Source organism: Bacillus cereus group sp. BceL220 (genome assembly GCF_051776965.1).
Taxonomy (GTDB): domain Bacteria; phylum Bacillota; class Bacilli; order Bacillales; family Bacillaceae_G; genus Bacillus_A; species Bacillus_A cereus.
Genome location: NZ_JBPWBC010000021.1, coordinates 1 through 55390, shown reverse-complemented (window position 1 = coordinate 55390; position 55390 = coordinate 1). Strand labels below are relative to the sequence as shown.

Sequence of the window (55390 nt, the reverse complement as noted above, 5' to 3'; positions counted from 1 at the left end):
CGACACTTGACAGTTTAGCAAGGGACTTAACAGTTGTTGCGCGTGAAAATCGCTTAGACCCTGTTATTGGACGTGGTAAAGAAATTCAACGTGTAATTGAGGTATTAAGCCGTAGAACGAAAAACAACCCAGTATTAATTGGTGAGCCTGGTGTAGGTAAAACGGCAATTGCAGAAGGATTAGCACAGCAAATTGTAAATAATGAAGTTCCTGAAACTTTAAGAGATAAGCGTGTTATGACACTAGATATGGGTACAGTGGTAGCTGGAACGAAATATCGCGGTGAATTTGAAGATCGTTTAAAGAAAGTGATGGATGAAATTCGCCAAGCAGGCAATATTATTCTATTTATTGATGAGCTTCATACATTAATTGGTGCAGGTGGAGCAGAAGGTGCAATCGATGCATCGAATATTTTAAAACCATCTTTAGCACGAGGAGAGTTACAATGTATTGGGGCAACAACTTTAGATGAGTATCGTAAATATATTGAAAAAGACGCGGCTTTAGAAAGACGTTTTCAACCAATTCATGTTGATGAGCCAAGTTTAGAAGAATCGATTCAAATCTTGAAAGGTTTACGTGATCGTTATGAGGCGCATCACCGTGTATCTATTACAGATGACGCTATTGATGCAGCTGTAAAACTTTCAGATCGTTATATTACAGATCGCTTTTTACCAGATAAAGCAATTGATTTAATTGATGAAGCTGCTTCAAAAGTTCGCTTACGTTCTTATACAACACCACCAAACTTAAAAGAGCTTGAAGTGAAGCTTGAGGAGATTCGAAAAGAAAAAGATGCAGCTGTACAAAGTCAAGAATTTGAAAAGGCTGCATCCTTACGTGATATGGAGCAACGCTTACGTGAGAAGTTAGAAGATACAAAACGTCAATGGAAAGAGCAACAAGGAAAAGAAAATTCAGAGGTTACGGTAGAAGATATTGCAAATGTCGTTTCTACATGGACGCGTATCCCAGTTTCTAAACTTGCACAAACAGAGACTGATAAATTATTAAATTTAGAATCCATTCTCCATGATCGTTTGATTGGTCAAGATGAAGCAGTAGTAGCTGTAGCAAAAGCTGTTCGTCGTGCAAGAGCAGGATTAAAAGATCCGAAGCGCCCAATTGGTTCATTTATTTTCTTAGGGCCAACAGGTGTAGGTAAAACAGAACTTGCAAGAGCACTAGCAGAATCTATGTTCGGTGATGAAGATGCAATGATTCGCATCGATATGTCAGAATACATGGAGAAGCATTCTACTTCCCGTTTAGTTGGTTCTCCTCCAGGATATGTTGGATATGAAGAAGGTGGACAATTAACAGAGAAAGTTCGTCGCAAGCCATATTCAGTTGTCTTATTAGATGAGGTAGAGAAAGCTCATCCGGATGTGTTTAATATTTTACTACAAGTATTAGAAGATGGTCGTTTAACAGATTCTAAAGGACGTACAGTTGATTTCCGTAATACGATTGTTATTATGACGTCTAACGTTGGTGCCGAGGCGTTAAAACGTAACAAACATCTTGGATTTAATGTACAAGATGAAAGCCGTGATTATTCGGATATGAAAGGTAAAGTAATGGATGAGCTGAAAAAGGCATTTCGTCCAGAATTCTTAAACCGTATTGATGAAATTATCGTATTCCATATGCTTGAGAAAAAACATATTCAAGAGATTGTAACTCTTATGGTAAATCAGTTAGTTAATCGCTTAAAAGAACAAGAAATCGAATTGCACTTAACGGAAGGGGCAATTTCAGCTATTGCAGATAAAGGATTTGATCGTGAGTATGGCGCTCGTCCACTTCGCAGAGCAATTCAGAAACATGTAGAAGATAGACTATCAGAAGAACTTTTAAAAGGTGCTATTGAGAAAGGACAAAAAGTTATCTTTGATGTAGAAGGAGAATCATTTGTCATTCATAGTGCGGAAAAGGTAAAATAAGTATAGACAAACAAAGAGGGCTACGCGATAGCCCTCTTTCTTGTACGAGAAGGATAAACGTTTATAGACGAAAGTGAAGTGAACTATAAAAAGGTATGGCTAAAAAGAAAACGAAATTTATATGTCAAGAATGTGGTTATCAGTCACCAAAATATATGGGTAAATGTCCTGGATGTGGTCAATGGAATACACTTGTTGAAGAAATGGAGCCAGTTGTATCATCTAGGCGCCTTAATTACGCGAATGCAATTCAAACGGAAGTAACAAAACCAAGACGTCTTACCGAAGTAGAAACAAAGTCTGAGGCACGTATTGAAACGGAATTTCAAGAGTTTAATCGTGTGCTTGGTGGTGGAATTGTAGATGGGTCCTTAGTGCTTATTGGTGGAGACCCTGGGATTGGAAAATCAACATTACTATTACAGATTTCATCACAATTAGCAGATTCTTCATATGATGTATTATACATATCGGGTGAGGAGTCGGCAAAGCAGATTAAACTTCGTGCAGATCGTTTGCATGTAAAGGGTAGCAATCTATTTGTTGTAGCAGAGACAGACCTGCAGCGTATTGCAGCACATATTGAAGAGATGAATCCAGCTTTTGTTGTTATTGATTCTATTCAAACGATACATTTACCTGAAGTGACGTCAGCACCAGGAAGTGTGGCACAAGTACGTGAATGTACAGCGGAATTAATGAAACTTGCAAAAACAAAAGGAATCCCTATTTTCATTGTCGGGCATGTGACAAAAGAAGGAGCAATTGCAGGACCTCGTATGTTAGAACATATGGTCGATGCAGTTCTTTACTTTGAAGGAGATCGACACCATACGTATCGTATTTTACGGGCTGTGAAGAACCGTTTTGGTTCCACGAATGAAATGGGTATCTTTGAAATGAAAGAGCTTGGTCTTGCGGAAGTTTTAAATCCTTCTGAAATCTTCCTTGAGGAAAGGCCGGTTGGTGTTGCAGGATCAACAGTAGTTGCTTCAATGGAAGGAACAAGACCGGTTTTAGTAGAAATACAAGCATTAATCTCCCCTACTAGTTTTGGAAATCCTCGAAGAATGGCGACGGGAATTGATCATAACCGTGTTTCGCTTATTATGGCAGTATTAGAAAAAAGAACAGGTTTACTATTGCAAAATCAAGATGCATATTTAAAAGTAGCTGGTGGTTTGAAATTAGACGAACCGGCAATTGATTTAGCAGTGGCTTTAAGTATAGCCTCAAGTTTTAGGGATAAATCTACGGCACCAACTGATGCAGTAATAGGAGAAGTAGGATTAACTGGAGAAATAAGAAGAGTATCAAGAATCGAACAACGTGTACAAGAAGCGGCTAAATTAGGATTTCAACGTGTTATTATTCCTAGAAAAAACTTAGGAGGATGGACAATTCCGGATGGGATTGAGGTTGTAGGTGTTTCTAATTTAGGAGAAGCGCTTCGTTTGACATTAGGAGGCTAGGCTATGGAAGAAAATAAGCAACGTGTCAAAAGTATGATTAATATTTTACAGCTCGTGGCCCCAGGAACACCACTGCGTGAAGGGATAGATAATGTACTTCGCGCACAAACAGGGGGGCTAATTGTTCTTGGATATAATGAGCAGATTAAAAGTATTGTGGATGGTGGTTTTCACATTAATTGTGCATTCTCTCCTGCTAGTTTATATGAATTAGCAAAAATGGACGGGGCACTTATTTTAAATGAAACGGGAAGTAAAATTTTAATAGCGAATGCACAGTTAGTTCCAGAGGCATCTATTGATTCTATTGAAACCGGTATGCGTCACCGAACAGCAGAACGTGTAGCGAAGCAGACGGGCAGCCTTGTTGTGGCCATTTCACAAAGACGTAACGTAATTACGCTATATCAAGGGAACTTACGTTATACACTAAAAGATATAGGGGTTATTTTAACAAAGGCAAACCAAGCTATTCAAACGTTAGAAAAATATAAGGCTGTATGGAATGATGGTATTACGAATTTGGGCATTCTAGAATTTGAAGAGGTCGTTACAATGTCTGAGGTAGTTCACGTTTTACATAGTGTTGAAATGGTACTGCGTATTAAAAATGAAATATTGAGCTATATTCATGAGCTAGGAACAGAAGGTAGGTTAATTCGTTTACAGCTTACAGAATTACTAGCTGATTTAGAAGCAGAGGCAGCATTGTTAATTAAAGATTACCATCAGGAGAAAACACAAGACCATCATCAAATTTTGAAAAAGTTACAGGACCTTGCAAATACACAACTTTTAGAGGATAGTGATTTAGTTAAATTACTTGGTTACCCAGGGCAAACCAGTTTAGAAGAAAGTGTGACGCCAAGGGGATATCGAATTACAAGCAAAATCTCTCGTGTTCCGCCACTTATCATTGAAAATTTAATTAATCGATTCAAAACGTTGCAAGGAGTTTGTCGCGCGACTATTCAGGAATTGGATGATGTGGAAGGAATTGGGGAAGTAAGGGCGAAGAAAATACGAGAAGGCTTAAAAAGAATTCAAGAGCATCTATATATGAGTAGACACAATTAAGAATATTACATTGATTCCATAATATAACGACACTAGAACATTTTTGGTATATGATATGATATATTGGTAAATAAAACTATTTATAAAAAAACACGTCCGCTTTTGCATTCGGCGTTTTGATTAGCGAAACAATGGTTAATAATGAGTAGGAGGTGGTTGGATGTTAAAACGGATCGTACAGCTCTTCTTTCTAGTGATCGGGGGAGCGTTAGGGATTTACTTAATCCCAAAAGTTATTAATGTATTAGACATCGGTGCTGTTCCTTTATTGGAAGGATCGTATGTTCGTGCGATTATTGGTGCAATTATTTTATTTTTAACAACATTTTGGCTTGTAGATTATATTGTTCAACTTATTAAGCATATTGAAGAGGCTCTTGTAAAGGCGCCTGTAGCAGATGTTTTATTTGGTACATTAGGATTGATCTCTGGTCTTATTGTTGCATATTTAATTTTAATACCGATTCGTGAATTTACAATTCCGGTTATTAGTACGGTATTGCAAGTGTTCTTCACTCTTTTACTTGGATATTTAGGATTCCAAGTAGGATTTAAAAAGAGGAATGAATTGCTAGGATTATTTACATTACCCCAACGCGGAGGTAAGAAGAAAAATAATAACGAGAACGAAGAGGCAGAAGCAGAAAAATCTACGACTCATTGGAAAATTCTCGATACGAGTGTAATTATCGATGGACGTATTGCTGACATTTGCCAAACGAAGTTTTTGGAAGGAACAATTGTGATTCCACAATTCGTATTAGAAGAGCTTCAGCATATTGCCGATTCTTCCGATGCTTTAAAGCGTAATCGTGGTCGCAGAGGACTAGACATTTTAAATCGTATTCAAAAAGAGATGCCGATTCCGGTAGAAATTTATGAAGGCGATTTCGAGGATATCCAAGAGGTGGATAGCAAACTTGTAAAGTTAGCAAAAATCACCGGTGGAACTGTAGTAACGAATGATTTTAACTTAAATAAAGTTTCTGAATTACAAGGAGTAACAGTGTTAAACATTAATGATTTAGCTAATGCAATTAAACCAGTTGTACTCCCTGGCGAAGAATTAAATGTTTATGTTGTGAAAGATGGTAAAGAGCAAAACCAAGGTGTTGCGTACTTAGATGATGGTACGATGATTGTAGTAGAAGATGGTAGAGAGTATGTAGGTTCGCAACTTAATGTACTGGTTACTAGCGTATTACAAACATCAGCTGGTCGTATGATTTTCGCAAAACGTAAATTATTAGAAAAAGCATTATAGGTAGAGGATTATTAATATGTATACATTAATTATTCCGGCAGCCGGCCAAGGAAAGCGGATGGGTGCTGGCAAAAATAAGTTGTTCTTACTTATAAATGAAGTACCGATTATCGTTCATACATTACGTGCTTTTGAAAGAGATAAAGCGTGCAAAAGTATTGTTATGGCAATTAACGAAGAGGAACGCCCGTATTTTGAAGAATTAATGCAGAAGTATCCGATTGAAAAACAGGTACAATTTATTCAGGGTGGAGCCGAAAGACAAGATAGTGTATATAACGCGATTCAGCATGCGAGTGATGTTGAATACGTTCTTGTACATGACGGAGCGCGCCCATTCGTAACGAATAAAGTGATTCAAGATGTATTAACAGCAGCAGAAAAATATGGAGCTTCCATTTGTGCAGTGCCAGTAAAGGATACAGTTAAGAAGGTAGAGCAAGGTGTTGTTGTCGAAACGGTAGAACGATCTCAGCTTAAGGCTGTACAAACACCGCAAGGGTTCTCTGTTTCTCTTTTGCTAGAAGCTCATAGAAGTGCAAAACAGAGCTGTTTTCTTGGTACAGATGATGCAAGTCTCGTGGAACGTATTGGAAAGCAAGTAGGTGTAGTAGAAGGGAGTTACTATAATATTAAAGTGACGACTCCAGAGGATTTACTAATTGCTGAAAGTTTCCTTCATGTTCTGAAAAAATAGCCGTGATAGTGTATAACAAAGAAAAGCTCGGCAATGGCCGGGCTTTTCTTTGTAAGGATATCGATATAATATAGAGTCATAAAGCTCAGTGGTTTAGCTCAAGGAGGATGTAAAGAATGTTTCGAATTGGACAAGGTTTTGACGTGCATGAATTTGCAGAAGGTAGACCGTTAATTATTGGCGGAATTACAATTCCACACGAGAAAGGATTAATCGGCCATTCAGATGCAGATGTATTGTTACATACGATTGCTGATGCATGTTTAGGTGCCATTGCAGCAGGAGATATCGGAAAGCATTTTCCTGATACAGACCCAGCTTTTAAAGATGCAGATTCAGCTGTATTGTTGCAAAAAGTTTGGGAATTTGTGCGTGAACAAGGTTACGAGTTAGGGAATTTAGATTGTACAATCATTGCTCAAAAGCCAAAAATGGCACCGCATATTGAAAGTATGCGTAAACGTATTAGTGAACTGTTAGAAACGTCTATAGATAACATTAATGTAAAGGCAACTACAACAGAAAAATTAGGATTTACAGGTAGGGAAGAAGGAATTGCCTCTCAAGCAGTGGTATTATTACAGAAAAAATAATGGTTTTTAATTCGTAAGATGGATAATCACATTTTTTTGTTGTACAATTATAGAATGTGTAGACATTAAGAATGGAAGGTGTACCAATTATGGAAAAGCAAGTGAGAGTGCGCTATGCGCCAAGTCCAACAGGACACTTACATATCGGAAATGCGCGTACGGCATTATTTAATTATTTATTTGCTCGTCATTTAGATGGCAAGTTTATTATTCGTATTGAAGATACTGATGTAAAACGTAACGTGGCTGGTGGAGAAGAAAGCCAATTAAAATACTTAAAATGGCTCGGTATGGACTGGGATGAAGGTGTTGATGTTGGCGGTGAATTTGGACCATATCGTCAAACAGAGCGTTTAGATATTTATAAAAAATTATATCTAGATTTATTAGAGCGTGGTTTAGCTTACAAATGTTATATGACAGAAGAAGAGCTAGAAGCAGAGCGTGAAGGACAAATTTCTCGTGGTGAAACACCTCGTTATGCAGGTAACCACCGTGATTTAACTGAAGAACAAATGAAAGAATTTGAAGCTGAGGGACGTATTCCGAGTATTCGTTTCCGTGTACCAGCTAATCGTGATTACACATTCAAAGACATCGTAAAAGACGAAGTTGCATTCCATTCAAATGATTTTGGTGATTTTGTTATCGTGAAAAAAGATGGAATCCCAACTTATAACTTTGCGGTAGCAGTAGATGATCACTTAATGGAGATTACACATGTACTTCGTGGTGATGATCATATTTCAAACACGCCAAAACAAATGATGATTTATGAAGCTTTCGGTTGGGATATCCCACAATTCGGTCATATGACTTTAATTGTAAATGAAAGTCGTAAAAAATTAAGCAAGCGTGATGAATCTATTATTCAATTTATTGAGCAATATAAAGAGCTTGGATATCTTCCAGAAGCAATCTTTAACTTTATTGCGCTATTAGGTTGGTCACCAGTAGGTGAAGAAGAAATCTTCTCTAAAGATGAGTTTATCAAAATGTTTGATGCAGCTCGTTTATCAAAATCACCTGCATTATTTGATTCTCAAAAACTAAAATGGATGAACAACCAGTATATGAAAAAGCAAGATTTAGATACGGTTGTAGAGTTAAGTTTACCGCATTTAGTGAAAGCTGGACGTGTGGGAGAAACTTTAAGTGAACAAGATCAAGATTGGATCCGTGGTGTAATTGCTTTATACCATGAACAAATGAGTTTTGGAGCTGAAATTGTAGAGCTTTCTGAAATGTTCTTCAAAGATCATGTTGATTATGAAGAAGAAGGACAAGAAGTATTAAAAGGTGAACAAGTACCAGAAGTACTTCGTGCATTTGCTGGTCAAGTAGAAGCACTAGAAGCGATGGAACCAACAGCAATTAAGGCGGCTATTAAAGCAGTTCAAAAGGAAACAGGTCATAAAGGTAAAAACTTATTTATGCCAATCCGTGTTGCAACTACTGGTCAAACACATGGTCCAGAGCTTCCGAATGCTATTGCACTTCTTGGAAAAGAAAAAGTTTTAAATCGTCTTCAAAAAGTAATTGGTTAACATTTTCTAGGTTTAGAAATATAATAAGTATACTTAAAACCTAATAAGGAAAAGCGACGAGAAGGAGAAGTAGAAAATCAGGCTTTTTACAGAGAGAACCACCTTTAGGCTGGAAGTGGTTTATAAGCGGATTTTTGAAATGCCCCTTCGAGTCTTCTGCTGAACAGTAAATTGTTTTGCGAAACGTCTTAGGGCGTAAAGTAAGCAGAAGCGGTGTACACCGTTATCAGAGATGAGTTTGAGGCTTTTTTAGCCTAAACAGAGTGGAACCGCGCTTATAAGGCGTCTCTGTCAATATGACAGAGGCGTCTTTTTTTATACCGTAAAACTGGGTATGAGTATAAATTTTATCTACGTGTATAAAGATTTAGGGAGATAAGTAGGGAGTTAGTTCATTCGAAAAAGCAGCCCATAAAGGGGAGGGAACGTCGATGTTTAAGAGGCTTCGGGAAGATATTGAAGTCGTTTTTGAACAGGATCCAGCGGCAAGAAGTTATTTCGAAGTCATTTTGACTTACTCTGGATTACATGCAGTTTGGGCCCATCGAATTGCACATGCTTTTTATAAAAAAAATTTCTTCTTTATTGCACGTTGGATCTCACAAGTTAGTCGTTTCTTTACTGGCATTGAGATTCATCCAGGAGCAACAATTGGTCGTCGTTTTTTCATAGACCATGGAATGGGGGTTGTAATTGGAGAAACGTGCGAAATTGGTGATAATGTAACGATCTATCAAGGGGTTACATTAGGTGGTACGGGTAAAGAAAAGGGAAAGAGGCACCCTACAATTCAGGATAATGTATTAATTGCAACAGGTGCTAAAGTACTAGGTTCTATTACAGTTGGAGAGAATTCTAAAATTGGAGCAGGTTCTGTCGTATTAAAAGAAGTCCCTGCACATTCTACAGTTGTAGGTATACCTGGCCGAGTCGTTATTCAAAATGGAGTAAAAATCGGTCAAGAATTAAATCATTCTGACCTTCCAGACCCAATTTTTGATAAGTTAAAGGTCATGGAAGTAGAACTTGATAAATTGAAAAAACAACTTGAAGTAAAGGTAGAAAGGAAGGATAAAAATGACTATTCACATTTATAATACGTTAACACGTCAAAAGGAAGAGTTTACTCCATTAGAAGAAAATAAGGTAAAGATGTATGTGTGTGGACCTACAGTTTATAACTATATTCACATTGGGAATGCAAGACCACCTATGGTATTTGATACGGTACGCCGTTATTTAGAATATAAAGGGTATGATGTGCAGTATGTGTCCAACTTTACTGACGTAGATGATAAATTAATTAAAGCAGCAAATGAATTAGGTGAAGATGTGCCGACAATTGCTGACCGTTTCGTTGAAGCGTACTTTGAGGATGTAACGGCACTAGGTTGCAAACACGCAACAGTTCATCCGCGTGTAACGGAAAATATGGATATCATTATTGAATTTATTCAAGAACTTGTGAATAAAGGATATGCATATGAATCAGAAGGTGATGTGTACTTTAGAACGAAGGAATTCGAAGGATACGGTAAATTATCGCATCAACCAATCGCAGACTTACGTCACGGTGCGCGTATTGAAGTAGGAGAAAAGAAACAAGACCCTCTTGATTTTGCTTTATGGAAAGATGCTAAAGAAGGAGAAATCTTCTGGGAAAGCCCTTGGGGGAAAGGTCGTCCAGGCTGGCATATTGAATGCTCGGCAATGGCACGTAAATACTTAGGAGATACAATCGATATTCATGCTGGTGGTCAAGACTTAGCATTTCCTCATCATGAGAATGAAATTGCGCAGTCTGAGGCGTTAACTGGAAAAACATTTGCACGTTACTGGATGCACAATGGATATATTAATATTAATAATGAGAAGATGTCTAAGTCATTGGGGAACTTTATTTTAGTTCACGATATCATTAAGCAATATAATCCGCAGTTAATTAGATTCTTTATGCTATCGGTACATTACCGTCATCCAATTAATTTCAGTGAAGAGTTATTACAAAGCACAAATAACGGACTGGAAAGAATTAAGACGGCTTACGGTAACTTAAAACACCGTATGGAGAGTAGTACTGATTTAACAGACCATAATGAGAAATGGTTAGCGGAACTGGAAAAATTCCAGACTGCATTTGAAGAAGCGATGAATGATGACTTCAACACTGCTAATGCAATCACTGAGTTATATAATGTGGCAAATCATGCGAATCAATATTTACTGGAAGAACATACGTCTACAGTGGTAATTGAAGCATACGTAAAACAACTTGAAACATTATTTGATATTTTAGGGTTAGAATTAGCGCAAGAAGAGTTGCTTGATGAAGAAATTGAGGCACTTATTCAAAAACGCATTGAAGCTCGTAAAAATCGTGATTTTGCATTATCAGATCAAATTCGCGATGACTTAAAAGACCGTAATATTATTTTAGAAGATACCGCTCAAGGTACAAGATGGAAAAGAGGATAAGAATGATTGATGCAAAGCAATTAAACAGCTTAGCGTTAGCATACATGGGTGATGCGGTATATGAACAATATATCCGCTATCACCTACTTCAAAAAGGGAAAGTTCGCCCTAATCAATTACATCGATTAGGGACGAGCTTTGTTTCAGCAAAAGCACAGGCGAAAGTTGTTTATCATTTATTAGAGACGGCGTTTTTGACAGAGGAAGAAGAGGCGGTATTAAGAAGAGGACGTAATGCAAATTCAGGTACAGTTCCAAAAAATACGGATGTACAAACATATCGACATAGTACAGCCTTTGAAGCGCTAATTGGTTATCATCATTTATTAAATAACCGTGAAAGATTAGACGAAATTGTATATAAGGCAATTGCAGTTTTAGAAGAAAAGGAAGGGGGCACATCATCATGAGTAGTGAATATATTATCGGACGTAACCCTGTAATTGAGGCGTTACGATCAGGGAGAGATATAAATAAAATTTGGATCGCAGAAGGTGCTGCCAAAGGACAAGTACAGATTGTACTAGCGTTAGCGAAAGAAAATAAGGTTATTTTACAACATGCACCAAAGAAAAAGTTAGATCAATTAGTTGAGGGTAATCATCAAGGTGTAATTGCTCAAGTAGCTGCATATCAGTATGCGGAGTTAGAAGAGTTATTCAAAGTGGCAGAAAAACGTAATGAAGATCCATTCTTCTTAATTTTAGATGAGATTGAAGATCCCCATAACCTAGGTTCTATTATGCGTACTGCTGATGCGACAGGAGCTCATGGAATTATTATTCCAAAGAGAAGGGCTGTGGGGCTTACAGCGTCAGTTGCGAAAGCATCAACAGGAGCGATTGAATACATTCCTGTTGCGCGCGTAACGAACTTATCCCGTACAATTGATGAATTAAAAGAACGTGGACTTTGGATTGCTGGTACAGATGCCAAAGGGAAAACGGATTACCGTAATTTAGATGGTAAAATGCCAATTGGGTTAGTAATTGGTAGTGAAGGAAAAGGTATGAGTCGTATTATTGGTGAAAAGTGTGATTTCCTAATCACTCTACCGATGGTTGGTAAAGTTACATCCTTAAATGCTTCCGTAGCCGCAAGTTTGTTAATGTATGAGGTATATCGTAAACGTCACGAAATTGGTAAATAAAAGATGAACGATATTTTAATCGTTGACGGTTACAACATTATCGGAGCTTGGGGAGATTTGAAGAAACTGCGGGATGTAGATTTACAATCATCAAGAGATGCACTTATTGATAAGATGGCGGATTATCAAGGTTATACAGGTACAAAAGTGATGATAGTCTTTGATGCCTATACAGTACATGGTATTGAAAAAAAGATGAAACAATCTCGTGTGGAAGTAATATTCACACGAAAGAATCAAACTGCAGACGAAAAGATAGAGCAACTTGCGATAGAGCTTAGAAATATAAATACACGAATATATGTTGCGACTTCTGATTACACGGAACAATGGGTTATATTTGCGCAAGGTGCCCTTCGGAAATCTGCGCGTGAATTAGAGTTGGAAGTACAGGCAATGGAGCAACAAGTAAGAAGGCGTACAAAAGACACGAAAGAACAGCAACCCGCCATGCGAAAGATATTTAGTAAAGATATTACAGAAAAATTAGAAAAATTAAGAAGAGGAGAGCGTTGAAGCATTGACGCTCTTTGTCTTTTTACTGTATAATATTGCTAAATAAATAGCGGTCGGAGGGATCAAGGTGGAAGCAGGCTTCGTAAGTGTAGGCGACGTTACATTTCGTGATTTAGAGGATGAGGCAATCGTTGAGTTAGTTCGAAAAGGTAATACTGACGCTCTAGAATATTTAATTCACAAATATAAGAACTTTGTTCGCGCGAAATCAAGATCTTACTTTTTAGTGGGTGCCGATCGAGAAGATATTGTTCAAGAAGGTATGATAGGATTGTTTAAAGCAATTCGTGATTATAAAGAGGACAAGCTGTCTTCATTCAAAGCATTTGCTGAACTGTGTATCACTCGACAAATTATTACCGCTATTAAAACGGCAACAAGGCAAAAACATATTCCCTTAAATTCGTATGTGTCTTTAGATAAGCCGATTTACGATGAGGAATCTGATCGAACATTATTGGATGTTATTTCTGAAGCGAAGGTAACTGATCCTGAAGAGATGATTATTAGCCAAGAAGAATATACAGACATAGAATCAAAAATATCAGAATTATTAAGCGATTTAGAAAGAAAAGTACTTTCTTTATATCTAGATGGGCGTTCTTATCAAGAGATTTCAGAACAGTTAAACAGACATGTGAAATCTATTGATAACGCTTTACAGCGGGTGAAGAGGAAATTGGAACGATATATGGAAATGCGAGAAAGTACAACTTTAAATTCATAACAAATAACAAGTGCAACAGGTGTAAAATAAATCACCTGTTTTCTTTTGTAGACAGTACAAAATGCATGTCATTGACATTGTCTTTTATTGTATGATACATTTTTAGGGACATAATGTTACAAGGTTGGTGTAACTAATGAGGAAAAAAGTTGTACTCTCATGTGAAGAGTGTAAAAATCGAAACTACTCTACTATGAAAGATACGAGCTCAATAGAGCGACTTGAAATAAAAAAGTTTTGTAAAACATGCAATCAGCATACAGTTCACAAGGAAACAAAATAAATAATTGAAATAATACACTGGAGGTCCCGCAGATGCGTTTAACGAACTTTTTCGGCGATGTAGGTCGCGAAATGAAAAAAGTAAGTTGGCCTAAAAAAGATGAATTACTCCGCTCAACAGCGACTGTTGTTGCTACAGTTGTGTTCTTTGCGATTTTCTTCGCAGTAGTTGATATGGGCATTTCTTCTTTAATTCGGTTAATTCTTGGTTAATTCTTGAATAAGAAGCACTTATCCATGATATAATGTTATTTATAAGAACTGTGTAAAAGCCCGGTGAACGGGTTTTTTCATTTGCGCAAAAAAATGTACGTCAGGGAGGGAAGGACGCTCGTCCTAAATGAATGGAAAAAAGTTGGTATGTTGTCCATACTTATTCTGGATATGAAAATAAAGTAAAAGCAAACCTAGAGAAGCGTGTAGAATCAATGGGTATGCAAGATAAAATTTTCCGTGTTGTTGTCCCGGAAGAAGTAGAAGTAGAAATGAAAAACGGAAAAGAAAAATTAATGAAAAGAAAAGTGTTCCCAGGTTATGTATTAGTAGAATTAATCATGACTGATGATTCTTGGTATGTTGTACGTAACACGCCGGGTGTAACTGGGTTCGTTGGTTCTTCTGGTTCTGGATCTAAACCATCACCTCTATTAGAAGAGGAAGTTGTTACCATTATGAAACATATGGGAATGGACAACGAAGTGGTTGATTTCGACTTTGAACTTCATGAGACAGTACGTGTAAATGAGGGGCCATTCGCAGATTATACAGGTGCTATTGAAGAAATTGATGTGGAGAAGAAAAAGGTTAGCGTACTTGTGGACATGTTTGGTCGCGAGACTCCAGTTGAACTTGACTTCCATCAAATTGAAAAATTATAAAATGAAACTTGAAATGAATTGTAAAAAGTGATAATATCTTTTAAGTCAGTACGTCTTCGTTATCGGAGACGTTTTTTGAAAGATTTTATCCTTACAGATAAAATATGACGTGGGAGGGCAAATCACTGTCCAATTGACCACATCACGGACTTAAGGAGGTGTGTCTCGTGGCTAAAAAGGTAATTAAAATGGTAAAGCTTCAAATTCCTGCAGGTAAAGCTAACCCAGCTCCACCAGTTGGTCCAGCATTAGGACAAGCAGGTGTTAACATCATGGGCTTCTGTAAAGAGTTTAACGCTCGTACAGCAGATCAAGCTGGTCTTATCATCCCTGTTGAAATTACGGTATTTGAGGACCGTTCATTCACTTTCATTACTAAAACTCCTCCTGCTGCTGTTCTTCTTAAGAAAGTAGCTGGTATTGAGTCTGGTTCTGGTGAACCAAACCGTAATAAAGTGGCAACTGTTAAGCGTGATAAAGTACGCGAAATCGCTGAAACTAAAATGCCTGACCTAAACGCTGCTAGCGTAGAAGCTGCAATGCGTATGGTTGAAGGTACTGCACGCAGTATGGGCATCGTTATCGAAGACTAATTCGATTTGTTTTTAAAAAAGGTTGCGGGTCTGGAATTCCAATTCGCAACCTTTATTATCGTAAATGATTATTGTTTTTAAATAAATGGATGGCGCTCATCCTCAGGTTATACCTGAAAACAGGCGTAAACGTGGGAGGTTATTCCGCTAAAACCACATTCGAGGAGGAAATAAAAATGGCTAAAAGAGGTAAAAAGTACGTAGAAGCTGCAAAGCTTGTTGATCGTGCATCTGCTTACTCTGCAACAGAAGCAGTAGAATTAGTAAAGAAAACAAACACAGCTAAATTTGATGCAACTGTAGAAGCTGCATTCCGTTTAGGTGTTGACCCTAAGAAAGCTGACCAACAAATCCGTGGTGCAGTTGTTCTTCCGCACGGTACTGGTAAAGTACAACGTGTATTAGTGTTCGCTAAAGGTGAAAAAGCTAAAGAAGCTGAAGCTGCTGGCGCTGACTTCGTAGGCGATACTGATTACATCGGTAAAATCCAACAAGGTTGGTTCGATTTCGATGTAGTAGTAGCAACTCCTGACATGATGGGTGAAGTTGGTAAACTTGGTCGCGTATTAGGACCTAAAGGTTTAATGCCAAACCCTAAAACTGGAACAGTTACTTTCGATGTAACTAAAGCTGTTAACGAAATCAAAGCTGGTAAAGTTGAATACCGCGTTGATAAAGCTGGTAACATCCATGTTCCAATCGGTAAAGTATCTTTCGAAGATGCTAAATTAGTAGAAAACTTCAAAACAATCGCTGACACTTTATTAAAAGTTAAGCCATCTGCTGCAAAAGGTACTTACATGAAGAATGTAACAGTTGCTTCTACAATGGGACCTGGCGTACGCGTAGACGTTTCTACATTAGCGTAAAAATTGGAAGTTGACTTCATAAAGAAGATTTAATATAATCATTTATGTTGTGAATTTAAATAGTGTACCGTAGACAGTAGGTGTCAATAGACTTAATTTCCTACCTAGGTGTTAATATACGAAACGGAATTTTTTTCTGTGACTATATGCCTCCATGTCTACAAGTTGGGCATGGAGGTTTTTAGTGCACTTTCGGTACATCTTCTATATAATCTACAGGAGGTGTAATAACATGAGCAAAGTAATCGAAACTAAACAACAAGTTGTAACTGAAATCGCGGACAAACTTCGTGCTAGTAAATCTACAATTGTTGTTGACTACCGTGGTTTAACAGTTTCTGAAGCAACAGAATTACGTAAGCAATTACGTGAAGCTGGCGTTGAGTTCAAAGTTTACAAAAACTCTCTAACTCGTCGTGCTGCAGAATCTGCTGAAATGGCTGAGTTAAACGAATTCTTAACAGGACCAAACGCAATCGCGTTCAGTAACGAGGATGTAGTTGCTCCTGCGAAAGTATTAAACGACTTCGCTACAAAACATGAAGCTTTAGAAATTAAAGCGGGCGTAATCGAAGGTAAACTTGTAACACTTGATGAGGTTAAAGCAATCGCTACTCTTCCATCACGTGAAGGCTTACTTTCTATGCTTCTTAGCGTTCTTCAAGCTCCAATCCGTAACCTTGCACTTGCTACTAAAGCAGTTGCAGAACAAAAGGAAGAGCAAGGCGCTTAATTTTTTAAAAGATAATTACTTGTTATCTATAAAACAATACAAACCTATTTAAGGGAGGATATTTACAATGACTAAAGAACAAATCATTGAAGCAGTTAAATCTATGACTGTATTAGAACTTAACGACTTAGTAAAAGCTATCGAGGAAGAATTCGGCGTAACTGCTGCTGCTCCTGTAGCTGTAGCTGGTGGCGCTGGTGAAGCTGCTGCTGAAAAAACTGAGTTTGACGTAGTACTTGCAAGTGCTGGCGCTCAAAAAATCAAAGTTATCAAAGCTGTACGTGAAATCACTGGTCTTGGCTTAAAAGAAGCTAAAGAATTAGTTGACAACACTCCAAAAGCAATCAAAGAAGGCGTTTCTAAAGAGGAAGCTGAAGAAATGAAAGCTAAACTTGAAGAAGTTGGCGCTGCTGTAGAAGTTAAGTAATTAACTTTTGATGCTTTAAAAAAAGCTCGCTCTCATGCGAGCTTTTTTTTTAACTGTAAAGAAAAGAGGTGGCCATATGGCAGACCATTATTTTTCTAACGACCCTTCTAGTAAAAGTGATCGTAAACGATGGGAATTTCCACTTCGTGGATCTCAATTTACTTTTTTATCTGACCATGGGGTATTTTCGAAAAACGAGGTGGACTTTGGTTCTCGTCTTTTAATTGAAGCGTTTCAAATGCCGGATATTAAAGGTAATATATTAGACGTAGGTTGTGGATACGGTCCTATTGGTTTGTCGTTAGCGAAAGAGTTTCAAGGTTGTGAAGTTCACATGGTGGATGTGAATGAAAGGGCGCTTGGGCTTGCGAAAGAAAATGCCGCTAATAACAGAATCGAGAATATACGTATTTTTCAAAGTAGCGTCTATGAAAATGTAGATGGCGAGTATGCTGCTATTCTATCTAACCCTCCAATTCGTGCGGGTAAAGATATCGTACATGAGATTTTAGAAAAAGCTGTGGAGTATTTAGTTCCAGGTGGAGAACTTTGGATTGTTATTCAAAAGAAGCAAGGTGCACCATCTGCGCTGAAAAAACTAGAAGAAGTATTTTCTGAAGTTGAGATTGTAGAAAAGAAAAAAGGATATTATATCATAAAATCAAAAAAACGTTGACGGTTATTTTTGGCTATGTTAACATTATACAATGCCAATATATGATTTTCTGCGTTGAGAAAGATGTATATTTTTGTTTCTCTTGGAAAAGATAGTAAAATCAGCAGATTATGAAACAGAATGATGGTTTTCTTATAGAAGCCATTTTTCTTTTTTGAGCAGGTAGAAAGACTCAACGTATTTATCTTTAAGAGAAAAAGACTACGCTAATAGCAGTAGTTGTATTTATTTGTGATTTTGCACAAATTTTTTTGTGCATTTATAATACTCATGATTTGAGGGGTGAAGCAGTTGACAGGTCAACTAGTTCAATACGGACGCCACCGCCAACGAAGAAGTTATGCCCGTATTAGTGAAGTATTAGAGTTACCAAATCTTATCGAAATTCAAACCTCTTCTTATCAGTGGTTTCTTGATGAGGGTTTGCGAGAAATGTTCCAAGACATTTCTCCGATTGAAGACTTTACGGGAAATCTATCGCTTGAATTTATCGACTACAGCTTAGGTGAACCTAAATACTCTGTAGACGAATGCAAAGAGCGTGATGTGACGTATGCAGCACCACTTCGTGTAAAAGTGCGTCTAATCAACAAGGAAACTGGTGAAGTAAAAGAACAAGATGTGTTCATGGGAGATTTCCCACTCATGACAGAGACTGGAACATTCGTAATTAACGGTGCAGAACGTGTTATCGTTTCCCAGTTAGTTCGCTCTCCAAGCGTATACTATAGTGGCAAAGTGGATAAAAACGGAAAACGTGGTTTTACTGCTACTGTAATTCCAAACCGCGGAGCTTGGTTAGAGTATGAGACAGATGCTAAGGATGTTGTATATGTGCGTATTGACCGTACGCGTAAACTTCCTGTAACTGTTTTGTTACGCGCATTAGGGTTTGGCTCTGATCAAGAAATCACCGAGCTTTTAGGTGATAACGAATACTTAAGCAACACATTAGAAAAAGACAACACAGATAGTACAGAAAAAGCATTGCTTGAAATTTATGAGCGTCTACGTCCTGGTGAACCACCAACAGTAGAAAATGCTAAGAGCTTACTTGTGTCTCGTTTCTTCGATCCAAAGCGCTACGATTTAGCAAATGTAGGTCGCTATAAGATCAACAAGAAGTTACACATTAAAAACAGATTGTTTAATCAACGTTTAGCTGAAACATTAGTGGATCCAGAAACTGGTGAAATTTTAGCGGCAGAAGGAACAATCTTAGATCGTCGTACACTTGATCGCATTTTACCTTACTTAGAGAAAAACATTGGATTCAAAACAGCGAAACCAATGGGTGGAGTGGTAGAAGGCGATGTTGAGCTGCAATCTATTAAGATTTATGCTCCTGAGTCGGAAGGCGAACGTGTAATTAATGTAATTGGTAATGCAAATATTACTCGTGATGTGAAACACATCACACCAGGTGATATCCTTGCTTCTATCAGTTACTTCTTCAACCTACTATACAAAGTAGGGGATACAGATGATATTGACCATTTAGGAAACCGTCGTCTGCGTTCTGTTGGAGAACTATTACAAAATCAATTCCGTATCGGTCTTTCTCGTATGGAACGTGTTGTTCGTGAGAGAATGTCGATCCAAGATACAAATGCAATTACACCACAGGCGCTAATTAATATTCGTCCTGTTATTGCATCTATTAAAGAGTTCTTCGGAAGTTCTCAGTTATCTCAGTTCATGGACCAAACAAATCCATTAGCAGAGTTAACTCACAAACGAAGACTATCTGCATTAGGACCTGGTGGTTTAACGCGTGAGCGCGCAGGCTTTGAAGTACGTGACGTTCATTACTCCCACTACGGTCGTATGTGTCCGATTGAAACACCAGAGGGACCAAACATCGGTTTGATTAACTCATTATCTTCGTTCGCGAAAGTAAATGAGTTTGGTTTCATTGAAACACCATATCGTCGTGTTGACCCAGAAACTGGTCTTGTAACAGGGCATGTTGATTATTTAACAGCAGATGAAGAAGATAACTATGTTGTAGCCCAAGCGAATATGAAATTATCTGATGAAGGTGAATTCCTAAGTGAAGATATCGTAGCTCGTTTCCGTGGTGAAAACATTGTCACAAATAGAGAACGCATCGACTACATGGATGTATCTCCAAAACAAGTAGTGTCGGCAGCGACAGCTTGTATTCCGTTCTTAGAAAACGATGACTCTAACCGCGCACTTATGGGAGCGAACATGCAACGTCAGGCGGTTCCGTTAATGAATCCGGAATCTCCGATTGTAGGTACAGGTATGGAGTACGTATCAGCAAAAGACTCAGGTGCTGCAGTAATCTGTAAACATCCTGGTGTTGTTGAGCGCGTAGAAGCACGTGAAGTTTGGGTACGTCGCTATGTAGAAGTTGACGGTCAAACAGTAAAAGGCGACTTAGATCGCTACAAAATGCAAAAATTCATTCGTTCTAACCAAGGAACTTGTTACAACCAACGTCCAATCGTAAGTGTTGGAAATGAAGTTGTAAAAGGTGAAATCCTTGCGGATGGTCCTTCTATGGAATTAGGTGAACTAGCACTTGGACGTAACGTGCTTGTTGGCTTCATGACTTGGGACGGTTATAACTACGAGGATGCGATCATCATGAGTGAGCGCCTTGTAAAAGATGATGTGTACACTTCTATTCATATTGAAGAATATGAATCAGAAGCTCGTGATACGAAGCTTGGACCAGAAGAAATTACACGTGACATTCCAAACGTTGGGGAAGACGCATTACGTAACCTTGACGAGCGCGGTATCATTCGCGTTGGTGCTGAAGTAAAAGATGGAGATTTACTTGTTGGTAAAGTAACACCTAAAGGTGTAACAGAATTAACAGCTGAAGAACGTCTATTACATGCTATCTTTGGAGAAAAAGCGCGTGAAGTACGTGATACATCACTACGTGTACCACACGGTGGTGGCGGTATTATCTTAGACGTAAAAGTATTCAACCGTGAAGATGGCGATGAATTGCCACCAGGCGTGAATCAACTTGTACGTGCATATATCGTTCAAAAACGTAAAATTTCTGAAGGTGACAAGATGGCCGGACGTCACGGTAACAAAGGTGTTATTTCTCGTATTTTACCAGAAGAAGATATGCCTTACTTACCAGACGGTACGCCAATCGATATCATGTTAAACCCATTAGGGGTACCATCTCGTATGAATATCGGTCAGGTATTAGAGCTTCATCTTGGTATGGCAGCAAGATACCTGGGCATTCACATTGCAACACCAGTATTCGATGGTGCTCGTGAGGAAGATGTTTGGGGCACAATTGAAGAAGCTGGTATGGCAAATGACGCGAAAACAATCCTGTATGACGGACGTACTGGTGAACCATTCGATAACCGCGTATCTGTTGGTGTCATGTATATGATCAAACTTGCGCACATGGTTGACGATAAACTTCATGCTCGTTCTACTGGACCATACTCACTTGTAACGCAGCAACCTCTTGGAGGTAAAGCTCAGTTCGGTGGACAGCGTTTCGGTGAGATGGAGGTTTGGGCACTTGAAGCTTACGGTGCTGCTTATACTCTTCAAGAAATCTTAACAGTGAAGTCTGATGATGTTGTTGGACGTGTTAAGACTTATGAAGCAATTGTTAAAGGCGAAAATGTTCCAGAACCAGGCGTTCCTGAATCATTCAAAGTATTGATTAAAGAGCTGCAAAGTTTAGGTATGGACGTTAAAATGATGTCTAGCGACGATACAGAAATTGAAATGCGTGATACAGAAGATGACGATGATCATCAATCAGCAGATAAATTGAATGTCGAAGTTGAGACAACTAAGGAATAATTGGGATAACCTGTAGACTAAAAGGGAGGTAGGCCCCTTGATAGATGTAAATAACTTTGAATATATGAAGATTGGACTTGCTTCACCTGACAAGATTCGTTCTTGGTCATACGGTGAAGTTAAGAAACCAGAAACTATTAACTATCGTACGTTAAAGCCTGAAAAAGATGGCTTGTTCTGTGAGCGTATTTTCGGACCACAAAAGGACTGGGAATGTCATTGCGGAAAATACAAACGTGTACGTTATAAAGGTGTAGTTTGTGATCGATGTGGCGTTGAAGTAACGCGTGCAAAAGTACGTCGTGAACGTATGGGTCATATTGAATTAGCTGCTCCTGTATCTCATATTTGGTATTTCAAAGGTATCCCGAGCCGCATGGGACTTGTCTTAGACATGTCCCCTCGCGCGCTTGAAGAAGTAATTTATTTCGCTTCTTATGTTGTAACAGAAAGTGGAGATACACCACTTGATAAGAAGCAATTACTTTCTGAAAAAGAATACCGTGCATATCGTGATCGATATGGTAGCACATTCCAAGCTGCTATGGGTGCAGAAGCGATTAAAAAGCTACTACAAGACATTGATTTAGATAAAGAAGTAGACTTCTTAAAAGAAGAATTAAAAACAGCACAAGGACAACGCCGTACTCGTGCTATTAAACGTCTAGAAGTATTAGAAGCATTCCGTAACTCTGGAAATGAACCATCTTGGATGATCTTAGATGTTCTACCAGTTATCCCACCAGAACTACGCCCAATGGTACAGTTAGATGGTGGACGTTTTGCTACTTCTGACTTAAACGACTTATATCGTCGTGTAATTAACCGTAACAACCGTTTAAAACGTCTATTGGACCTAGGTGCTCCAAGCATCATCGTTCAAAACGAAAAACGTATGTTACAAGAAGCTGTAGATGCATTAATTGATAATGGTCGTCGTGGCCGTCCAGTAACTGGACCGGGTAACCGTCCATTAAAATCATTATCTCACATGCTTAAAGGTAAACAAGGACGTTTCCGTCAAAACTTATTAGGTAAACGTGTTGACTACTCTGGCCGTTCTGTAATCGTTGTAGGACCGAACTTAAAGATGTACCAATGTGGATTACCGAAAGAAATGGCGCTTGAACTGTTCAAACCTTTTGTTATGAAAGAGTTAGTTGGAAAAGGGTTAGCACACAACATTAAGAGTGCGAAACGTAAAATTGAGCGTGTACACCCTGAAGTTTGGGACGTTTTAGAATCTGTGATTAAAGAACATCCAGTACTTCTAAACCGCGCACCAACACTTCACCGTCTTGGTATCCAGGCGTTTGAACCTACATTAGTAGAAGGTCGCGCAATTCGTCTTCACCCACTTGTATGTACTGCATACAACGCGGACTTTGACGGTGACCAAATGGCGGTTCACGTTCCGTTATCATCAGAGGCACAAGCAGAAGCTCGTATTCTTATGTTAGCGGCACAAAACATCTTGAATCCAAAAGACGGAAAACCAGTTGTTACTCCATCTCAGGATATGGTATTAGGTAACTACTACTTAACACTTGAGCGTGAAGGCGCAATCGGTGAAGGTATGGTCTTCAAAGATGCAAACGAAGCAATACTTGCATATCAAAATGGATATGTACATCTGCACACACGTGTTGCAGTTGCTGCAAGTTCAGTAAATAACGTAACGTTTACTGAAGAGCAAAAAGGTAAGCTTCTATTAACAACAGTTGGTAAATTAATATTTAACGAAATCTTACCAGAGTCGTTCCCTTATATTAATGAACCGACAAACTCAAACCTTGAAAAAGAAACACCAGCGGAATATTTCGTTGAAAAAGGTGCGAACATTAAAGAAATTATTGCTAGTCGCGAAGAAGTGGCGCCATTTAGCAAGAAGATCCTTGGTAACATCATTGCGGAAGTGTTCAAACGTTTCCAAATTACAGAAACGTCTCGCATGCTTGACCGTATGAAAAACTTAGGGTTCAAGTACTCTACAAAAGCTGGTATTACAGTTGGGGTATCTGACATTCTTGTATTAGGCGAAAAAGATGAAATTCTCCACGAAGCACAAGCAAAAGTAGATAATGTAATTAAACAATTCCGTCGCGGTTTAATCACGGAAGAAGAACGTTACGATCGCGTTATCTCTATTTGGAGTAATGCAAAAGATGTTATCCAAGGAAAACTGATGAAATCCTTGAATAAACGCAATCCAATCTTCATGATGAGTGACTCAGGTGCCCGTGGTAACGCATCTAACTTTACTCAGCTTGCTGGTATGCGTGGTCTGATGGCCAATCCATCTGGTCGTATCATCGAACTTCCAATCAAATCGAGTTTCCGTGAAGGTTTAACAGTACTTGAGTACTTCATCTCTACGCATGGTGCGCGTAAAGGTCTTGCCGATACAGCACTTAAAACTGCCGATTCTGGTTACTTAACACGTCGTCTTGTAGACGTTGCACAAGATGTAATTGTCCGTGAAGATGATTGTGGAACAGATCGTGGTCTATTAATTGGTGCGATTAAAGAGGGTAATGAAGTAATTGAGTCATTATATGATCGTCTTGTTGGACGTTTTGCAAGAAAAACTGTAAAACATCCTGAAACAGGTGAAGTATTAGTTAGTGAAAACCAATTAATTACTGAAGATATCGCTCATATCGTTGAAAATTCGGGTGTTGAAACTGTAAATATTCGTTCAGCGTTTACGTGTAACACTCGCCATGGTGTATGTAAGAAGTGTTACGGTCGTAACTTAGCAACTGGTACAGACGTAGAAGTAGGAGAAGCGGTAGGTATTATCGCAGCTCAATCTATCGGTGAGCCAGGTACACAGTTAACGATGCGTACATTCCATACAGGTGGGGTTGCCGGAGATGATATCACTCAAGGTTTACCTCGTATCCAAGAGATCTTCGAAGCTCGTAATCCGAAAGGTCAGGCAGTTATCAGTGAAATCGACGGTGTTATCGCAGCGATCAACGATGTTAAAGATCGCCAAGAAGTAGTTGTACAGGGTGAAGTTGAAGCTCGTACGTATGCTATTCCTTACGGTGCTCGTCTGAAAGTAACTCCAGGACAGCCAATTAGCCACGGTAAAGAGTTAACAGAAGGTTCTATTGATCCGAAAGAATTACTAAAAGTAACGGACATTACAGCAGTTCAAGAATACTTATTACGTGAAGTTCAAAAAGTATACCGTATGCAAGGGGTAGAAATTGGTGACAAACACGTAGAGGTAATGGTACGTCAAATGCTACGTAAAGTTCGTGTAAGTGATGCAGGTGAAACAGACGTATTACCAGGAACATTACTAGATATCCATCAGTTTACTGATGCGAATGCGAAGGTGTTACTGAAAGGTAAACAACCAGCGACAGCTAGACCTGTTCTACTTGGTATTACAAAAGCTTCACTTGAAACTGATTCATTCTTATCTGCAGCATCATTCCAAGAAACAACTCGTGTCTTAACTGATGCAGCAATTAAAGGTAAACGTGATGAGCTTCTAGGATTGAAAGAGAACGTTATTATCGGTAAACTTGTTCCTGCTGGAACAGGTATGAATCGTTATCGCAAAGTGGATCTTGTAAAAACAACACAAGATAACATGAATGTAGAAAACGATGAGATTTATGTGGAACAGTAAAATTTTCCGTCGTAAATTTTGTATAAAAACATCTAATCCTAGTTGACATTGTATGAGTCAAAATGTTACTATAATCAAGGTTGCTCCTGAACGATGCTTTGGAGGATATTTATATGTCTTATCAAAAAGTGTCAAATGCTGAAAATGTAGTCGTTGGTCATAAACGCACATTGGAAGCAATCAAAAATGGTATAGTTAAAGAAGTTGTTATTGCAGAAGATGCTGATGTGCGGTTAACCCATATTATCATTCGCACTGCTTTGCAACATAACATACCCATAACAAAGGTTGAATCAGTTCGTAAGCTTGGAAAAGTTTCGGGGATTCAAGTGGGAGCTTCAGCAATAGGAATAATAAGTTAAAACTGTTTTTGTGAGGAGAGAGCATTTGCTCTTCCTTGCAAAAACTTTGTTTTCAACTAATAATGAACCACCTGGATATGTGGTCATACAAACATGCGAAGGGAGGATAATCAAATGCCTACTATTAACCAATTAGTGAGAAATGGTCGTACTGATAAAGTATGGAAATCTAAATCACCTGCGTTAAACAAAGGATTTAACTCTTTAAAGAAAAAATCAACTGATATCTCTGCACCTCAAAAACGTGGTGTATGTACTCGTGTTGGTACAATGACTCCAAAGAAACCTAACTCAGCGTTACGTAAATACGCTCGTGTACGTTTAACAAACGGTATTGAAGTTACAGCTTACATCCCAGGTATCGGTCATAACTTACAAGAGCATAGCGTAGTATTAATTCGCGGTGGTCGAGTAAAGGATTTACCAGGGGTACGTTACCACATCGTTCGTGGAGCGCTTGATACAGCTGGTGTTGACAAACGTATGCAAGGACGTTCTAAATATGGTACTAAGCGACCAAAACCTGCTAAAAAATAATAAACTTATAATGAAAGGAGGAACTCAATATGCCTCGTAAAGGACCTGTTGCGAAACGTGACGTGTTACCAGATCCAATGTACAATTCTAAGCTAGTAACACGCCTTATCAACAAAATGATGGTTGACGGTAAAAAAGGTAAATCTCAAACAATTCTTTATAACGCTTTCGATATCGTTCGTGAACGTTCAGATAAAGAACCAATGGAAGTATTCGAGCAAGCTCTTAAGAACATCATGCCTGTTCTTGAAGTACGCGCTCGTCGTGTTGGTGGTGCTAACTACCAAGTTCCAGTTGAGGTTCGTCCAGAACGCCGTACAACTTTAGGTCTTCGCTGGTTAGTAAACTATGCTCGTCTTCGTGGTGAAAAAACTATGGAAGAGCGTCTAGCTTACGAAATCTTAGATGCAGCTAACAACGCTGGTGCATCTGTTAAGAAACGTGAAGACACTCATAAAATGGCAGAAGCTAACAAAGCATTTGCTCATTACCGTTGGTAGGATTCAACGTAAAATAAATGTATGCATAAACCGCTTTATTTGTCGCTTATGGAAGTGTGGAGAGGGAGAATGCCTCTCCCTTTCGTTGGGCGCTCGTTTTACATAATGAGGGTACTGGACACTGGCATATGTAACAATATAAAGTGGCTTTTTTGCTACTTAAAATAAAAAATCCAATCCATATATGGAAGGAGCAAGACACCAAATGACAAGAGAGTTCTCTTTAGAAAACACTCGTAATATTGGTATCATGGCTCACATCGATGCTGGTAAAACAACAGCAACTGAGCGTATTCTGTATTACACAGGACGTATTCATAAAATCGGTGAAACTCATGAAGGTGCATCTCAGATGGACTGGATGGAGCAAGAGCAAGAGCGTGGTATCACAATTACTTCTGCTGCAACTACAGCTCAATGGAAAGGTCACCGTGTAAACATCATTGACACTCCAGGACACGTAGACTTCACAGTAGAAGTAGAACGTTCTTTACGCGTACTTGATGGTGCGGTAGCAGTACTTGATGCACAATCTGGTGTAGAACCACAAACAGAAACTGTTTGGCGTCAGGCTACTACTTACGGTGTACCTCGTATCGTATTCGTTAACAAAATGGATAAGATCGGTGCAGATTTCTTATACTCTGTAGGAACAATCCACGATCGTTTACAAGCAAACGCACATCCAATTCAGTTACCAATCGGTGCTGAAGATGAGTTCAATGGTATCATTGACCTTGTTGAAGAGTGTGCTTACATGTACGGTAACGATTTAGGAACAGACATCGAGCGTGTCGAAATTCCTGAAGAGCACAAAGAACTAGCTGAAGAATACCGCGGAAAGCTTATTGAAGCGGTAGCTGAGCTTGATGAAGAAATGATGATGAAGTACCTAGAAGGTGAAGAAATCACTGTAGAAGAGCTTAAAGCTGGTATCCGTAAGGCTACAACTTCTGTAGAATTCTTCCCAGTAATCTGTGGTTCTGCATTCAAAAACAAAGGTGTTCAAATTCTGTTAGACGCAGTTATCGACTACCTACCATCTCCATTAGATGTACCTGCTATTAAAGGTACTCTTCCGGATACAGATGAAGAAATCGAACGTAAGTCTAGCGATGAAGAACCATTCGCAGCTTTAGCATTCAAAATCATGACTGACCCTTATGTTGGTAAGTTAACGTTCTTCCGTGTGTACTCTGGTGTGTTAAACTCTGGATCATACGTGAAAAACTCAACTAAAGGTAAGCGTGAGCGTGTAGGACGTATCCTACAAATGCACGCTAACAGCCGTGAAGAGATTTCAACAGTTTACGCTGGTGATATCGCTGCTGCTGTAGGTTTAAAAGATACTACTACTGGTGATACTCTTTGTGACGAGAAGAGCCTTGTTATCCTTGAGTCTATGGAATTCCCAGAGCCAGTTATCTCTGTAGCTATCGAACCAAAATCTAAAGCTGACCAAGATAAAATGGGTACAGCATTATCTAAGCTTTCTGAAGAAGATCCAACATTCCGTGCTCACACTGACCAAGAAACTGGCCAAACTATCATCGCTGGTATGGGTGAACTTCACCTTGATATCATCGTTGACCGTATGCGCCGTGAATTCAAAGTCGAAGCAAACGTTGGTGCTCCTCAGGTAGCATACCGTGAAACTTTCCGCGCTGCTGCGAAAGTTGAAGGTAAGTTTGCTCGTCAATCTGGTGGACGTGGACAATTCGGTCACGTTTGGATTGAGTTTGCACCTAACGAAGAAGGTAAAGGATTTGAATTCGAAAACAAAATCGTCGGCGGTGTAGTTCCACGTGAATACATCCCAGCTGTTGGAGCGGGTCTTGAAGACTCACTTAAAAATGGTGTACTAGCTGGTTATCCACTAGTTGACATTAAAGCAGCATTAGTTGACGGTTCTTACCATGATGTCGATTCATCTGAGATGGCGTTCAAAATCGCTGCATCAATGGCACTTAAAGCTGCGGTTTCTAAATGTAACCCAGTAATTCTTGAGCCAATGATGAAAGTTGAAGTTGTAATTCCTGAAGAGTACATGGGAGACATCATGGGTGACGTAACATCTCGTCGTGGACGTGTAGAAGGTATGGAAGCTCGCGGTAACGCACAAGTTGTTCGCGCTATGGTTCCACTTTCTGAAATGTTCGGTTATGCGACAGCATTACGTTCTAACACTCAAGGACGCGGAACATTCTCAATGACATTTGATCATTATGAAGAAGTACCGAAGTCTGTTTCAGAAGAAATTATTAAAAAAAATAAAGGCGAATAATTGATTTTTATCAATTGTTCGAGTATAACTACTTATGTAAGCTTAGAAAGTGGGACGTAAGTTTCGCTTTCTAGTCTAAATATAAAATAACCTATATAAACTAAGGAGGAATTTAGAATGGCTAAAGCTAAATTCGAACGTTCTAAACCCCATGTTAACATCGGTACAATCGGCCACGTTGACCATGGTAAAACTACATTAACTGCTGCGATCACTACAGTTCTTGCAAAAGCTGGTGGTGCTGAAGCACGCGGATACGATCAAATCGACGCTGCTCCAGAAGAAAGAGAGCGCGGAATCACAATCTCAACTGCACACGTTGAGTACGAAACTGAAACTCGTCACTATGCACACGTTGACTGCCCAGGTCACGCTGACTATGTTAAAAACATGATCACTGGTGCTGCTCAAATGGACGGCGGTATCTTAGTAGTATCTGCTGCTGATGGCCCAATGCCTCAAACACGTGAGCACATCCTTCTTTCTCGTCAAGTAGGTGTTCCTTACATCGTTGTATTCTTAAACAAATGCGACATGGTAGACGACGAAGAATTATTAGAATTAGTAGAAATGGAAGTTCGTGACCTATTATCTGAATACGGATTCCCAGGCGACGACATTCCTGTAATCAAAGGTTCTGCTCTTAAAGCTCTTCAAGGAGAAGCTGATTGGGAAGCAAAAATCATTGAATTAATGACTGAAGTTGATGCTTACATCCCAACTCCAGAACGTGAAACTGACAAACCATTCTTAATGCCTATCGAGGATGTATTCTCTATCACAGGTCGTGGTACAGTTGCAACTGGTCGTGTAGAGCGCGGAATCGTTAAAGTTGGTGACGTAGTAGAAATCATCGGTCTTGCTGAAGAGAATGCTTCTACAACTGTAACTGGTGTAGAAATGTTCCGTAAACTTCTTGACCAAGCTCAAGCTGGAGACAACATCGGTGCTCTTCTTCGTGGGGTTGCTCGTGAAGACATCCAACGTGGACAAGTTCTTGCTAAAACTGGCTCTGTAAAAGCACACGCTAAATTCAAAGCTGAAGTTTTCGTATTATCTAAAGAAGAAGGTGGACGTCACACTCCATTCTTCGCTAACTACCGTCCTCAGTTCTACTTCCGTACAACTGACGTAACTGGTATCATCCAATTACCAGAAGGTACTGAAATGGTAATGCCTGGTGACAACATCGAAATGACTATCGAACTTATCGCTCCAATCGCTATCGAAGAGGGAACTAAATTCTCTATTCGTGAAGGTGGACGTACAGTAGGTTACGGTGTAGTTGCTACTATCGTTGAGTAATCTTAGCTGATATAAAAAAACCTAAGGGATTTTCCCTTAGGTTTTTTGTTTGCGTTTATATAAAGAAGAAGAGTGTGTTTTTTTGTTTTGACGAGTTTCTTCTATAGTAATATAAAAACAACAAAAGATAATCCAGAAACTGTAAAACGAATTCTGTTAGATGAAAACTTGAAATTCTTTAAAGTGCCATGTATAATAGCAAAAGTAGAGAAAAGCAGATGCAAACAAAAAGATGCTTGCATCTAGACGAATAACATTGTATAATAGACAATGTTGGTCTTTGACTGCGATGAAGTGGAAGGTTGCTGACACACCCGGCCGCTTTGCCATGGCATGGTGTGGGGAAATTTCCATGGAGAAGGTCTATTTTAGAAATAGGCGAACGAAGGAGGGAAAATAATGGCAAAAGAAAAAATTCGTATCCGTTTAAAAGCTTATGATCACCGTATTCTTGATCAATCAGCTGAGAAAATTGTAGAAACAGCTAAGCGTTCTGGGGCAACAGTTTCTGGTCCGATCCCATTACCAACTGAGAAGACTATTTACACAATTCTTCGTGCTGTTCATAAGTACAAAGATTCTCGTGAGCAATTCGAAATGCGCACACACAAACGTTTAATCGATATCGTGAGTCCTACTCCACAAACAGTAGATTCATTAATGCGTTTAGACTTACCGTCTGGTGTAGATATCGAAATCAAACTATAAATTATATAACTTAAAAATGTAGGAGGTGTAACTCATGACCAAAGGAATCTTAGGAAGAAAGATCGGTATGACTCAAGTATTTGCTGAGAACGGTGAGTTAATCCCAGTAACAGTTATCGCTGCTAATCCAAACGTTGTTCTTCAAAAGAAAACAACTGAAACTGATGGCTACAATGCAATCCAGTTAGGATTTGAAGATAAACGTGAAAAGTTAACTAACAAACCTGAACAAGGCCACACTGCTAAAGCATCTACAACTCCTAAGCGCTTCATTCGCGAAATCCGCGATGCAGACGTGGACGGATTAGAGGTTGGTCAAGAGGTAAAAGTTGAAGTTTTCGCTGCAGGTGAAATCGTTGACGTAACAGGAATTTCTAAAGGTAAAGGTTTCCAAGGTGTTATCAAACGCCACGGACAATCTCGCGGACCTATGTCTCATGGTTCTCGCTATCACCGTCGTCCAGGTTCAATGGGCCCAGTTGCTCCGAACCGTGTATTCAAAGGCAAAAAACTTGCTGGACGTATGGGTGGAGACCAAGTTACTATCCAAAACTTAGAAATCGTTCAAGTTGACACTGAGCGCAACTTATTACTAGTAAAAGGTAACGTTCCAGGTGCTAAGAAATCTCTTGTAGTTGTTCAAGGCGCTGTGAAGGTTAGCAAATAATTCACAATAGGAAGGAGGAATTCCAATGCCAAAAGTTACTGTATATAACCAAACTGGTTCACAGGTTGGTGAAATCGAATTAGCTGAAGCTATTTTCGGTATCGAACCAAATGAAGCTGTACTTTTCGAAGCTGTAATGATGCAACGTGCATCTTTACGTCAAGGTACACACAAAGTAAAAACTCGCTCTGAAGTTCGCGGTGGTGGTCGTAAACCATGGCGTCAAAAAGGAACTGGACGTGCTCGTCAAGGGTCTATCCGCTCTCCTCAATGGCGTGGTGGTGGTACGGTATTCGGACCTACACCAAGAAGCTATGCGTACAAACTTCCTAAGAAAGTTCGTCGTTTAGCAATCAAATCTGCATTAGCTACTAAAGTAGTTGAGAACAACATTGTAGTTCTTGAAGACCTAGTGTTAAATGCACCAAAAACAAAAGACATGCTAGCAGTACTTAAAGGATTAACTGTTGAGAAGAAAGCTCTTATCGTAACTGCTGATGCAAACGAATCTGTAGAGTTATCTGCTCGCAATATCCCTGGAGTAACAGTAATCACTGCTGATGGCGTAAACGTTTTAGACGTGCTTCATCATGATAAGCTAATCATGACAAAAGCGGCAGTGGAAAAAGTAGAGGAGGTGCTTGCATAATGAGAGATCCTCGTGATATCATTAAGCGCCCAGTTATCACTGAACGTTCTATGGAAATGATGGCTGAAAAAAAATACACGTTCGATGTGGACGTTAAATCTAATAAAACAGAAGTTAAAGATGCTCTTGAAGCGATCTTTGGTGTTAAAGTAGAAAAAGTGAACATCATGAACTACAAGCCGAAAGCAAAACGCGTTGGTCGTCACGCTGGTTTTACTAGCCGTCGTCGTAAAGCAATCGTTAAGCTAACTGCTGACAGCAAAGAAATCGAAATCTTCCAAGGCGTTTAATTCTTACTAAAGAAGGAGGGAAATTGAGATGGGAATTAAAAAGTATAATCCAACTACTAACGGTCGTCGTAATATGACTACGAATGATTTCGCTGAAATCACGACTGACAGACCCGAAAAGTCATTACTTGCTCCTTTAAGCAAGAAGGCTGGTCGTAATAACCAAGGTAAAATTACTGTACGTCATCAAGGTGGCGGACATAAGCGTCAATACCGTATCATCGACTTTAAGCGTAACAAAGATGGAATTCCAGGACGCGTTGCTACGATCGAATACGATCCAAACCGCTCTGCGAATATCGCATTAATTAACTACGTTGACGGTGAAAAACGTTACATTCTTGCTCCTAAATCTTTAGAAGTAGGTATGGAAGTTATGTCTGGCCCAGAAGCTGACATCAAAATCGGTAACGCATTACCATTAATCAACATTCCAGTAGGTACTGTTGTTCATAACATCGAGCTTAAGCCTGGTCGTGGCGGACAATTAGTTCGTTCTGCTGGTACATCTGCTCAAGTACTTGGTAAAGAAGGTAAATACGTACTTGTACGTTTAACTTCTGGTGAAGTACGTCTTGTATTATCTGCTTGTCGCGCTTCAATCGGTCAAGTAGGTAACGAACAACACGAACTTATTAAAATCGGTAAAGCAGGTCGCTCTCGCTGGTTAGGTAAACGCCCAACAGTTCGTGGTTCTGTAATGAACCCGGTTGATCACCCACACGGTGGTGGTGAAGGACGTTCTCCAATCGGACGTAAGTCTCCAATGTCTCCATGGGGTAAACCAACTCTTGGATTCAAGACTCGTAAGAAAAACAAAGCGTCTGACAAATTCATCGTTCGTCGTCGTAAAAAATAATGGGATTGTAGTACGGTTCATTTCTAGAACCGTACGCCAATCACGAAGGGAGGCACCAAAATGGCTCGTAGCTTAAAAAAAGGACCATTTGTCGATGATCACTTAATGAGCAAAATGGAAAAATTAGTTGCATCTGAGCAAAAACAAGTTGTTAAAACTTGGTCTCGCCGTTCAACAATCTTCCCTCAGTTCATCGGACACACAATCGCTGTATATGATGGTCGTAAACACGTACCTGTGTACATCACTGAGGATATGGTTGGCCATAAGTTAGGTGAATTCGCACCAACTCGTACGTATAAAGGTCACCTTGCTGACGATAAGAAAACTAGAAGATAATGAGAGGAGGCACTTCAATGCAAGCTAAAGCAGTAGCGAGAACAGTTCGTATTGCTCCTCGTAAAGTTCGTTTAGTAGTAGACTTAATCCGAGGTAAGCAAGTGGGTGAAGCGATTGCTATCCTTAACCACACACCAAAAACTGCTTCTCCAGTTGTAGAAAAAGTTTTAAAATCTGCAATCGCAAATGCAGAGCACAATTATGAGATGGACATTAACAACCTAGTTGTTGAAAAAGTCTTCGTTGACGAAGGTCCAACGTTGAAACGTTTCCGTCCACGTGCAATGGGTCGTGCAAGCCAAATTAACAAACGCACAAGCCACATTACAGTTGTGGTATCAGAAAAGAAGGAGGGATAATCGATGGGTCAAAAGGTTAATCCAATTGGTCTTCGTGTCGGTGTTATCCGTGACTGGGAATCTCGTTGGTTCGCTGAGAAAGATTACGCTACATTATTACATGAAGACATCAAAATCCGTGAGTACATTAATGTACGCTTAAAAGATTCTGCTGTTGCTAAAGTAGAAATCGAACGTGCAGCAAATCGTGTAAATGTTACAATTCACACTGCAAAACCTGGTATGGTAATTGGTAAAGGTGGTACTGAAGTTGAAGCACTTCGTAAAGCTCTTAACCAATTAACAGGCAAGCGTGTACACATCAACATTTTAGAAGTTAAGAGAGCTGATCTTAACGCTAAATTAGTAGGCGAAAACATCGCTCGTCAATTAGAAAACCGTGTATCATTCCGTCGTGCACAAAAGCAAGTTATTCAACGTGCTATGCGTGCAGGTGCTAAAGGTATTAAAACACAGGTTTCTGGTCGTCTTGGCGGAGCTGATATCGCTCGTGCAGAATCTTACAGTGAAGGAACTGTTCCACTTCATACACTTCGCGCTGATATTGACTATGCAGCAGTTGAAGCTGATACAACATACGGTAAATTAGGCGTAAAAGTATGGATCTACCGTGGAGAAGTCCTTCCTACAAAAAAGAAAGCTTCTGAGGAAGGAGGAAAATAATATGTTAATGCCAAAACGCGTAAAATATCGTAGAGAGCATCGTGGTAAAATGCGTGGTCGTGCTAAAGGTGGAACTGAAGTTGCTTTCGGTGAATTCGGTTTACAAGCACAAGCTGCTTCATGGATTACAAACCGTCAAATCGAAGCTGCTCGTCGTGCAATGACTCGTTACATGAAACGTGGCGGTAAAGTATGGATTAAAATTTTCCCTTCTAAACCTTACACTGCAAAACCTCTAGAAGTACGTATGGGTTCCGGTAAAGGGGCACCAGAAGGCTGGGTAGCAGTAGTAAAACCTGGGAAAATTATGTTCGAAATCGCGGGTGTATCTGAAGAGGTAGCACGCGAAGCATTACGTCTTGCAGCTCACAAGTTACCTGTGAAATGTAAATTCGTAAAACGTGAAGAAAATGGTGGTGAATCTAATGAAAACTAATGATATTCGTGAATTAACCACTGCCGAAATCGAAACAAAAGTTAAAGCTTTAAAGGAAGAGTTGTTTAATCTTCGCTTCCAACTTGCTACAGGACAATTAGAGAATCCAACTCGCATTCGTGAAGTGCGTAAAGCAATTGCTCGTATGAAAACTGTAGTTCGTGAAAGAGAGATCGGAATTAATCGATAAATTGAGGGGAGGTTTGCATAGTGAGCGAACGTAACCAACGCAAAGTTTATACTGGTCGTGTAGTGTCTGACAAAATGGACAAAACGATTACAGTTTTAGTTGAAACTTACAAAACTCATTCCTTGTACGGAAAACGTGTTAAGTATTCTAAGAAGTACAAAGCCCATGATGAGCAAAACCAAGCGAAACTTGGCGATATCGTTAAAATCATGGAAACTCGCCCGCTTTCTGCTACTAAGCGTTTCCGTTTAGTTGAAATCGTTGAAGAAGCGGTTATTATCTAAATAGACGAATCGGAATTTTTAGTCCGAAGGGAGGTTTCATAACATGATCCAACAAGAATCTCGTTTGAAAGTTGCTGACAACTCTGGTGCACGTGAACTTTTAACAATTAAAGTATTAGGCGGCTCTGGTCGTAAATATGCTAACATTGGTGACATTATCGTTGCTACGGTAAAACAAGCAACACCAGGTGGCGTTGTTAAAAAAGGTGACGTTGTTAAAGCAGTAGTAGTACGTACGAAGAGCGGAGCTCGTCGTCCGGACGGTTCTTACATCAAATTTGATGAAAACGCAGCGGTTATCATTAAAGACGATAAGAGCCCACGTGGTACTCGTATCTTCGGACCAGTAGCTCGTGAATTACGTGATAGCAACTTCATGAAGATCGTTTCTTTAGCTCCAGAAGTTCTATAATTTAAGGTATTGCCTTGCTAAGGAGGTGCAGAATTAAGATGCATGTAAAAAAAGGTGATAAAGTACAGGTAATCACTGGTAAAGACAAAGGAAAACAAGGCGTTATCCTTGTGGCTTTCCCAAAGCAAAACCGTGTTATCGTTGAGGGTGTTAACATCGTTAAAAAACACTCTAAGCCATCTCAATTAAATCCACAAGGTGGAATTATTACTAAAGAAGCACCTATTCACGTTTCTAACGTTATGATTTTAGATCCGAAAACAGGTGAACCTACTCGCGTAGGCTTCAAAGTAGAAGATGGTAAAAAAGTTCGTATTGCAAAAAAATCTGGTGAATTATTAGATAAATAATTTTCTTAAGAAAGGAGGTCACTTCATTGAATCGCCTTAAAGAGAAGTTCCAAAAGGAAATTACTCCTGCTCTAGTGAGCAAGTTTAACTATAAATCTGTGATGGAAGTACCGAAAATCGAAAAGATCGTAATCAACACTGGTGTTGGTGACGCGGTATCTAACTCAAAAGCTTTAGACAATGCAGTAGAAGAATTAACACAAATCGCAGGTCAAAAACCTGTTGTAACTCGTGCTAAAAAATCAATCGCTGGTTTCCGTCTTCGTGAAGGTATGCCAATCGGTGCGAAAGTAACTTTACGCGGCGAGCAAATGTATGAGTTCTTCGACAAATTAGTATCGGTTTCTTTACCACGTGTACGTGATTTCCGTGGTGTTTCTAAGAAATCATTCGATGGTCGTGGGAACTACACATTAGGTGTTAAAGAGCAACTTATCTTCCCTGAGATTGATTATGATAAAGTAAGCAAAGTACGCGGTATGGACATCGTAATCGTTACTACAGCGAAAACTGATGAAGAAGCTCGTGAACTTTTAACACAATTCGGTATGCCATTCCAAAAATAATGGAAGCCAACGCTAAGTAGAGGAGGCGAAAACGTGGCTAAAAAATCTATGATAGCGAAACAAAAGCGTACTCCTAAGTTTAAAGTACAAGAGTATACACGTTGCGAACGCTGCGGTCGTCCGCATTCTGTATACCGCAAATTTAAACTTTGCCGTATTTGTTTCCGTGAACTTGCATATAAAGGTCAAATTCCTGGTGTTAAAAAAGCTAGTTGGTAAAACCCACAAATGGGAAGGAGGTAAAACACATGGTGATGACAGATCCAATTGCAGACATGCTTACTCGCATCCGTAATGCGAACATGGTACGTCATGAGAAATTAGAGGTTCCTGCTTCTAAAATCAAAAAAGAGATCGCTGAACTTTTAAAACGTGAAGGTTTCATTCGTGATGTAGAATACATCGAGGATAACAAACAAGGTATCCTTCGTATTTTCCTGAAATATGGTGCAAACAATGAACGTGTAATCACTGGATTAAAACGTATCAGTAAACCTGGCTTACGCGTTTACGCTAAAGCTGACGAAGTACCACGTGTACTTAACGGATTAGGTATCGCTCTTGTTTCTACATCTAAGGGAGTAATGACAGACAAAGACGCTCGTCAATTACAAACTGGTGGAGAAGTAGTAGCATACGTTTGGTAATATATATTTAAAACGAACGGAGGTGTGACCACATGTCTCGTATTGGTAAAAAGATTCTTGAAATCCCTGCAGGTGTTACTATTACAATTGCAGAAGACAATACTGTAACAGTAAAAGGCCCTAAAGGTGAATTAACTCGTAAATTCAATGCTGATATGTCTATCAAAATTGAAGAAAATACACTAACAGTTGAGCGTCCATCTGAACAGAAGGAACACCGTGCATTACACGGTACAACTCGTGCTTTAATCGGAAACATGGTTGAAGGTGTAACTGCAGGTTTCGCACGCGGACTTGAATTAGTCGGTGTTGGTTACCGTGCTCAAAAACAAGGAGATAAACTTGTTTTAAGCGTAGGTTATTCTCATCCAGTAGAAATGACTCCGGAAGCAGGACTTGAAGTTGAAGTACCTGCACCAACTAAAATCGTAATTAAAGGTATCGACAAGCAACGTGTTGGCGAATTTGCTGCTAACATCCGTGCTGTACGTGCTCCTGAGCCTTACAAAGGTAAAGGTATTCGTTACGAAGGCGAAGTTGTTCGTCGTAAAGAAGGTAAAACTGCTAAGTAAACCCGTTAGGTGAGAGAAAGGAGTGACAAGAAAATGATCACTAAAGCTGATAAAAATGCGACTCGTAAGAAAAGACATGCACGTGTACGTGCTAAACTTACTGGTACTGCAGAGCGTCCACGTTTAAACGTGTTCCGTTCTAACCAACATATTTACGCTCAAGTTATTGATGATGTGAATGGTGTAACGTTAGTAAGTGCATCTACTCTTGATAAAGACCTTGCTCTTAACGGTACTAGCAATACTGAAGCTGCTACGAAAGTTGGAGAATCAGTTGCTAAGCGTGCTGTAGAGAAAGGCGTTAAAGAAGTAGTATTTGATCGCGGTGGTTACTTATACCATGGCCGTGTTAAAGCTCTAGCTGAAGCTGCTCGTGAGGCTGGATTACAATTTTAATGGTCAAAGGAGGGAAAATTGATGCATCGCATTGACCCAAGTAAATTAGAACTTGAAGAACGTGTAGTTACGATAAATCGTGTCGCGAAAGTTGTTAAGGGTGGTCGTCGTTTCCGCTTTGCTGCACTAGTTGTAGTTGGCGATAAAAACGGTCATGTTGGATTCGGTACTGGTAAAGCACAAGAGGTACCAGACGCAATCCGCAAAGCTATCGAAGACGCTAAGAAAAACTTAATCGCTGTACCATTAGTTGGTACAACAATTCCACACACAATCAACGGTCACTTTGGAGCTGGTGAAGTATTCTTAAAACCTGCTGCTGAAGGTACTGGTGTTATTGCTGGTGGACCTGTTCGTGCGGTACTTGAATTAGCTGGTGTACAAGATATTCTTTCGAAATCTCTTGGTTCTAACACACCAATCAACATGATTCGCGCTACTGTGAACGGATTAAGCGAACTTAAGCGCGCTGAAGATGTTGCAAAATTACGCGGTAAATCTGTAGAAGAGCTACTAGGTTAAGGAGGGAAAACAAATGGCGAAAAAGTTAGAAATTACCCTCACTCGTAGTGTAATTGGTCGTCCACAAGATCAACGTGCGACGGTAGAAGCTTTAGGTCTTAAAAAGTTGAATTCAACTGTAGTTAAGGAAGAAACTCCTGCTATTCTTGGTATGATCAACAAAGTTTCTCACCTTTTAACTGTAAAAGAAGCTTAAGGATAACTCATTAATATAAGGAGGTGCCTGGGAATGAAACTTCATGAATTAAAACCTGCAGAAGGTTCTCGTAAAGTACGTAACCGTGTCGGTCGTGGTATCGGTTCTGGTAACGGTAAAACTGCTGGTAAAGGTCATAAAGGACAAAACGCACGTTCTGGTGGCGGTGTTCGTCTTGGCTTCGAAGGTGGTCAAACTCCATTATTCCGTCGTTTACCAAAACGCGGCTTCACAAACATTAACCGTAAAGAGTTTACTATTGTAAACTTATCAACGTTAAATCGTTTTGAAGATGGTACAGAAGTAACACCTGAATTATTGCTGGAAACTGGCGTTATCAGCAAGTTAAACGACGGTGTTAAAATTCTTGCAAGCGGAGCAGTAGAGAAAAAACTAACTGTTAAAGCGCACAAGTTCTCTTCAAGTGCTAAAGAAGCAATTGAAGCAGCTGGCGGATCAGTTGAGGTGATCTAATGTTTCGTACAATCTCCAACTTTATGCGCGTTGCTGAGATAAGACGTAAAATATTATTCACTTTAGCGATGTTAATCGTATTCAGGATTGGCACGTTTATCCCAGTGCCATTTACAAATGGAGACGTACTGAAAGCACAAGACCAATTAAATGCTTTAGGTATTCTAAATACATTTGGCGGTGGCGCCTTGAAAAACTTCTCCATCTTTGCGATGGGAATCATGCCGTATATTACAGCATCCATCATCGTGCAATTATTGCAGATGGATGTTGTTCCTAAATTTTCGGAATGGTCGAAGCAAGGTGAAATGGGCCGTCGTAAACTAACGCAATTCACGCGTTACTTTACAATTGTTCTTGCGTTTATTCAGGGGTTTGGTATGTCAATCGGTTTTAACGGTATGGTAGGTGGGCAATTAATTTTGAATCCTGGTTGGAGCACTTATTTATACATTGCTACGGTACTGACTGCTGGTACTGCATTTTTAATGTGGTTAGGCGAACAGATTACAGCTAAAGGTGTGGGTAATGGTATTTCCATCCTTATCTTTGGCGGTATTGCTGCAGCGATCCCAAGTGTTATATCTCAAGTGTATCAACAACAGTTTCAAAATATCGGAGATCAATTGTTCATGAGTATCGTTAAAGTTGCATTGATTTTACTAGCTGTGCTAGCAGTTATTGTTGGTGTTATTTTCATTCAACAAGCTGTTAGAAAGATCCCAATTCAATACGCGAAGCGTGTAACAGGAGGGAATGGGAATCATGCTGGAGCACAAAACACACATTTACCGCTTAAGGTAAATAGTGCGGGTGTTATTCCAGTCATTTTTGCTGTTTCATTCTTAATTACGCCTCCAACTATTGCACAGTTCTTCCCGAAACATGATGTATCGCAGTGGATTATTGCAAACTTTAACTATTCTCACCCAGTGGGAATGATCATATATGTTGCGCTCATTGTAGCCTTCACATATTTCTATGCGTTTGTTCAGGTTAATCCAGAGCAAATGTCAGAGAATCTAAACAAGCAAGGTGGATATGTTCCAGGTATTCGTCCGGGTAAGAATACAGAACAATATCTAACAAAAATCTTGTATCGTTTGACCTTTGTAGGATCAATTTTCCTAGCAGCGATTGCAATCTTACCAGTTATCTTTACGAAATTGGGAAATCTTCCTCCATCTGCACAGATTGGTGGAACGAGTATGTTAATCGTTGTCGGCGTTGCTTTAGAAACAATGAAGCAGCTAGAAAGCCAACTGGTAAAACGCCATTACAAAGGGTTTATCAAGCAGTGAGTAAGTGGGAAGAACCATCTTCCCTACATGCTCATGTACTGAGGGGGAACAAGGATGAACTTAATTTTAATGGGGCTTCCTGGTGCTGGTAAAGGTACACAAGCCGAACAGATTGTAGCCAAGTATAACATCCCTCACATTTCAACAGGAGATATGTTCCGTGCAGCTATGAAGGCTGAAACTGAAATGGGTCTACAAGCAAAATCTTTTATTGATAAAGGTGCACTTGTTCCAGATGAAGTTACAATCGGAATTGTTCGTGAACGTTTAAGTCAAGAAGACTGCGTAAGAGGTTTCTTACTAGACGGTTTCCCACGAACTGTTGCACAAGCATCAGCTCTTGAAGAGATTATGAAAGATCTTGGCAAAAAAATCGACTATGTTTTAAACATTAATGTGGATTCAGGGTTGTTATTAAAACGCCTTACAGGCCGTCGCATTTGTAAAGAGTGCGGTGCGACTTACCACTTAGAATTCAATCCACCAGCAACAGCTGATGTGTGCGATAAATGTGGTGGCGAATTATACCAACGCTCTGATGACAATGAAGAAACTGTAGCAAATCGTTTAGATGTGAATATTAAGCAAACAAAACCTTTGCTTGATTTCTACGACGAGCTTGGTTACTTAAAAAGCATTAATGGTGAGCAAGATATCAATAAAGTATTTGCTGATATCGATGTTCTCATCGGAGGCTTAGCGTAATGATCATCTGCAAAACTCCTCGCGAGATAGAAATCATGCGAGAAGCTGGCAGAATCGTTGCTTTAACTCATCAAGAGTTGAAACAGCACATTACTCCAGGAATTACAACGAAAGAGCTCGATCAAATAGCGGAAAAGACGATTCAAAAATATGGTGCTACGCCATCTTTTAAAGGATACAACGGATTTCCGGGGAGCATATGTGCTTCTGTAAATGAAGAGCTTGTACACGGAATTCCAGGAAAGCGCAAGCTCAAAGAGGGCGATATCATCAGTATCGATATTGGTGCGAAATACAATGGGTACCATGGAGATTCTGCATGGACGTATCCAGTTGGAAACATTTCTGAATCTGTTCAAAAGCTACTTGATGTCACAGAAAAATCGTTGTATCTTGGTCTAGAACAAGTAAAACCAGGCGAGAGATTATCAAATATCTCACATGCGGTTCAAACCCATGCTGAAGAGAATGGATTCTCGATCGTTAGGGAGTATGTTGGTCACGGAATCGGGCAAGACTTACATGAGGACCCTCAAATCCCGCACTATGGTCCACCAAATAGAGGCCCTAGATTAAAGCCGGGAATGGTCATCTGTGTTGAGCCGATGGTGAATCAAGGAAGACGATATGTAAAAACACTATCTGATGACTGGACAGTGGTAACGGTAGATGGTAAATGGTGTGCCCATTTTGAGCACACGATTGCTCTTACAGAAGCAGGATACGAAATCCTTACCACTTTATAAGTAGCTGGCTCTCCGGGATTTCAGAGCAGTGTAAAATGTTACTGATTTGAAGAAGGGAGAACTATTGAATGGCTAAAGATGATGTAATTGAAGTCGAAGGTACCGTTCTTGAAACGTTGCCAAATGCTATGTTCAAAGTAGAATTAGAGAATGGGCATGTCGTATTGGCTCACGTTTCTGGTAAAATCCGTATGAACTTCATTCGTATTTTACCAGGAGACAAAGTTACGGTAGAATTATCTCCGTACGATTTAAATCGTGGTCGTATTACGTACCGTTTTAAATAATATAGCACTCCGTAATCTTTAAGGAGGTTCGAGACATGAAAGTAAGACCGTCAGTTAAACCAATCTGCGAAAAATGTAAAGTTATTCGTAGACGTGGAAAAGTAATGGTTATTTGTGAAAACCCTAAACATAAACAAAAACAAGGTTAATCAGAAGGAGGTGCATTCAGAATGGCACGTATCGCAGGTGTAGATATTCCTCGAGACAAACGCGTTGTTATTTCTTTAACTTACGTATTCGGCATTGGTCGCACAACTGCTGAAAAAATTCTTACTGAAGCTGGTATTTCTTCAGAAACACGAGTTCGTGATTTAACGGAAGACGAATTAGGACGTATCCGTGATGTTATCGATCGTATTAAAGTTGAGGGAGACCTTCGTCGTGAAGTATCTCTTAACATTAAACGTCTAATGGAGATCGGTTCTTACCGTGGTCTTCGTCACCGTCGTGGTTTACCAGTTCGTGGTCAAAATTCTAAAAACAATGCTCGTACACGTAAAGGTCCACGTCGTACAGTAGCAAATAAAAAGAAATAATAAGTAAAGGAGGTTGAACTAACAATGGCACGTAAAACAAACACTCGTAAAAAACGTGTGAAAAAGAATATCGAAGCTGGTATAGCTCATATTCGTTCTACTTTCAACAACACAATCGTAACACTTACAGATACTCACGGTAACGCGCTTTCTTGGTCTAGTGCTGGTGCACTTGGTTTCCGTGGATCTCGTAAATCTACTCCATTCGCTGCGCAAATGGCTGCTGAAGCTGCTGCTAAAGTTGCAATGGAGCACGGTTTAAAAACTTTAGAGGTTACTGTTAAAGGTCCTGGTGCTGGTCGTGAAGCTGCAATTCGTGCTCTTCAAGCTGCAGGTCTAGAAGTAACAGCAATTAGAGATGTTACTCCAGTTCCTCATAATGGATGTCGTCCGCCAAAACGTCGTCGTGTGTAATTTTTCTGTATAGAATTTTCCCTTTTGTCTATAATGGATATGATGCATTATCGAGAAATTTCGTACAGAAACATCGCTTGTTGTGCACAATCGGGAACTGCCTAAGGGGGACTTTCGGTTAGACAGGGGTTATACCTTTGTTTAACCGGGGTTTCGACGTTTTGAAGGAGGGTTTAGTTAATGATTGAAATCGAAAAGCCGAAAATCGAAACGGTTGAACTTAACGAAGATGCTAAATATGGTAAATTCGTAATTGAACCGCTTGAGCGTGGATATGGTACTACTTTGGGTAACTCCTTACGTCGTATTCTTTTATCCTCACTCCCTGGTGCCGCTGTTACTGCTATCCAAATCGATGGCGTATTACATGAATTTTCAACAGTTGAGGGCGTAGTAGAAGACGTTACGACGATCATCTTAAACTTGAAAAAGTTAGCTCTTAAAATCTACTCTGAAGAAGAGAAGACGTTGGAAATTGATGTGCAGGGCGAAGGTATTGTCACAGCTGCTGATATTACTCACGATAGTGATGTAGAAATCTTAAATCCAGATTTACACATTGCAACGTTAGCAAAAGATGCGCATTTCCGCGTGCGTTTAACTGCAAAGCGTGGCCGTGGGTATACGCCAGCTGATGCAAATAAAAGCGAAGATCAACCAATAGGAGTAATTCCTATTGATTCTATTTATACTCCAGTATCACGTGTGACTTACCAAGTGGAAAAGACACGTGTCGGACAAGTGGCTAATTATGATAAGCTTACGCTTGATGTATGGACGGATGGAAGCATCGGGCCAAAAGAAGCTATCTCTTTAGGTGCCAAAATCTTAACTGAGCATTTAAATATCTTTGTTGGTTTAACTGATGAAGCACAAAATGCTGAGATTATGGTCGAGAAGGAAGAAGATCAAAAAGAGAAAGTTCTTGAGATGACTATCGAAGAACTAGACCTTTCTGTTCGTTCTTATAATTGCCTAAAACGTGCAGGAATTAATACTGTACAAGAGCTTGCGAACAAAACAGAAGAAGATATGATGAAAGTTCGTAACTTAGGACGTAAATCCTTAGAAGAAGTTAAACATAAACTTGAGGAATTAGGTTTAGGTTTACGTAAAGACGACTGAGGATTTAAACCCATGAACAAAGGAGGGAACTACGAATGGCATACAGAAAATTAGGCCGTACAAGTGCGCAACGTAAAGCTATGTTACGTGACTTAGCTACTGATTTAATTATCAACGAGCGCATCCAAACGACAGAAACTCGTGCAAAAGAACTTCGTTCTGTAGTGGAAAAAATGATCACTTTAGGTAAACGCGGAGATCTTCATGCTCGTCGTCAAGCAGCAGCTTTCATTCGCAATGAAGTAGCTAACGCTGAGACTGGTCAAGATGCACTTCAAAAATTATTCGCTGATGTAGCTCCACGCTATGCTGAGCGCCAAGGCGGATACACTCGTATTGCAAAAATTGGTCCACGTCGCGGAGACGCAGCACCAATGGTAATTATCGAGTTAGTATAATGATAATTAAAAGGGCAGGACAGTTCTTTTCAAGAAACTGGTCATGGCCCTTTTTTTTAAATATAAAAATAGGCGAGCTTGGCGAAGGAAAGGGTGCCTTCTATTGAAAAAAGAGAAACTTCGGATAGGAAATATATCATTTCAATATCCTGGGGCAGCCACGTATGCATTAAAAGATGTTTCATTTTCCTTATATGAGGGAGAATGGGTATCTATTATTGGACAAAACGGTTCAGGAAAGTCTACACTTGCAAAATTATTGAATGGTTTGTTTTTGCCGGAAGCAGGGACTATTACAGTAAATGATTCAATGGTTTTATCAGAGGAAACGGTATGGGATGTTCGAAAACAAATTGGAATGGTATTTCAAAATCCAGATAATCAATTTGTTGGAACAACAGTGCAAGATGATGTTGTATTTGGCTTAGAGAATATCGGAATGCCCAGAGAACAAATGATTGAAAGATTAGAACAGGCCTTACGACTTGTCCGTATGGAAGATTTTCTTAATGATGAGCCTCATTCCTTATCTGGTGGGCAAAAGCAGCGAGTGGCAATAGCAGGCGTTTTAGCACTTCAGCCATCTATTTTAATATTAGATGAAGCAACGTCAATGTTAGATCCTCAAGGAAGACGTGAAGTAGTAGAAACGGTTAGACAACTTGTTAATCAAAAAGGTATTACTGTGTTATCAATTACGCACGATTTAGAAGAAGCGGCACAGTCAGATCGTGTCATTATTTTAAATAAGGGAGAAATATTAGAGGAAGGGACTCCAGAGAAAATTTTCAAGTCCTCTCATATGCTCCAAGAAATTGGCTTAGATGTACCGTTTTCGGTGAAAATAGCAGAATTATTAAAAAGAAATGAAATTATTTTGCAAAATACGCATCTTACAATGGAAAGCTTGGTGAACGAACTTTGGAGATTACATTCCAAAAAGTAGAACATCGTTATCAATATAAAACTCCATTTGAAAGACGCGCGCTTTATGATGTAGACGTGTCGTTTCCAAGTGGGGGCTATTATGCCATTATCGGTCATACTGGTTCAGGTAAGTCGACGATGATTCAACATTTAAATGGTTTATTGCAGCCGACAAATGGTACAGTTCAAATTGGTGAACATTTGATTTCGGCAGGAAAGAAAGAAAAAAAGCTAAAGCCACTACGTAAAAAAGTAGGGGTTGTCTTTCAATTCCCAGAACATCAGTTGTTTGAAGAGACTGTGGAGAAAGATATTTGTTTCGGCCCTACTAATTTTGGGGTATCTGTAGAAGAAGCGAAGCAAAAGGCAAGAGAGGCAATTGAACTTGTAGGGTTAGAGCCAGAACTGTTAACACGTTCACCGTTTGAGTTAAGTGGCGGGCAAATGAGGCGTGTTGCGATAGCGGGTGTATTGGCGATGGAACCTGAAGTGCTTGTATTAGATGAACCTACAGCAGGTCTAGATCCAAAAGGGCAGAACGAACTTATGCAGATGTTTTATAAGTTGCATAAGGAGAAGGGGCTTACAGTTATCCTTGTAACGCATAATATGGAGGATGCCGCTCAGTATGCGGAGCAGATTGTAGTTATGCATAAAGGAACGGTCTTTTTGCAAGGAAGTGCAGAGGAAGTATTTTCACATGCTGATGAACTAGAGAAAATTGGTGTGGATCTTCCTATGTCATTAAAGTATAAACGTGCAATTGAAGAGAAGTTTGGTATTTCAATTCCAAAGGCTACCTTATCTTTAGAGGATCTTACTCATGAAGTTGTGCAGGTGTTACGAAAAGGTGGTCATGAATCATGCAGCAGTTGATTATTGGGAGATATATCCCGGGGAATTCACTTATTCATCAACTTGATCCACGTACGAAGCTGCTGATTGTCTTTTTATATGTATTTGTTGTTTTCTTAGCAAATAATGCGATTTCATATGGATTTTTATTTTTATATGCACTCATTGCTTTATTTTTTGCAAAAGTGCCGATTCGTTATGTACTTTCGGGCTTAAAACCAATTTTATGGATTTTTCTTTTTACATTTTTCCTGCATATTTTTACAAATAAAGAGGGGGATGTACTACTCCAGCTTGGTTGGTTTTCGATACATGAAAAAGGATTAGAGCAAGGGATATACATTTCTGTACGATTCTTCGTTATTATTTTAATGACGACATTATTAACGTTAACGACGACACCTATTGAAATTACAGATGGTTTGGAGACGTTATTAAAGCCGTTGAAGCGTATAAAGGTTCCTGTTCATGAAATCGCATTAATGATGTCAATTTCTCTTCGTTTTATTCCGACATTAATGGATGAAACTAGTAAAATAATGAAAGCACAAGCATCACGTGGTATTGATTTCGCTGGGGGACCGATAAAAGATAGAATGAAAGCTATTATCTCACTGCTTGTTCCTCTGTTTATCAGTGCTTTTAAGCGTGCAGAGGACTTAGCTATTGCGATGGAAGCTCGTGGATATCAAAGTGGTGAAGGACGTACTAAATTTAGGCAACTACGCTGGAAAACAAGCGATACAGTAACGATTGTAAGCTTATTTTGTTTAGCTTGTATTTTGGCATGGGTGCGATCGTAATGGAGAATAGAGAAATGGATAGAATAAAATGTACGGTTGCATATGATGGCATGCATTTTTGTGGTTATCAAATTCAGCCGAAGCATCGTACTGTTCAACAGGAGATAGAAAAAGCATTACAGAAATTGCATAAGGGAGAACTTGTTCGTGTTCAGGCATCTGGTAGAACAGATTCTACGGTTCATGCAAAAGGACAAGTCATACACTTTGATACTCCTTTGTCTCTTGAAGAGTGGCAATGGAGTAACGCTTTAAATACAATGTTGCCAGATGATATTGTTATTAGGCAAGTAGAGAAAAAAACAGAAGAATTTCATGCACGTTACGGTGTCGAGAGAAAAGAATATCGTTATCGTGTATTATTATCAAAGACTGCGGATGTATTCCGTAGAAATTACGTATATCAATATCCATATCCGCTCGAAATCAAAAAAATAAGAAAAGCAATTCCGTATTTTATTGGAACGCATGATTTCACTTCTTTTTGTTCGGCAAAAACTGACAAAAAAGATAAAGTGCGAACAATTTATGAAATCGAGTTAATTGAGCAAGACGATGAATTAATTTTTCGTTTTGTAGGTAATGGATTTTTATATAATATGGTCAGAATTATTGTTGGTACGTTACTTAACGTAGGGCAAGGAAAGCTTGATCCTGATAGCATTCCAGAGATTTTAGCGAAACAAAATCGTCAGTTTGCTGGAAAGATGGCTCCAGGTCATGGGCTTTACCTATGGGAGGTAAACTATAACAACTAATCCTGGTGTAACATTTGCTTGACATTAGAAACTCAAAAGTATATCATAACATATGGTATTGTTTCTAAAACCACGATTAGCCCCGGAAGGAAATCGTGTTTAAGATAAACAATAGATTTTTTCTATGGAAAAGATAACGAGGAGGGAAACACATGCGTACGACTTTTATGGCAAAAGCTAACGAAGTTGAGCGTAAATGGTATGTGGTTGATGCTGAAGGTCAAACTTTAGGTCGCCTATCTACTGAAGTAGCATCCATTTTACGTGGTAAAAACAAACCTACATTTACACCACACGTTGACACGGGTGATCATGTAATTATTATTAACGCTGAGAAAATTCATTTAACAGGTAATAAATTAAACGATAAAATTTACTACCGTCACACTAACCACCCAGGTGGACTTAAGCAAAGAACAGCTCTTGAAATGCGTACAAACTACCCTGTACAAATGTTAGAGCTTGCAATTAAAGGCATGCTTCCAAAAGGACGCTTAGGCCGTCAAGTTTCTAAGAAACTTAACGTGTATGCTGGAGCAGAGCATCCACACCAAGCACAAAAACCAGAAGTTTACGAACTTCGCGGATAATTAATTAAAGGAGGGCTTACTTTGGCACAGGTTCAATACTATGGCACTGGACGTCGTAAGAGTTCAGTAGCGCGCGTACGCCTAGTTCCAGGCGAAGGACGCGTTATCATTAACGGTCGTGATTTTGAAAACTATATCCCATTTGCTGCATTACGTGAAGTAGTGAAACAACCTCTAGTTGCAACAGAAACTTTAGGTAACTACGATGTACTTGTAAACGTAAATGGTGGTGGATACACTGGTCAAGCTGGTGCTATTCGTCACGGTATTTCTCGCGCTTTATTAAAAGCTGATCCAGAATACCGTCTAACACTAAAACGTGCAGGTCTATTAACTCGTGACGCACGTATGAAAGAGCGTAAAAAATACGGTCTTAAAGGCGCACGTCGTGCACCTCAGTTCTCAAAACGTTAATTTTTGCGAACTACAAACCCCAACCATTTTGGTTGGGGTTTTTTTATGTTTCATTCCTCTTTTGTAATTTTTATAGCTTGGAATATTTTAGTGCTACCGCCGCGCGTATGCTTCTTCTTTAGAAGTTTAGACTAATACGTATTAGGGAGGTTTATAAGTACTATGAATGTCATTGTCAGCTTACAAGAAAAACAAAAAGAAAAGCAGTTAAAATACGAGCGGAAGATGTTGCGGGAATTATCATTAAAAACATTACGTTCAAATATTCGTGATGCCTTTCAAATGCAAGAGCTTCATCGTCAGTATGAAGATTACTGTATTGAATTAGGGATAGAATCTTATTTATTAGGAGCGAGATATAGTAAATTTGGTTATTATGGTGAATCGTTTTTTGATGTGAAATATAGAGCTTTAGAAGAAGAACAACAATTAACTGAAACGCTATTTCAATTTTTAACGAGTATGACTATGCGAGAAATAAAGTTGAAAGATGAGGAATTACTTTTTGAATCTTGTCAGCAGTTTATAGGATTGTGGTGGCAAGAAGGGTATGAAAAAGGTGAAAGAAGATATCGATTAAAGCTTCATTAAGACAAGCATAAACTTTCCTCTTGTCCCATATAAGTAATTAGAGGGACTAGCTGGAGGAGGAAAGGTATGAAGAGAATTCGAATTATCTCTTTTGCACTCGCTGCGGTTGTATTGTTTTTTTTAGTCAAACAAGAATTTCAAATTACAAAATCGTGGCGAGCTTGGAATTTACCCTTATCAGGGAAAGTAATTGTATTAGATGCTGGTCATGGTGGACCAGATGGAGGGGCTGTTGGAGGAAAGGATATTATAGAAAAGGATATTACGCTTGAAATTACAAAAAAGGTACAAGACTATTTACAAGAACAAGGTGCACTAGTTATTTTAACGCGTGAGGGAGATTATGATTTAGCTAACAAAGATACAAAGTCATATAGTAGACGTAAAGCAGAGGATTTAAAAAAACGTGTAGAAATCATCAATAAACCTGATGTAGACTTTTTTGCAAGTATTCATTTAAATGCTTTAACTAGTAGTGGATCGAAGGGCGCACAAACGTTCTATTACCGCTCTTCAATTGAAAATGAACGTGCTGCAAAATTTATACAGGCTGAATTGAGAACAAGTTTAGAGAACACGAATCGTTCTGCTAAGACAATTTCGCATGTGTATTTATTAAAGTATTCTAAAACACCAGGTGCTTTAATTGAAGCCGGCTTTTTATCGAATGTGAACGAAAGGTATATGTTAAATTCGGAGAAATATCAGCAAAAGGTAGCGGCTGCAATATACCGGGGTATATTACGCTATTTCACGGAAAAAGGAAATCCTCCAGAATAAGGAGGATTTTTTTGAGTTTCTCTCGTTAACGAAGTTTTCGGAAAATATGTTATACTGGAAATGTAAACGCATTTATTTCAAGAATAAGCAGAGATAAATTCAATTAACATTACGTTATTTTTCATACAGGGGGCTGGGCTAATTATGGTAACGAAAGAACAAGTGGTTGAAGCGTTAGAAGGGATTGTAGATCCGTTTTTACATAAAACATTAAAAGAAACAAGTGCAATTAAAGAGGTAACAGTCAAGCCTGAGAAGGAACATGTGAGTGTCAAAATTGCAATCGTAAAAACTGGTACAGCGGAACAAATGCAGTTGCAGTCTGGAATTGTAAAGTTATTAAAAGAACTTGGAGCAGCAACAGTTGGACTTCGTTTTGCAGAATTTACAGAAGAGGAATTAGCTCAGTTTGCACCAGAACAAGAAGCAGAGCAAAGTGAATCTTTATTGTCACCAAATTCAAAAACGACATTCTTAGCAGTAGCGAGTGGAAAAGGTGGCGTGGGAAAATCAACCGTTTCCGTTAACCTTGCAGTTGCTTTAGCTCGTTTAGGAAAAAAAGTTGGTATTATTGATGCGGACATTTACGGTTTTAGTGTGCCAGACATGATGGGGATAGAAAAACGTCCCATCGTAAGAGGTGATAAGATAATTCCGGTGGAACGTTTAGGTGTAAAGGTAATCTCAATGGGCTTCTTTGTAGAGGATAATGCACCAGTTATTTGGAGAGGACCTATGCTTGGGAAAATGTTAAACCACTTCTTCACAGAAGTAGAATGGGGCGATTTAGATTATTTAGTATTAGATTTGCCACCAGGCACAGGTGATATTGCGTTAGATGTGCACTCAATGTTGCCATCTTGCAAAGAGATTATTGTAACGACGCCGCATCCAACAGCTGCGTTTGTAGCAGCGCGTGCTGGAGCGATGGCATTACGCACTGAACATAGTATTCTCGGTGTTGTTGAGAACATGGCATATTTTGAAAGTAAGGTAACTGGTGAGAAAGAATATGTATTTGGAAGAGGTGGGGGAGATAAGTTAGCTACCGAACTACAAACAAATGTTCTTGGGCGTATTCCACTGCAACAACCCGATTGGAATAAAGAAGACTTTGCTCCTTCGGTATATGAAGATACACATACAACCGGCATTATTTATAGTAAAATAGCTGAAACAGTAATTGATAAAACAGCTGTTACACAAAAATAAAGCGAAACTTTAATCAGTGGGGCTCATCTGTTACTGGCAACAACTAGTAAACCTTTCGCTTAACTAGAGGGCCATTTTGTCTGTTAATAGCAAGATAAAGTAATAACGAGTGGACAATTTATACATTGTCCACTCGTTATTATAGTTATTATTTTTACTGTTCTTCCTTCTTCTCGCCTTGAGAACCGCCGTCACCGCCTGCTTCTTTCTTATCAGATCCACCTTTTTCAGCCTTTTGTACACCTTTACTAATGATATCAATCATCTTGGCTTGGAAGAGTGGACTTTCAGTAGTTTCTGTTAGTACTTGTTGTAGATATTGACGGTATTCTTTACTCTTCATTGTTTGTAACATCATTTTTTCTACTTCAGGATTTTTCATAATTTCTATAACGCCTGCTTGGTATTCAGGGTCTTTTAATAAGGTTTTCATTAATTGGGTTTGTTCTTTCCCCATACTTTTAGCAAACTTTGATGAGAACTCAGGATCTTTAAAGAGCTTTTCCCAGAATTGTTGCCCTTTATCGGATACCATGGCATCTTCAATCGTTTTCTTTACTACTGTTTCATCTAGTATGAGTGCTTGTTTCATTTTTTCATCAGTTAATACATCTTGAATAGCTTTCTTACCTTGATCTGTTTTTAAAATATCAACAATCATTTTCTTTGTTTGATCGTAATCTAGTTCGGATTTCGTTTCTTTTCCTTGTGCGCATGCTACAAGTGCGATAAGTAGAAAAGAAGAAACGAAAATGAATAGTATCCGTTTCATAAGTTGGAACTCCTTTCAGCACAGTTCTCTCTTTTTAATATAAATATCTTTAAGGAATTTATACATGAACATGGCTAGCTTTTTGAAATTGTCATTGATACAATTTAATTAGAAATATAAGGATAATGGGGGATGTGTTGTGAATAGCCGCAAGTGGGTACGACTATTTTTAACGACGTTGTTTCTTGGTGGGATTAGCACAGTTATTATTGGTTTTGTTTTGGAGTGGGACAGGTACAATGAATTTTTTCAAAATTTCGACGTTAAGGAGATTTTAGCGGTATCTTTCTGGTTGATGGGTGTAGGATTTATTTTTAGCGTTATAAGTCAAATGGGATTCTTTGCATATTTAACAATCCATCGTTTTGGACTAGGGATGTTTCGCTCATCGTCTTTATGGAATGCAGTCCAGCTCTTTTTTATTGCATTCGTATTATTTGATTTTGTGTATTTAAGATCTGTACTTATTGCAAATGGAGAAATCTCATTGGGGAATAACATACTTGTTGCTGGAATTTTATTTGTGTTTGGAGCAATTGTTGCTTATGTAAAAAGTAAAGAAACAAATAAAAAAGCATTTGTGCCAGCTCTGTTCTTTATGGTTGTTGTAACGATTCTTGAATGGGTACCGGCGCTTCGGATTAATGATACAGATTGGTTATATTTAATGGTTATACCGCTATTGTTATGTAATGCATATCAATTACTTGTATTACATCGTTTAATCGGAAAAACGAGTAAATCTGCTTAATAGAGAGAGGTTTTATATATCAGCAGTTATATTACTGGAAATGGTGTGATTAAAAAAGCTCTACCACCTTTTTGAAAGGTAGTAGAGCTTTTTATACGTGAAGAGTAGTAGGGACGAAGCTATTTCACATCTTCACTTTTCGTACTTGTGTTGGAAATAAGTTGTGATACGGATATTTGCTCATATCCATCACTTTTTAATTTTTGCAGGAGCAGCGGTAAAGCTCTATTTGTTTGAAGGGCAGAATCGGATGCGTGTAATAAGACAATATCTCCACCTTTCAAATTATTAGAGACGGTGGAAACGATGTGATTTACACCTGGGTTTTTCCAATCGTTGGAATTATTACTCCAATGCACGACGGTGTATCCGAGTGATTCTGCAATTTTAAGGGTTACCTTGTTAAATTCGCCACTAGGTGGACGTAACAGCTTGACTTGTTTTACCCCAAGTTTTGTAAAAACATCTTGTGCTCGTAAAAGGTCTCGTCTTATTTCGTTCGTCTCTAGAGAAGTATAGGATGTGTAATTGTAACCCATACTACCAATTTCGTGTCCATCTTTCATGATGCGCTCTACAATATCGGGGTGTCTTTCGGCCCATGCAGCAGAAAGGAAGAAGGTTGCATTCTTAATTTGTCTTTCTTTAAGAGTATCAAGGATTGGAATTGCTTTTTTGTCTCCCCAACTAATATCAAACGTAAATGCAACTTGCTTTTTAGCGGTATCTCCTTTGTAAATTACTTTAGGACCTGTAGCAGTTGAAAAAGCAGATTCATGTGAATATGTTTTTAAAAAGAGTAGCCATGCTGTAAATAAGGAAAGTATCACTATTAAGCTAATGTGTTTAAAAGTTCTCTTACTCGTAATAAAAAAGAAAAACATAATATTACGCCCCTTTGTCCAATCCTTTTCAGTTACATATATGCTGTAAATATAAAAAAGAGAACAAAGGATTAATATCGTAAGTAGTGGATATAATGAATGATAGGATTGTAATAAGTGAAAATGAGCGAAACGTTTATTGTTACGTAAGGAATTATTGAGGTGATCATTTGCTTGGGCTGATGTTGACAAAAGAAGAGAGAAAAGAGATGGAATACATATTAAAGAGAGAGTTAGAGGAACTTTTATTTGATTTTGAAGATGAGCGTATTCATGAAGTTGTAAAAAAGGCGATGGAAGAAAGATATAAAATCATTTTTTGTTTATTTCGGAGAGTTGCTAACGCAGAGGAATGTATTCGTTATGTAAGAAAAAGAACTTTTTATTAAAAAGTGTTGACGTTAATAGTTTGTATATGGTAAATTAATAAACGTCGCTGATGCGGAAACGCAGAAAACGACAAAAAAGAAATTGAAAAACTTAGTTGACATCGAAAAACGAAGATGTTAACATAAGGAAGTCGCAAATGAGCGACCAAGTAGTTCTTTGAAAACTGAACGAAACAAACAACG

Annotated in this window: 71 protein-coding genes and 2 other annotated features (1 of these 73 cut by a window edge); of the genes, 69 read left to right on the top strand and 2 right to left on the bottom strand. The window is 39.0% G+C overall.

Going from position 1 to position 55390, the window contains the following annotated elements; genetic code table 11:
• The 67 genes from clpC to ACS2FK_RS27770 all read left to right on the top strand — a co-directional run.
• Positions 1-1952 carry the 3' portion of an ATP-dependent protease ATP-binding subunit ClpC gene (gene clpC / locus ACS2FK_RS28100; protein WP_000971170.1) on the top strand. It extends 484 nt beyond the left edge of the window, so 1952 of the gene's 2436 nt are visible here — the last part of the coding sequence; its start codon lies off the left edge, out of view; the stop codon is at positions 1950-1952.
• Positions 1953-2047: 95 nt separating this feature from the next.
• Entirely contained in the window at positions 2048-3424 is a 1377-nt protein-coding gene (gene radA, locus ACS2FK_RS28095; protein WP_001085199.1) for a DNA repair protein RadA, read from the top strand.
• A gap of 3 nt (positions 3425-3427) precedes the next feature.
• Positions 3428-4501, top strand: coding sequence for a DNA integrity scanning diadenylate cyclase DisA (gene disA, locus ACS2FK_RS28090; protein ID WP_063546189.1), 1074 nt, complete (start codon positions 3428-3430; stop codon positions 4499-4501).
• Between the two features lie 160 nt (positions 4502-4661).
• Complete coding sequence (locus tag ACS2FK_RS28085) at positions 4662-5765, top strand: PIN/TRAM domain-containing protein (RefSeq protein WP_000919679.1); 1104 nt, start codon at positions 4662-4664, stop codon at positions 5763-5765.
• 16 nt (positions 5766-5781) lie between these two features.
• Positions 5782-6462, top strand: a complete 681-nt coding sequence (gene ispD, locus ACS2FK_RS28080; protein ID WP_000288307.1) for a 2-C-methyl-D-erythritol 4-phosphate cytidylyltransferase — start codon at positions 5782-5784, stop codon at positions 6460-6462.
• A gap of 116 nt (positions 6463-6578) precedes the next feature.
• Positions 6579-7055: a 2-C-methyl-D-erythritol 2,4-cyclodiphosphate synthase gene (gene ispF, locus ACS2FK_RS28075; RefSeq protein ID WP_000488386.1), complete on the top strand. Its 477-nt coding sequence runs from the start codon at positions 6579-6581 to the stop codon at positions 7053-7055.
• An 89-nt stretch (positions 7056-7144) separates the two neighbouring features.
• Positions 7145-8602 (top strand): glutamate--tRNA ligase, encoded by a 1458-nt coding sequence (gltX, locus tag ACS2FK_RS28070; protein WP_063546191.1) that lies wholly within the window; start codon positions 7145-7147, stop codon positions 8600-8602.
• A 47-nt stretch (positions 8603-8649) separates the two neighbouring features.
• Positions 8650-8895: a binding site (T-box leader), on the top strand.
• Positions 8896-9033: 138 nt separating this feature from the next.
• Positions 9034-9699 (top strand): serine O-acetyltransferase, encoded by a 666-nt coding sequence (gene cysE / locus ACS2FK_RS28065; protein WP_000476500.1) that lies wholly within the window; start codon positions 9034-9036, stop codon positions 9697-9699.
• Entirely contained in the window at positions 9680-11077 is a 1398-nt protein-coding gene (gene cysS, locus ACS2FK_RS28060) for a cysteine--tRNA ligase (RefSeq protein WP_000152273.1), read from the top strand. Before cysE ends, cysS begins: the two co-directional genes overlap by 20 nt.
• Positions 11078-11079: 2 nt before the next feature.
• Positions 11080-11487, top strand: a complete 408-nt coding sequence (locus ACS2FK_RS28055; protein WP_000564261.1) for a Mini-ribonuclease 3 — start codon at positions 11080-11082, stop codon at positions 11485-11487.
• Entirely contained in the window at positions 11484-12227 is a 744-nt protein-coding gene (rlmB, locus tag ACS2FK_RS28050) for a 23S rRNA (guanosine(2251)-2'-O)-methyltransferase RlmB (RefSeq protein ID WP_000093765.1), read from the top strand. The genes ACS2FK_RS28055 and rlmB overlap by 4 nt, the downstream gene beginning before the upstream one ends.
• 3 nt (positions 12228-12230) lie before the next feature.
• The gene (locus tag ACS2FK_RS28045; RefSeq protein WP_000997887.1) at positions 12231-12743 is read left to right on the top strand and encodes an NYN domain-containing protein; all 513 of its coding nucleotides are present in this window, start codon (positions 12231-12233) and stop codon (positions 12741-12743) included.
• 67 nt (positions 12744-12810) lie between these two features.
• Entirely contained in the window at positions 12811-13470 is a 660-nt protein-coding gene (locus ACS2FK_RS28040; protein ID WP_000387198.1) for an RNA polymerase sporulation sigma factor SigH, read from the top strand.
• Between the two features lie 136 nt (positions 13471-13606).
• A complete protein-coding gene (gene rpmG, locus ACS2FK_RS28035; RefSeq protein ID WP_014481927.1) occupies positions 13607-13753 on the top strand; it encodes a 50S ribosomal protein L33 in 147 nt (48 codons plus the stop codon).
• Between the two features lie 32 nt (positions 13754-13785).
• On the top strand, positions 13786-13965 hold the full coding sequence (gene secE, locus ACS2FK_RS28030; RefSeq protein ID WP_001241323.1) for a preprotein translocase subunit SecE: 180 nt from the start codon (positions 13786-13788) through the stop codon (positions 13963-13965).
• 131 nt (positions 13966-14096) lie between these two features.
• Positions 14097-14630, top strand: a complete 534-nt coding sequence (gene nusG / locus ACS2FK_RS28025; protein ID WP_000415794.1) for a transcription termination/antitermination protein NusG — start codon at positions 14097-14099, stop codon at positions 14628-14630.
• Between the two features lie 167 nt (positions 14631-14797).
• Positions 14798-15223 carry a 50S ribosomal protein L11 gene (gene rplK, locus ACS2FK_RS28020; RefSeq protein WP_001085872.1) on the top strand — a complete coding sequence of 142 codons (426 nt, stop codon included), beginning with the start codon at positions 14798-14800 and terminating at the stop codon, positions 15221-15223.
• Positions 15224-15399: 176 nt separating this feature from the next.
• Complete coding sequence (rplA, locus tag ACS2FK_RS28015) at positions 15400-16092, top strand: 50S ribosomal protein L1 (protein WP_002094239.1); 693 nt, start codon at positions 15400-15402, stop codon at positions 16090-16092.
• Between the two features lie 49 nt (positions 16093-16141).
• Positions 16142-16285: a sequence feature (ribosomal protein L10 leader region), on the top strand.
• Between the two features lie 39 nt (positions 16286-16324).
• Complete coding sequence (gene rplJ / locus ACS2FK_RS28010; protein ID WP_000048718.1) at positions 16325-16825, top strand: 50S ribosomal protein L10; 501 nt, start codon at positions 16325-16327, stop codon at positions 16823-16825.
• A gap of 67 nt (positions 16826-16892) precedes the next feature.
• On the top strand, positions 16893-17252 hold the full coding sequence (gene rplL / locus ACS2FK_RS28005) for a 50S ribosomal protein L7/L12 (RefSeq protein ID WP_000159737.1): 360 nt from the start codon (positions 16893-16895) through the stop codon (positions 17250-17252).
• Positions 17253-17328: 76 nt separating this feature from the next.
• On the top strand, positions 17329-17928 hold the full coding sequence (locus ACS2FK_RS28000; RefSeq protein WP_063546193.1) for a class I SAM-dependent methyltransferase: 600 nt from the start codon (positions 17329-17331) through the stop codon (positions 17926-17928).
• A 291-nt stretch (positions 17929-18219) separates the two neighbouring features.
• Positions 18220-21753, top strand: coding sequence for a DNA-directed RNA polymerase subunit beta (rpoB, locus tag ACS2FK_RS27995; RefSeq protein ID WP_000147553.1), 3534 nt, complete (start codon positions 18220-18222; stop codon positions 21751-21753).
• A gap of 37 nt (positions 21754-21790) precedes the next feature.
• A complete protein-coding gene (gene rpoC, locus ACS2FK_RS27990) occupies positions 21791-25402 on the top strand; it encodes a DNA-directed RNA polymerase subunit beta' (RefSeq protein WP_000567943.1) in 3612 nt (1203 codons plus the stop codon).
• A 113-nt stretch (positions 25403-25515) separates the two neighbouring features.
• Positions 25516-25764, top strand: coding sequence for a 50S ribosomal protein L7ae-like protein (locus ACS2FK_RS27985; protein ID WP_000121831.1), 249 nt, complete (start codon positions 25516-25518; stop codon positions 25762-25764).
• Positions 25765-25878: 114 nt separating this feature from the next.
• The gene (gene rpsL / locus ACS2FK_RS27980; protein WP_001142341.1) at positions 25879-26301 is read left to right on the top strand and encodes a 30S ribosomal protein S12; all 423 of its coding nucleotides are present in this window, start codon (positions 25879-25881) and stop codon (positions 26299-26301) included.
• A 29-nt stretch (positions 26302-26330) separates the two neighbouring features.
• Positions 26331-26801, top strand: a complete 471-nt coding sequence (rpsG, locus tag ACS2FK_RS27975; protein ID WP_001137492.1) for a 30S ribosomal protein S7 — start codon at positions 26331-26333, stop codon at positions 26799-26801.
• A gap of 205 nt (positions 26802-27006) precedes the next feature.
• The gene (fusA, locus tag ACS2FK_RS27970; RefSeq protein ID WP_000196383.1) at positions 27007-29085 is read left to right on the top strand and encodes an elongation factor G; all 2079 of its coding nucleotides are present in this window, start codon (positions 27007-27009) and stop codon (positions 29083-29085) included.
• A gap of 117 nt (positions 29086-29202) precedes the next feature.
• Entirely contained in the window at positions 29203-30390 is a 1188-nt protein-coding gene (gene tuf / locus ACS2FK_RS27965; RefSeq protein WP_001029617.1) for an elongation factor Tu, read from the top strand.
• Positions 30391-30789: 399 nt separating this feature from the next.
• The gene (rpsJ, locus tag ACS2FK_RS27960) at positions 30790-31098 is read left to right on the top strand and encodes a 30S ribosomal protein S10 (protein ID WP_001040595.1); all 309 of its coding nucleotides are present in this window, start codon (positions 30790-30792) and stop codon (positions 31096-31098) included.
• Positions 31099-31132: 34 nt separating this feature from the next.
• A complete protein-coding gene (gene rplC, locus ACS2FK_RS27955; protein WP_000160209.1) occupies positions 31133-31765 on the top strand; it encodes a 50S ribosomal protein L3 in 633 nt (210 codons plus the stop codon).
• Positions 31766-31790: 25 nt separating this feature from the next.
• Positions 31791-32414 (top strand): 50S ribosomal protein L4, encoded by a 624-nt coding sequence (rplD, locus tag ACS2FK_RS27950; RefSeq protein WP_001127258.1) that lies wholly within the window; start codon positions 31791-31793, stop codon positions 32412-32414.
• Entirely contained in the window at positions 32414-32704 is a 291-nt protein-coding gene (gene rplW / locus ACS2FK_RS27945; protein ID WP_001205558.1) for a 50S ribosomal protein L23, read from the top strand. The genes rplD and rplW overlap by 1 nt, the downstream gene beginning before the upstream one ends.
• 28 nt (positions 32705-32732) lie before the next feature.
• On the top strand, positions 32733-33563 hold the full coding sequence (gene rplB / locus ACS2FK_RS27940; RefSeq protein WP_000511583.1) for a 50S ribosomal protein L2: 831 nt from the start codon (positions 32733-32735) through the stop codon (positions 33561-33563).
• A gap of 60 nt (positions 33564-33623) precedes the next feature.
• On the top strand, positions 33624-33902 hold the full coding sequence (gene rpsS, locus ACS2FK_RS27935) for a 30S ribosomal protein S19 (protein WP_000124454.1): 279 nt from the start codon (positions 33624-33626) through the stop codon (positions 33900-33902).
• A gap of 17 nt (positions 33903-33919) precedes the next feature.
• Positions 33920-34261 carry a 50S ribosomal protein L22 gene (rplV, locus tag ACS2FK_RS27930; RefSeq protein WP_001148024.1) on the top strand — a complete coding sequence of 114 codons (342 nt, stop codon included), beginning with the start codon at positions 33920-33922 and terminating at the stop codon, positions 34259-34261.
• Between the two features lie 3 nt (positions 34262-34264).
• Complete coding sequence (gene rpsC, locus ACS2FK_RS27925) at positions 34265-34924, top strand: 30S ribosomal protein S3 (protein ID WP_000529956.1); 660 nt, start codon at positions 34265-34267, stop codon at positions 34922-34924.
• Position 34925: 1 nt separating this feature from the next.
• Positions 34926-35360, top strand: a complete 435-nt coding sequence (gene rplP / locus ACS2FK_RS27920) for a 50S ribosomal protein L16 (RefSeq protein WP_000928971.1) — start codon at positions 34926-34928, stop codon at positions 35358-35360.
• Complete coding sequence (rpmC, locus tag ACS2FK_RS27915; RefSeq protein ID WP_000855718.1) at positions 35350-35550, top strand: 50S ribosomal protein L29; 201 nt, start codon at positions 35350-35352, stop codon at positions 35548-35550. The genes rplP and rpmC overlap by 11 nt, the downstream gene beginning before the upstream one ends.
• Positions 35551-35570: 20 nt before the next feature.
• Complete coding sequence (gene rpsQ, locus ACS2FK_RS27910; protein ID WP_000004106.1) at positions 35571-35834, top strand: 30S ribosomal protein S17; 264 nt, start codon at positions 35571-35573, stop codon at positions 35832-35834.
• A 43-nt stretch (positions 35835-35877) separates the two neighbouring features.
• Positions 35878-36246 (top strand): 50S ribosomal protein L14, encoded by a 369-nt coding sequence (gene rplN / locus ACS2FK_RS27905; protein WP_000615912.1) that lies wholly within the window; start codon positions 35878-35880, stop codon positions 36244-36246.
• A gap of 38 nt (positions 36247-36284) precedes the next feature.
• The gene (rplX, locus tag ACS2FK_RS27900; RefSeq protein WP_000558200.1) at positions 36285-36596 is read left to right on the top strand and encodes a 50S ribosomal protein L24; all 312 of its coding nucleotides are present in this window, start codon (positions 36285-36287) and stop codon (positions 36594-36596) included.
• Between the two features lie 26 nt (positions 36597-36622).
• Positions 36623-37162: a 50S ribosomal protein L5 gene (gene rplE, locus ACS2FK_RS27895; protein WP_001080829.1), complete on the top strand. Its 540-nt coding sequence runs from the start codon at positions 36623-36625 to the stop codon at positions 37160-37162.
• 33 nt (positions 37163-37195) lie between these two features.
• Positions 37196-37381 (top strand): 30S ribosomal protein S14, encoded by a 186-nt coding sequence (gene rpsN / locus ACS2FK_RS27890; protein WP_001085700.1) that lies wholly within the window; start codon positions 37196-37198, stop codon positions 37379-37381.
• Positions 37382-37410: 29 nt separating this feature from the next.
• On the top strand, positions 37411-37809 hold the full coding sequence (gene rpsH / locus ACS2FK_RS27885) for a 30S ribosomal protein S8 (protein WP_000245511.1): 399 nt from the start codon (positions 37411-37413) through the stop codon (positions 37807-37809).
• 32 nt (positions 37810-37841) lie between these two features.
• A complete protein-coding gene (gene rplF, locus ACS2FK_RS27880; protein ID WP_000086551.1) occupies positions 37842-38381 on the top strand; it encodes a 50S ribosomal protein L6 in 540 nt (179 codons plus the stop codon).
• A 33-nt stretch (positions 38382-38414) separates the two neighbouring features.
• Positions 38415-38777: a 50S ribosomal protein L18 gene (gene rplR / locus ACS2FK_RS27875; protein WP_000628818.1), complete on the top strand. Its 363-nt coding sequence runs from the start codon at positions 38415-38417 to the stop codon at positions 38775-38777.
• A gap of 21 nt (positions 38778-38798) precedes the next feature.
• Complete coding sequence (gene rpsE / locus ACS2FK_RS27870) at positions 38799-39299, top strand: 30S ribosomal protein S5 (RefSeq protein WP_000554646.1); 501 nt, start codon at positions 38799-38801, stop codon at positions 39297-39299.
• A gap of 13 nt (positions 39300-39312) precedes the next feature.
• On the top strand, positions 39313-39495 hold the full coding sequence (rpmD, locus tag ACS2FK_RS27865; protein ID WP_001085233.1) for a 50S ribosomal protein L30: 183 nt from the start codon (positions 39313-39315) through the stop codon (positions 39493-39495).
• Positions 39496-39528: 33 nt separating this feature from the next.
• On the top strand, positions 39529-39969 hold the full coding sequence (gene rplO / locus ACS2FK_RS27860; protein WP_000766083.1) for a 50S ribosomal protein L15: 441 nt from the start codon (positions 39529-39531) through the stop codon (positions 39967-39969).
• Entirely contained in the window at positions 39969-41270 is a 1302-nt protein-coding gene (secY, locus tag ACS2FK_RS27855) for a preprotein translocase subunit SecY (protein WP_000490118.1), read from the top strand. The genes rplO and secY overlap by 1 nt, the downstream gene beginning before the upstream one ends.
• 54 nt (positions 41271-41324) lie before the next feature.
• Positions 41325-41975 carry an adenylate kinase gene (locus ACS2FK_RS27850; protein ID WP_001048997.1) on the top strand — a complete coding sequence of 217 codons (651 nt, stop codon included), beginning with the start codon at positions 41325-41327 and terminating at the stop codon, positions 41973-41975.
• Entirely contained in the window at positions 41975-42721 is a 747-nt protein-coding gene (gene map / locus ACS2FK_RS27845; protein WP_000582539.1) for a type I methionyl aminopeptidase, read from the top strand. The genes ACS2FK_RS27850 and map overlap by 1 nt, the downstream gene beginning before the upstream one ends.
• Positions 42722-42789: 68 nt before the next feature.
• Positions 42790-43008, top strand: a complete 219-nt coding sequence (infA, locus tag ACS2FK_RS27840) for a translation initiation factor IF-1 (RefSeq protein WP_001029884.1) — start codon at positions 42790-42792, stop codon at positions 43006-43008.
• 35 nt (positions 43009-43043) lie between these two features.
• Positions 43044-43157, top strand: coding sequence for a 50S ribosomal protein L36 (rpmJ, locus tag ACS2FK_RS27835; RefSeq protein ID WP_000868344.1), 114 nt, complete (start codon positions 43044-43046; stop codon positions 43155-43157).
• 21 nt (positions 43158-43178) lie between these two features.
• Complete coding sequence (gene rpsM / locus ACS2FK_RS27830) at positions 43179-43544, top strand: 30S ribosomal protein S13 (protein ID WP_000090792.1); 366 nt, start codon at positions 43179-43181, stop codon at positions 43542-43544.
• A gap of 24 nt (positions 43545-43568) precedes the next feature.
• A complete protein-coding gene (gene rpsK / locus ACS2FK_RS27825) occupies positions 43569-43958 on the top strand; it encodes a 30S ribosomal protein S11 (protein WP_000101797.1) in 390 nt (129 codons plus the stop codon).
• A 180-nt stretch (positions 43959-44138) separates the two neighbouring features.
• Positions 44139-45083, top strand: coding sequence for a DNA-directed RNA polymerase subunit alpha (locus tag ACS2FK_RS27820; RefSeq protein WP_000569643.1), 945 nt, complete (start codon positions 44139-44141; stop codon positions 45081-45083).
• 35 nt (positions 45084-45118) lie between these two features.
• Complete coding sequence (gene rplQ, locus ACS2FK_RS27815) at positions 45119-45481, top strand: 50S ribosomal protein L17 (protein ID WP_000331490.1); 363 nt, start codon at positions 45119-45121, stop codon at positions 45479-45481.
• Positions 45482-45584: 103 nt separating this feature from the next.
• Entirely contained in the window at positions 45585-46427 is an 843-nt protein-coding gene (locus ACS2FK_RS27810) for an energy-coupling factor ABC transporter ATP-binding protein (protein ID WP_000711762.1), read from the top strand.
• Positions 46403-47284 (top strand): energy-coupling factor ABC transporter ATP-binding protein, encoded by an 882-nt coding sequence (locus ACS2FK_RS27805; protein WP_000406539.1) that lies wholly within the window; start codon positions 46403-46405, stop codon positions 47282-47284. The genes ACS2FK_RS27810 and ACS2FK_RS27805 overlap by 25 nt, the downstream gene beginning before the upstream one ends.
• A complete protein-coding gene (locus ACS2FK_RS27800; RefSeq protein ID WP_001186530.1) occupies positions 47272-48066 on the top strand; it encodes an energy-coupling factor transporter transmembrane component T family protein in 795 nt (264 codons plus the stop codon). Before ACS2FK_RS27805 ends, ACS2FK_RS27800 begins: the two co-directional genes overlap by 13 nt.
• A 14-nt stretch (positions 48067-48080) precedes the next feature.
• Positions 48081-48824: a tRNA pseudouridine(38-40) synthase TruA gene (gene truA, locus ACS2FK_RS27795; RefSeq protein ID WP_015055073.1), complete on the top strand. Its 744-nt coding sequence runs from the start codon at positions 48081-48083 to the stop codon at positions 48822-48824.
• Between the two features lie 152 nt (positions 48825-48976).
• Positions 48977-49414: a 50S ribosomal protein L13 gene (gene rplM / locus ACS2FK_RS27790; RefSeq protein ID WP_001260795.1), complete on the top strand. Its 438-nt coding sequence runs from the start codon at positions 48977-48979 to the stop codon at positions 49412-49414.
• Positions 49415-49435: 21 nt separating this feature from the next.
• Complete coding sequence (gene rpsI, locus ACS2FK_RS27785) at positions 49436-49828, top strand: 30S ribosomal protein S9 (protein WP_000079986.1); 393 nt, start codon at positions 49436-49438, stop codon at positions 49826-49828.
• A 162-nt stretch (positions 49829-49990) separates the two neighbouring features.
• A complete protein-coding gene (locus ACS2FK_RS27780; protein WP_001101005.1) occupies positions 49991-50419 on the top strand; it encodes a DUF2521 family protein in 429 nt (142 codons plus the stop codon).
• Positions 50420-50485: 66 nt separating this feature from the next.
• Positions 50486-51199, top strand: coding sequence for an N-acetylmuramoyl-L-alanine amidase CwlD (cwlD, locus tag ACS2FK_RS27775; protein ID WP_000822439.1), 714 nt, complete (start codon positions 50486-50488; stop codon positions 51197-51199).
• Between the two features lie 144 nt (positions 51200-51343).
• On the top strand, positions 51344-52411 hold the full coding sequence (locus ACS2FK_RS27770) for an Mrp/NBP35 family ATP-binding protein (protein WP_000256623.1): 1068 nt from the start codon (positions 51344-51346) through the stop codon (positions 52409-52411).
• Positions 52412-52565: 154 nt separating this feature from the next.
• Here the strand turns inward: ACS2FK_RS27770 and gerD are convergent, their stop codons facing one another.
• Positions 52566-53183, bottom strand: a complete 618-nt coding sequence (gene gerD / locus ACS2FK_RS27765; protein WP_000821602.1) for a spore germination lipoprotein GerD — start codon at positions 53181-53183, stop codon at positions 52566-52568.
• Positions 53184-53322: 139 nt separating this feature from the next.
• On the opposite strand from gerD, the gene kbaA reads away from it, so the two are divergent.
• Positions 53323-53934: a KinB signaling pathway activation protein KbaA gene (gene kbaA / locus ACS2FK_RS27760; protein ID WP_001088531.1), complete on the top strand. Its 612-nt coding sequence runs from the start codon at positions 53323-53325 to the stop codon at positions 53932-53934.
• Between the two features lie 119 nt (positions 53935-54053).
• Here the strand turns inward: kbaA and pdaB are convergent, their stop codons facing one another.
• Positions 54054-54818: a polysaccharide deacetylase family sporulation protein PdaB gene (gene pdaB / locus ACS2FK_RS27755; RefSeq protein WP_000464718.1), complete on the bottom strand. Its 765-nt coding sequence runs from the start codon at positions 54816-54818 to the stop codon at positions 54054-54056.
• Positions 54819-54988: 170 nt separating this feature from the next.
• On the opposite strand from pdaB, the gene ACS2FK_RS27750 reads away from it, so the two are divergent.
• On the top strand, positions 54989-55207 hold the full coding sequence (locus ACS2FK_RS27750) for a hypothetical protein (protein ID WP_000901145.1): 219 nt from the start codon (positions 54989-54991) through the stop codon (positions 55205-55207).
• Positions 55208-55390 lie beyond the last annotated feature (183 nt).

What these genes read in the sequence shown, in the direction of transcription:
- map (WP_000582539.1), top strand. Translation starts at nt 41,975, where the DNA reads ATGATCATCTGCAAAACTCCTCGCGAGATAGAAATCATGCGAGAAGCT.
- ACS2FK_RS27770 (WP_000256623.1), top strand. Translation starts at nt 51,344, where the DNA reads ATGGTAACGAAAGAACAAGTGGTTGAAGCGTTAGAAGGGATTGTAGAT.
- rpsS (WP_000124454.1), top strand. Translation starts at nt 33,624, where the DNA reads ATGGCTCGTAGCTTAAAAAAAGGACCATTTGTCGATGATCACTTAATG.
- rplC (WP_000160209.1), top strand. Translation starts at nt 31,133, where the DNA reads ATGACCAAAGGAATCTTAGGAAGAAAGATCGGTATGACTCAAGTATTT.
- rplJ (WP_000048718.1), top strand. Translation starts at nt 16,325, where the DNA reads ATGAGCAAAGTAATCGAAACTAAACAACAAGTTGTAACTGAAATCGCG.
- gltX (WP_063546191.1), top strand. Translation starts at nt 7,145, where the DNA reads ATGGAAAAGCAAGTGAGAGTGCGCTATGCGCCAAGTCCAACAGGACAC.
- rplQ (WP_000331490.1), top strand. Translation starts at nt 45,119, where the DNA reads ATGGCATACAGAAAATTAGGCCGTACAAGTGCGCAACGTAAAGCTATG.
- secY (WP_000490118.1), top strand. Translation starts at nt 39,969, where the DNA reads ATGTTTCGTACAATCTCCAACTTTATGCGCGTTGCTGAGATAAGACGT.
- secE (WP_001241323.1), top strand. Translation starts at nt 13,786, where the DNA reads ATGCGTTTAACGAACTTTTTCGGCGATGTAGGTCGCGAAATGAAAAAA.
- rplV (WP_001148024.1), top strand. Translation starts at nt 33,920, where the DNA reads ATGCAAGCTAAAGCAGTAGCGAGAACAGTTCGTATTGCTCCTCGTAAA.
- ACS2FK_RS27985 (WP_000121831.1), top strand. Translation starts at nt 25,516, where the DNA reads ATGTCTTATCAAAAAGTGTCAAATGCTGAAAATGTAGTCGTTGGTCAT.
- ispF (WP_000488386.1), top strand. Translation starts at nt 6,579, where the DNA reads ATGTTTCGAATTGGACAAGGTTTTGACGTGCATGAATTTGCAGAAGGT.
- rpsH (WP_000245511.1), top strand. Translation starts at nt 37,411, where the DNA reads ATGGTGATGACAGATCCAATTGCAGACATGCTTACTCGCATCCGTAAT.
- ACS2FK_RS28085 (WP_000919679.1), top strand. Translation starts at nt 4,662, where the DNA reads ATGTTAAAACGGATCGTACAGCTCTTCTTTCTAGTGATCGGGGGAGCG.
- ACS2FK_RS28000 (WP_063546193.1), top strand. Translation starts at nt 17,329, where the DNA reads ATGGCAGACCATTATTTTTCTAACGACCCTTCTAGTAAAAGTGATCGT.
- rplR (WP_000628818.1), top strand. Translation starts at nt 38,415, where the DNA reads ATGATCACTAAAGCTGATAAAAATGCGACTCGTAAGAAAAGACATGCA.
- rplN (WP_000615912.1), top strand. Translation starts at nt 35,878, where the DNA reads ATGATCCAACAAGAATCTCGTTTGAAAGTTGCTGACAACTCTGGTGCA.
- ACS2FK_RS27780 (WP_001101005.1), top strand. Translation starts at nt 49,991, where the DNA reads ATGAATGTCATTGTCAGCTTACAAGAAAAACAAAAAGAAAAGCAGTTA.
- ACS2FK_RS27800 (WP_001186530.1), top strand. Translation starts at nt 47,272, where the DNA reads ATGCAGCAGTTGATTATTGGGAGATATATCCCGGGGAATTCACTTATT.
- radA (WP_001085199.1), top strand. Translation starts at nt 2,048, where the DNA reads ATGGCTAAAAAGAAAACGAAATTTATATGTCAAGAATGTGGTTATCAG.
- rpmC (WP_000855718.1), top strand. Translation starts at nt 35,350, where the DNA reads ATGAAAACTAATGATATTCGTGAATTAACCACTGCCGAAATCGAAACA.
- ACS2FK_RS27820 (WP_000569643.1), top strand. Translation starts at nt 44,139, where the DNA reads ATGATTGAAATCGAAAAGCCGAAAATCGAAACGGTTGAACTTAACGAA.
- rplL (WP_000159737.1), top strand. Translation starts at nt 16,893, where the DNA reads ATGACTAAAGAACAAATCATTGAAGCAGTTAAATCTATGACTGTATTA.
- rpsE (WP_000554646.1), top strand. Translation starts at nt 38,799, where the DNA reads ATGCATCGCATTGACCCAAGTAAATTAGAACTTGAAGAACGTGTAGTT.
- rpsC (WP_000529956.1), top strand. Translation starts at nt 34,265, where the DNA reads ATGGGTCAAAAGGTTAATCCAATTGGTCTTCGTGTCGGTGTTATCCGT.
- rpsG (WP_001137492.1), top strand. Translation starts at nt 26,331, where the DNA reads ATGCCTCGTAAAGGACCTGTTGCGAAACGTGACGTGTTACCAGATCCA.
- rpsL (WP_001142341.1), top strand. Translation starts at nt 25,879, where the DNA reads ATGCCTACTATTAACCAATTAGTGAGAAATGGTCGTACTGATAAAGTA.
- ACS2FK_RS28055 (WP_000564261.1), top strand. Translation starts at nt 11,080, where the DNA reads ATGATTGATGCAAAGCAATTAAACAGCTTAGCGTTAGCATACATGGGT.
- rpmJ (WP_000868344.1), top strand. Translation starts at nt 43,044, where the DNA reads ATGAAAGTAAGACCGTCAGTTAAACCAATCTGCGAAAAATGTAAAGTT.
- rplD (WP_001127258.1), top strand. Translation starts at nt 31,791, where the DNA reads ATGCCAAAAGTTACTGTATATAACCAAACTGGTTCACAGGTTGGTGAA.
- rplF (WP_000086551.1), top strand. Translation starts at nt 37,842, where the DNA reads ATGTCTCGTATTGGTAAAAAGATTCTTGAAATCCCTGCAGGTGTTACT.
- fusA (WP_000196383.1), top strand. Translation starts at nt 27,007, where the DNA reads ATGACAAGAGAGTTCTCTTTAGAAAACACTCGTAATATTGGTATCATG.
- rpsK (WP_000101797.1), top strand. Translation starts at nt 43,569, where the DNA reads ATGGCACGTAAAACAAACACTCGTAAAAAACGTGTGAAAAAGAATATC.
- rplP (WP_000928971.1), top strand. Translation starts at nt 34,926, where the DNA reads ATGTTAATGCCAAAACGCGTAAAATATCGTAGAGAGCATCGTGGTAAA.
- truA (WP_015055073.1), top strand. Translation starts at nt 48,081, where the DNA reads ATGGATAGAATAAAATGTACGGTTGCATATGATGGCATGCATTTTTGT.
- rpmD (WP_001085233.1), top strand. Translation starts at nt 39,313, where the DNA reads ATGGCGAAAAAGTTAGAAATTACCCTCACTCGTAGTGTAATTGGTCGT.
- rplM (WP_001260795.1), top strand. Translation starts at nt 48,977, where the DNA reads ATGCGTACGACTTTTATGGCAAAAGCTAACGAAGTTGAGCGTAAATGG.
- infA (WP_001029884.1), top strand. Translation starts at nt 42,790, where the DNA reads ATGGCTAAAGATGATGTAATTGAAGTCGAAGGTACCGTTCTTGAAACG.
- ACS2FK_RS27850 (WP_001048997.1), top strand. Translation starts at nt 41,325, where the DNA reads ATGAACTTAATTTTAATGGGGCTTCCTGGTGCTGGTAAAGGTACACAA.
- ispD (WP_000288307.1), top strand. Translation starts at nt 5,782, where the DNA reads ATGTATACATTAATTATTCCGGCAGCCGGCCAAGGAAAGCGGATGGGT.
- tuf (WP_001029617.1), top strand. Translation starts at nt 29,203, where the DNA reads ATGGCTAAAGCTAAATTCGAACGTTCTAAACCCCATGTTAACATCGGT.
- nusG (WP_000415794.1), top strand. Translation starts at nt 14,097, where the DNA reads ATGGAAAAAAGTTGGTATGTTGTCCATACTTATTCTGGATATGAAAAT.
- disA (WP_063546189.1), top strand. Translation starts at nt 3,428, where the DNA reads ATGGAAGAAAATAAGCAACGTGTCAAAAGTATGATTAATATTTTACAG.
- rplB (WP_000511583.1), top strand. Translation starts at nt 32,733, where the DNA reads ATGGGAATTAAAAAGTATAATCCAACTACTAACGGTCGTCGTAATATG.
- ACS2FK_RS28045 (WP_000997887.1), top strand. Translation starts at nt 12,231, where the DNA reads ATGAACGATATTTTAATCGTTGACGGTTACAACATTATCGGAGCTTGG.
- rplA (WP_002094239.1), top strand. Translation starts at nt 15,400, where the DNA reads ATGGCTAAAAGAGGTAAAAAGTACGTAGAAGCTGCAAAGCTTGTTGAT.
- rpsJ (WP_001040595.1), top strand. Translation starts at nt 30,790, where the DNA reads ATGGCAAAAGAAAAAATTCGTATCCGTTTAAAAGCTTATGATCACCGT.
- rplW (WP_001205558.1), top strand. Translation starts at nt 32,414, where the DNA reads ATGAGAGATCCTCGTGATATCATTAAGCGCCCAGTTATCACTGAACGT.
- pdaB (WP_000464718.1), bottom strand. Translation starts at nt 54,818, where the DNA reads ATGTTTTTCTTTTTTATTACGAGTAAGAGAACTTTTAAACACATTAGC.
- cysS (WP_000152273.1), top strand. Translation starts at nt 9,680, where the DNA reads ATGACTATTCACATTTATAATACGTTAACACGTCAAAAGGAAGAGTTT.
- cwlD (WP_000822439.1), top strand. Translation starts at nt 50,486, where the DNA reads ATGAAGAGAATTCGAATTATCTCTTTTGCACTCGCTGCGGTTGTATTG.
- rpsM (WP_000090792.1), top strand. Translation starts at nt 43,179, where the DNA reads ATGGCACGTATCGCAGGTGTAGATATTCCTCGAGACAAACGCGTTGTT.
- cysE (WP_000476500.1), top strand. Translation starts at nt 9,034, where the DNA reads ATGTTTAAGAGGCTTCGGGAAGATATTGAAGTCGTTTTTGAACAGGAT.
- rplO (WP_000766083.1), top strand. Translation starts at nt 39,529, where the DNA reads ATGAAACTTCATGAATTAAAACCTGCAGAAGGTTCTCGTAAAGTACGT.
- rplX (WP_000558200.1), top strand. Translation starts at nt 36,285, where the DNA reads ATGCATGTAAAAAAAGGTGATAAAGTACAGGTAATCACTGGTAAAGAC.
- rlmB (WP_000093765.1), top strand. Translation starts at nt 11,484, where the DNA reads ATGAGTAGTGAATATATTATCGGACGTAACCCTGTAATTGAGGCGTTA.
- gerD (WP_000821602.1), bottom strand. Translation starts at nt 53,183, where the DNA reads ATGAAACGGATACTATTCATTTTCGTTTCTTCTTTTCTACTTATCGCA.
- rpmG (WP_014481927.1), top strand. Translation starts at nt 13,607, where the DNA reads ATGAGGAAAAAAGTTGTACTCTCATGTGAAGAGTGTAAAAATCGAAAC.